Annotated in this window: 53 protein-coding genes (1 of these 53 cut by a window edge); 33 read left to right on the forward strand and 20 right to left on the reverse strand. The window is 69.3% G+C overall.

The features are described 5' to 3' along the window. Positions 1 to 25: 25 nt before the first annotated feature. The 4 genes from AB0K11_RS11380 to AB0K11_RS11395 are packed head-to-tail and all read left to right on the forward strand — an operon-like array spanning position 26 to position 2,551. Positions 26 to 1,189 (forward strand): steroid 3-ketoacyl-CoA thiolase, encoded by a 1,164-nt coding sequence (locus tag AB0K11_RS11380; RefSeq protein WP_364975990.1) that lies wholly within the window; start codon positions 26 to 28, stop codon positions 1,187 to 1,189. Then, a complete protein-coding gene (locus AB0K11_RS11385) occupies positions 1,189 to 1,560 on the forward strand; it encodes a hypothetical protein (RefSeq protein ID WP_364975993.1) in 372 nt (123 codons plus the stop codon). The genes AB0K11_RS11380 and AB0K11_RS11385 overlap by 1 nt, the downstream gene beginning before the upstream one ends. A 10-nt stretch (positions 1,561 to 1,570) precedes the next feature. Then, complete coding sequence (locus AB0K11_RS11390) at positions 1,571 to 2,050, forward strand: nitroreductase family deazaflavin-dependent oxidoreductase (protein ID WP_364975995.1); 480 nt, start codon at positions 1,571 to 1,573, stop codon at positions 2,048 to 2,050. A 48-nt stretch (positions 2,051 to 2,098) separates the two neighbouring features. Then, positions 2,099 to 2,551, forward strand: a complete 453-nt coding sequence (locus AB0K11_RS11395; RefSeq protein WP_364975997.1) for a nitroreductase family deazaflavin-dependent oxidoreductase — start codon at positions 2,099 to 2,101, stop codon at positions 2,549 to 2,551. A gap of 12 nt (positions 2,552 to 2,563) precedes the next feature. Here AB0K11_RS11395 and AB0K11_RS11400 read toward each other — a convergent pair whose 3' ends face one another. After that, entirely contained in the window at positions 2,564 to 3,469 is a 906-nt protein-coding gene (locus AB0K11_RS11400) for an SDR family oxidoreductase (protein ID WP_364975999.1), read from the reverse strand. A gap of 14 nt (positions 3,470 to 3,483) precedes the next feature. Then, entirely contained in the window at positions 3,484 to 4,260 is a 777-nt protein-coding gene (locus AB0K11_RS11405; RefSeq protein ID WP_364976002.1) for an SDR family oxidoreductase, read from the reverse strand. 58 nt (positions 4,261 to 4,318) lie between these two features. On the opposite strand from AB0K11_RS11405, the gene echA20 reads away from it, so the two are divergent. From echA20 to AB0K11_RS11430, 5 genes are all read left to right on the forward strand, one after another. Next, positions 4,319 to 5,074, forward strand: a complete 756-nt coding sequence (echA20, locus tag AB0K11_RS11410; RefSeq protein ID WP_364976005.1) for a (7aS)-7a-methyl-1,5-dioxo-2,3,5,6,7,7a-hexahydro-1H-indene-carboxyl-CoA hydrolase — start codon at positions 4,319 to 4,321, stop codon at positions 5,072 to 5,074. Next, entirely contained in the window at positions 5,071 to 5,949 is an 879-nt protein-coding gene (ipdA, locus tag AB0K11_RS11415; RefSeq protein ID WP_364976008.1) for a cholesterol ring-cleaving hydrolase subunit IpdA, read from the forward strand. Before echA20 ends, ipdA begins: the two co-directional genes overlap by 4 nt. Then, entirely contained in the window at positions 5,946 to 6,707 is a 762-nt protein-coding gene (gene ipdB, locus AB0K11_RS11420) for a cholesterol ring-cleaving hydrolase subunit IpdB (RefSeq protein ID WP_364976010.1), read from the forward strand. The genes ipdA and ipdB overlap by 4 nt, the downstream gene beginning before the upstream one ends. Continuing rightward, positions 6,704 to 7,774, forward strand: a complete 1,071-nt coding sequence (gene ipdC / locus AB0K11_RS11425; protein WP_364976012.1) for a (3aS,4S,5R,7aS)-5-hydroxy-7a-methyl-1-oxo-octahydro-1H-indene-4-carboxyl-CoA dehydrogenase — start codon at positions 6,704 to 6,706, stop codon at positions 7,772 to 7,774. Before ipdB ends, ipdC begins: the two co-directional genes overlap by 4 nt. A gap of 133 nt (positions 7,775 to 7,907) precedes the next feature. Next, positions 7,908 to 8,813 carry a hypothetical protein gene (locus tag AB0K11_RS11430; RefSeq protein ID WP_364976015.1) on the forward strand — a complete coding sequence of 302 codons (906 nt, stop codon included), beginning with the start codon at positions 7,908 to 7,910 and terminating at the stop codon, positions 8,811 to 8,813. A 29-nt stretch (positions 8,814 to 8,842) separates the two neighbouring features. Here AB0K11_RS11430 and AB0K11_RS11435 read toward each other — a convergent pair whose 3' ends face one another. Further along, entirely contained in the window at positions 8,843 to 9,046 is a 204-nt protein-coding gene (locus AB0K11_RS11435) for a zinc-ribbon domain-containing protein (RefSeq protein WP_364976018.1), read from the reverse strand. Between the two features lie 94 nt (positions 9,047 to 9,140). Here AB0K11_RS11435 and AB0K11_RS11440 point away from each other — a divergent pair, with 94 nt between their 5' ends. The 10 genes from AB0K11_RS11440 to AB0K11_RS11485 all read left to right on the forward strand — a co-directional run bounded on the left by AB0K11_RS11440 (position 9,141) and on the right by AB0K11_RS11485 (position 24,169). Then, positions 9,141 to 10,253: an NDMA-dependent alcohol dehydrogenase gene (locus AB0K11_RS11440; RefSeq protein WP_364976021.1), complete on the forward strand. Its 1,113-nt coding sequence runs from the start codon at positions 9,141 to 9,143 to the stop codon at positions 10,251 to 10,253. Between the two features lie 95 nt (positions 10,254 to 10,348). Continuing rightward, positions 10,349 to 11,653 carry an MFS transporter gene (locus AB0K11_RS11445; RefSeq protein WP_364976024.1) on the forward strand — a complete coding sequence of 435 codons (1,305 nt, stop codon included), beginning with the start codon at positions 10,349 to 10,351 and terminating at the stop codon, positions 11,651 to 11,653. A 107-nt stretch (positions 11,654 to 11,760) separates the two neighbouring features. Next, positions 11,761 to 13,224 carry a condensation domain-containing protein gene (locus AB0K11_RS11450; protein ID WP_364976027.1) on the forward strand — a complete coding sequence of 488 codons (1,464 nt, stop codon included), beginning with the start codon at positions 11,761 to 11,763 and terminating at the stop codon, positions 13,222 to 13,224. Positions 13,225 to 13,240: 16 nt separating this feature from the next. Continuing rightward, the gene (locus AB0K11_RS11455) at positions 13,241 to 14,620 is read left to right on the forward strand and encodes a hypothetical protein (protein WP_364976030.1); all 1,380 of its coding nucleotides are present in this window, start codon (positions 13,241 to 13,243) and stop codon (positions 14,618 to 14,620) included. Positions 14,621 to 14,716: 96 nt separating this feature from the next. Next, entirely contained in the window at positions 14,717 to 16,060 is a 1,344-nt protein-coding gene (locus AB0K11_RS11460) for a hypothetical protein (RefSeq protein ID WP_364976033.1), read from the forward strand. A gap of 28 nt (positions 16,061 to 16,088) precedes the next feature. After that, complete coding sequence (locus AB0K11_RS11465; protein WP_364976036.1) at positions 16,089 to 17,441, forward strand: hypothetical protein; 1,353 nt, start codon at positions 16,089 to 16,091, stop codon at positions 17,439 to 17,441. Positions 17,442 to 17,468: 27 nt separating this feature from the next. Next, positions 17,469 to 18,827: a hypothetical protein gene (locus AB0K11_RS11470; RefSeq protein ID WP_364976038.1), complete on the forward strand. Its 1,359-nt coding sequence runs from the start codon at positions 17,469 to 17,471 to the stop codon at positions 18,825 to 18,827. Between the two features lie 121 nt (positions 18,828 to 18,948). Further along, positions 18,949 to 21,888, forward strand: a complete 2,940-nt coding sequence (locus tag AB0K11_RS11475) for an RND family transporter (RefSeq protein WP_364976040.1) — start codon at positions 18,949 to 18,951, stop codon at positions 21,886 to 21,888. Positions 21,889 to 22,075: 187 nt separating this feature from the next. Beyond that, on the forward strand, positions 22,076 to 23,122 hold the full coding sequence (locus tag AB0K11_RS11480) for an alpha/beta hydrolase (RefSeq protein WP_364976042.1): 1,047 nt from the start codon (positions 22,076 to 22,078) through the stop codon (positions 23,120 to 23,122). A gap of 96 nt (positions 23,123 to 23,218) precedes the next feature. Beyond that, positions 23,219 to 24,169: an alpha/beta fold hydrolase gene (locus AB0K11_RS11485; RefSeq protein ID WP_364976045.1), complete on the forward strand. Its 951-nt coding sequence runs from the start codon at positions 23,219 to 23,221 to the stop codon at positions 24,167 to 24,169. A 19-nt stretch (positions 24,170 to 24,188) separates the two neighbouring features. Here AB0K11_RS11485 and fadA6 read toward each other — a convergent pair whose 3' ends face one another. From fadA6 to ipdE1, 7 genes are all read right to left on the reverse strand, one after another. Next, entirely contained in the window at positions 24,189 to 25,337 is a 1,149-nt protein-coding gene (fadA6, locus tag AB0K11_RS11490; RefSeq protein ID WP_364976047.1) for a steroid 3-ketoacyl-CoA thiolase FadA6, read from the reverse strand. Between the two features lie 2 nt (positions 25,338 to 25,339). Beyond that, a complete protein-coding gene (kstR2, locus tag AB0K11_RS11495; RefSeq protein WP_364976050.1) occupies positions 25,340 to 25,954 on the reverse strand; it encodes a TetR family transcriptional regulator KstR2 in 615 nt (204 codons plus the stop codon). Positions 25,955 to 25,998: 44 nt separating this feature from the next. Next, positions 25,999 to 27,552, reverse strand: a complete 1,554-nt coding sequence (locus AB0K11_RS11500; RefSeq protein WP_364976053.1) for a DUF4173 domain-containing protein — start codon at positions 27,550 to 27,552, stop codon at positions 25,999 to 26,001. Next, positions 27,549 to 28,580, reverse strand: a complete 1,032-nt coding sequence (locus AB0K11_RS11505) for a HAMP domain-containing sensor histidine kinase (protein ID WP_364976055.1) — start codon at positions 28,578 to 28,580, stop codon at positions 27,549 to 27,551. Before AB0K11_RS11505 ends, AB0K11_RS11500 begins: the two co-directional genes overlap by 4 nt. Further along, the gene (locus AB0K11_RS11510; protein ID WP_364976057.1) at positions 28,577 to 29,245 is read right to left on the reverse strand and encodes a response regulator transcription factor; all 669 of its coding nucleotides are present in this window, start codon (positions 29,243 to 29,245) and stop codon (positions 28,577 to 28,579) included. Before AB0K11_RS11510 ends, AB0K11_RS11505 begins: the two co-directional genes overlap by 4 nt. A gap of 69 nt (positions 29,246 to 29,314) precedes the next feature. Beyond that, positions 29,315 to 30,103 carry a (5R,7aS)-5-hydroxy-7a-methyl-1-oxo-2,3,5,6,7,7a-hexahydro-1H-indene-carboxyl-CoA reductase gene (gene ipdF / locus AB0K11_RS11515; protein WP_364976059.1) on the reverse strand — a complete coding sequence of 263 codons (789 nt, stop codon included), beginning with the start codon at positions 30,101 to 30,103 and terminating at the stop codon, positions 29,315 to 29,317. Then, entirely contained in the window at positions 30,100 to 31,251 is a 1,152-nt protein-coding gene (ipdE1, locus tag AB0K11_RS11520; protein ID WP_364976061.1) for an acyl-CoA dehydrogenase IpdE1, read from the reverse strand. Before ipdE1 ends, ipdF begins: the two co-directional genes overlap by 4 nt. A gap of 47 nt (positions 31,252 to 31,298) precedes the next feature. Here ipdE1 and fadD3 point away from each other — a divergent pair, with 47 nt between their 5' ends. Genes fadD3 through AB0K11_RS11540 form a run of 4 tightly spaced genes read left to right on the forward strand, consistent with a single transcriptional unit; the run spans position 31,299 to position 35,916 of the window. Next, complete coding sequence (gene fadD3 / locus AB0K11_RS11525) at positions 31,299 to 32,864, forward strand: 3-((3aS,4S,7aS)-7a-methyl-1,5-dioxo-octahydro-1H-inden-4-yl)propanoate--CoA ligase FadD3 (protein ID WP_364976064.1); 1,566 nt, start codon at positions 31,299 to 31,301, stop codon at positions 32,862 to 32,864. After that, positions 32,865 to 34,010: an acyl-CoA dehydrogenase family protein gene (locus AB0K11_RS11530; RefSeq protein WP_364976066.1), complete on the forward strand. Its 1,146-nt coding sequence runs from the start codon at positions 32,865 to 32,867 to the stop codon at positions 34,008 to 34,010. After that, entirely contained in the window at positions 34,007 to 34,978 is a 972-nt protein-coding gene (locus AB0K11_RS11535; RefSeq protein ID WP_364976070.1) for an acyl-CoA dehydrogenase family protein, read from the forward strand. The genes AB0K11_RS11530 and AB0K11_RS11535 overlap by 4 nt, the downstream gene beginning before the upstream one ends. Further along, positions 34,975 to 35,916, forward strand: coding sequence for an acyl-CoA dehydrogenase family protein (locus AB0K11_RS11540; protein ID WP_364976072.1), 942 nt, complete (start codon positions 34,975 to 34,977; stop codon positions 35,914 to 35,916). The genes AB0K11_RS11535 and AB0K11_RS11540 overlap by 4 nt, the downstream gene beginning before the upstream one ends. A gap of 51 nt (positions 35,917 to 35,967) precedes the next feature. Here the strand turns inward: AB0K11_RS11540 and AB0K11_RS11545 are convergent, their stop codons facing one another. Then, the gene (locus AB0K11_RS11545; RefSeq protein WP_364976074.1) at positions 35,968 to 36,903 is read right to left on the reverse strand and encodes an NADP-dependent oxidoreductase; all 936 of its coding nucleotides are present in this window, start codon (positions 36,901 to 36,903) and stop codon (positions 35,968 to 35,970) included. Between the two features lie 122 nt (positions 36,904 to 37,025). Here AB0K11_RS11545 and AB0K11_RS11550 point away from each other — a divergent pair, with 122 nt between their 5' ends. Next, positions 37,026 to 37,520 carry a MarR family transcriptional regulator gene (locus AB0K11_RS11550; protein ID WP_364976076.1) on the forward strand — a complete coding sequence of 165 codons (495 nt, stop codon included), beginning with the start codon at positions 37,026 to 37,028 and terminating at the stop codon, positions 37,518 to 37,520. Positions 37,521 to 37,529: 9 nt separating this feature from the next. Continuing rightward, positions 37,530 to 38,696 carry a pyridoxal phosphate-dependent aminotransferase gene (locus tag AB0K11_RS11555; protein WP_364976078.1) on the forward strand — a complete coding sequence of 389 codons (1,167 nt, stop codon included), beginning with the start codon at positions 37,530 to 37,532 and terminating at the stop codon, positions 38,694 to 38,696. On the opposite strand, the gene AB0K11_RS11560 is transcribed toward AB0K11_RS11555, so the two are convergent. Genes AB0K11_RS11560 through AB0K11_RS11570 form a run of 3 tightly spaced genes read right to left on the reverse strand, consistent with a single transcriptional unit; the run spans position 38,693 to position 42,770 of the window. Continuing rightward, entirely contained in the window at positions 38,693 to 40,645 is a 1,953-nt protein-coding gene (locus AB0K11_RS11560; protein ID WP_364976082.1) for an acetoacetate--CoA ligase, read from the reverse strand. The genes AB0K11_RS11555 and AB0K11_RS11560 overlap by 4 nt on opposite strands. Beyond that, positions 40,642 to 41,388, reverse strand: a complete 747-nt coding sequence (locus AB0K11_RS11565) for a 3-hydroxybutyrate dehydrogenase (protein WP_364976085.1) — start codon at positions 41,386 to 41,388, stop codon at positions 40,642 to 40,644. The genes AB0K11_RS11560 and AB0K11_RS11565 overlap by 4 nt, the downstream gene beginning before the upstream one ends. After that, positions 41,385 to 42,770 (reverse strand): MFS transporter, encoded by a 1,386-nt coding sequence (locus AB0K11_RS11570; protein WP_364976088.1) that lies wholly within the window; start codon positions 42,768 to 42,770, stop codon positions 41,385 to 41,387. The genes AB0K11_RS11565 and AB0K11_RS11570 overlap by 4 nt, the downstream gene beginning before the upstream one ends. Before the next feature lie 95 nt (positions 42,771 to 42,865). Between AB0K11_RS11570 and AB0K11_RS11575 the strand changes: the two genes are divergently transcribed. The 3 genes from AB0K11_RS11575 to AB0K11_RS11585 are packed head-to-tail and all read left to right on the forward strand — an operon-like array spanning position 42,866 to position 45,439. Next, positions 42,866 to 43,816 (forward strand): LysR family transcriptional regulator, encoded by a 951-nt coding sequence (locus AB0K11_RS11575; protein WP_364976091.1) that lies wholly within the window; start codon positions 42,866 to 42,868, stop codon positions 43,814 to 43,816. Between the two features lie 42 nt (positions 43,817 to 43,858). Then, positions 43,859 to 44,638 carry an alpha/beta fold hydrolase gene (locus tag AB0K11_RS11580; RefSeq protein WP_364976093.1) on the forward strand — a complete coding sequence of 260 codons (780 nt, stop codon included), beginning with the start codon at positions 43,859 to 43,861 and terminating at the stop codon, positions 44,636 to 44,638. A gap of 42 nt (positions 44,639 to 44,680) precedes the next feature. Continuing rightward, positions 44,681 to 45,439 (forward strand): alpha/beta fold hydrolase, encoded by a 759-nt coding sequence (locus tag AB0K11_RS11585; protein ID WP_364976761.1) that lies wholly within the window; start codon positions 44,681 to 44,683, stop codon positions 45,437 to 45,439. Positions 45,440 to 45,446: 7 nt separating this feature from the next. Here the strand turns inward: AB0K11_RS11585 and AB0K11_RS11590 are convergent, their stop codons facing one another. From AB0K11_RS11590 to hsaA, 5 genes are all read right to left on the reverse strand, one after another. Further along, positions 45,447 to 45,740 (reverse strand): hypothetical protein, encoded by a 294-nt coding sequence (locus AB0K11_RS11590; protein WP_364976096.1) that lies wholly within the window; start codon positions 45,738 to 45,740, stop codon positions 45,447 to 45,449. Positions 45,741 to 46,122: 382 nt separating this feature from the next. Next, positions 46,123 to 46,689, reverse strand: coding sequence for a 3-hydroxy-9,10-secoandrosta-1,3,5(10)-triene-9,17-dione monooxygenase reductase subunit (gene hsaB, locus AB0K11_RS11595; RefSeq protein WP_364976099.1), 567 nt, complete (start codon positions 46,687 to 46,689; stop codon positions 46,123 to 46,125). Between the two features lie 34 nt (positions 46,690 to 46,723). Further along, the gene (gene hsaC / locus AB0K11_RS11600) at positions 46,724 to 47,626 is read right to left on the reverse strand and encodes an iron-dependent extradiol dioxygenase HsaC (protein WP_364976102.1); all 903 of its coding nucleotides are present in this window, start codon (positions 47,624 to 47,626) and stop codon (positions 46,724 to 46,726) included. After that, complete coding sequence (gene hsaD / locus AB0K11_RS11605) at positions 47,623 to 48,513, reverse strand: 4,5:9,10-diseco-3-hydroxy-5,9,17-trioxoandrosta-1(10),2-diene-4-oate hydrolase (protein ID WP_364976105.1); 891 nt, start codon at positions 48,511 to 48,513, stop codon at positions 47,623 to 47,625. Before hsaD ends, hsaC begins: the two co-directional genes overlap by 4 nt. Continuing rightward, positions 48,514 to 49,698 carry a 3-hydroxy-9,10-secoandrosta-1,3,5(10)-triene-9,17-dione monooxygenase oxygenase subunit gene (hsaA, locus tag AB0K11_RS11610; RefSeq protein ID WP_269892967.1) on the reverse strand — a complete coding sequence of 395 codons (1,185 nt, stop codon included), beginning with the start codon at positions 49,696 to 49,698 and terminating at the stop codon, positions 48,514 to 48,516. A 146-nt stretch (positions 49,699 to 49,844) separates the two neighbouring features. Between hsaA and AB0K11_RS11615 the strand changes: the two genes are divergently transcribed. Then, positions 49,845 to 50,912: a ferredoxin--NADP reductase gene (locus AB0K11_RS11615; RefSeq protein WP_364976110.1), complete on the forward strand. Its 1,068-nt coding sequence runs from the start codon at positions 49,845 to 49,847 to the stop codon at positions 50,910 to 50,912. A gap of 36 nt (positions 50,913 to 50,948) precedes the next feature. Beyond that, complete coding sequence (locus AB0K11_RS11620; RefSeq protein ID WP_364976113.1) at positions 50,949 to 51,485, forward strand: hypothetical protein; 537 nt, start codon at positions 50,949 to 50,951, stop codon at positions 51,483 to 51,485. On the opposite strand, the gene AB0K11_RS11625 is transcribed toward AB0K11_RS11620, so the two are convergent. Beyond that, the gene (locus AB0K11_RS11625) at positions 51,482 to 53,590 is read right to left on the reverse strand and encodes an acyl-CoA dehydrogenase (protein ID WP_364976763.1); all 2,109 of its coding nucleotides are present in this window, start codon (positions 53,588 to 53,590) and stop codon (positions 51,482 to 51,484) included. The two genes, AB0K11_RS11620 and AB0K11_RS11625, sit on opposite strands and share 4 nt — an antisense overlap. Before the next feature lie 270 nt (positions 53,591 to 53,860). Between AB0K11_RS11625 and kstR the strand changes: the two genes are divergently transcribed. The 3 genes in view from kstR to AB0K11_RS11640 are tightly spaced (at most 43 nt apart) and all read left to right on the forward strand, a layout consistent with a single transcriptional unit that may run on beyond the window. Then, complete coding sequence (gene kstR, locus AB0K11_RS11630) at positions 53,861 to 54,466, forward strand: cholesterol catabolism transcriptional regulator KstR (RefSeq protein WP_264014724.1); 606 nt, start codon at positions 53,861 to 53,863, stop codon at positions 54,464 to 54,466. A gap of 20 nt (positions 54,467 to 54,486) precedes the next feature. Then, positions 54,487 to 55,275, forward strand: coding sequence for a trehalose-phosphatase (otsB, locus tag AB0K11_RS11635; RefSeq protein WP_364976766.1), 789 nt, complete (start codon positions 54,487 to 54,489; stop codon positions 55,273 to 55,275). A gap of 43 nt (positions 55,276 to 55,318) precedes the next feature. Next, on the forward strand, positions 55,319 to 55,733 hold the 5' portion of the coding sequence (locus AB0K11_RS11640; protein ID WP_364976116.1) for an aminoglycoside phosphotransferase family protein. The gene runs 518 nt beyond the window's last position; only the first 415 of its 933 coding nucleotides appear in the window; the start codon lies at positions 55,319 to 55,321; its stop codon lies beyond the right edge, outside the window.

Here is a 55,733-nt window from a genome sequence, read left to right on the forward strand (position 1 = left end):
ATGAAACGTGTTCTAGCCTGGCGGAATGGGTAACCCTGTCATCGTCGAAGCCACCCGCAGCCCCATCGGCAAGCGCAACGGATGGCTCTCCGGCCTGCACGCCACCGAGCTGTTGGGCGCCACGCAGCGGGCTCTGGTCGAGAAGGCCGGCATCGATCCCGCCGAGGTGGAACAGGCCATCGGCGGCTGTGTCACGCAGTACGGCGAACAGTCCAACAACATCACCCGGGTGGCCTGGCTGACCGCGGGGCTGCCCGAGCAGGTGGGCGCCACCACGATCGACTGCCAGTGCGGCAGCGGCCAGCAGGCCAACGGCTTGATCGCGGGCCTGATCGCCGCGGGCGCCATCGACGTGGGCATCGCCTGCGGAATCGAGGCGATGAGCCGTGTCGGTCTCGGCGCCAACGCCGGGCCGGACCGGTCGAGGATCCGCGCCGCGTCGTGGGACATCGACATGCCCAACCAGTTCGAGGCCGCAGAGCGCATCGCCAAGCGGCGCGGCATCACCCGCGAGGACATCGACGCGTTCGGGCTGGCCTCGCAGCGCAAGGCCGCCCAGGCGTGGGCCGAGGGCCGGTTCGACCGCGAGATCAGCGGCATCGAGGCGCCGGTGCTCGACGAGAACAAGCAGCCCACCGCCGAGCGCCACGTGGTGACCCGCGACCAGGGTCTGCGCGAGACCACCGCCGAGGGCCTCGCCGCGCTGAAACCCGTGATGGAAGGCGGCATTCACACCGCGGGGACGTCGTCGCAGATCTCCGACGGGGCCGCGGCGGTGCTGTGGATGGACGAGGATAAGGCCAGGGCGCTGGGGCTCACCCCGCGGGCACGGATCGTCAGCCAGGCGCTCGTCGGCGCCGAGCCCTACTACCACCTCGACGGCCCGGTGCAGTCGACGGCCAAGGTGCTCGAGAAGGCCGGCATGAAGATCGGCGACATCGACATCACCGAGATCAACGAGGCGTTCGCGTCGGTGGTGCTGTCGTGGGCGCGCGTGCACGAGCCCGACATGGACCGCGTCAACGTCAACGGCGGAGCGATCGCGCTGGGTCACCCGGTGGGCAGCACGGGCAGCCGGCTGATCACCACGGCGCTGCACGAGCTCGAGCGCACCGACAAGACGACGGCGCTGATCACGATGTGCGCCGGCGGGGCGCTGTCCACCGGCACGATCATCGAGCGGATCTAGTGCCCATCACCGACACCGACCGGATCGCGGCCGCGCAGTCCTACATCGACGCGCTGGTCAGCCACCAGGCCGACGCCGTCCCGTTCGCCCCCGGCTGCACCCGCGTCGAGATCGGCATCAAGACCGGCTTCTCCGGAGATCATCTACGGCGCAGCCTGAACGGCGGACCGCAGTACAAGGTGATCAAATCCTCCACCCCACCGGAGTTCACCGTCGACGGCGACCGGGTGCGTGCCCGCTTCGACCTGGTGACCAAGCCCCATGTCGGCGGAGTGCGGGTGGGTGCCCACATCGACGAGACGTTCCACATCCCCGCCGACGGTCTGATCCACCGCATCGACGCCCGCATCCGCCCGTTCATCATCAGATAGGTTGACCGGTATGGCCGAACCCTCACGCCCGTTGAGCGGCAAGCAGATCGAGAGCCTGAACTCCGCCAAGGTCGGCACCGCGATCAAGTGGATGTCGAAAGCTCAGACCTGGCTGTTCAAGAAGTCCAACGGCAAGCTCGGCAACAAGTTCCTGCGCGGGGCCGAGGTCGGCATCCTGACCACCACCGGCCGCAAGTCCGGTGAGCCGCGGGACAGCCCGCTGCTGTTCCTGCAGGAGGGCCGGCGCATCGTGCTCGTCGCCTCGCAGGGCGGCCGCGCCACCAACCCGATGTGGTACCTGAACCTGAAGGCCGACCCGAAGGTCAGGTTCCAGACCAAGGCCGGGGTGTCCGACCTGATCGCGCGTGACGCCACCGACGCCGAACGCGACAAGTACTGGCCGAAGCTGGATGCGATGTACGCCGACTTCGCGAATTACCGGTCCTACACCGACCGCAAGATCCCGATCGTCATCTGCGACCCGGCGTAACGCCGTCCGGCGCGTTTGCGAGCCGCCGTCGCGGGCTATCTACCCGCCATGGCCGACGATTCGCACCCGATCCGCAATTCGGGCTTGGTCAAGTGGGCGATGAAGTCATTCGCCCGTGGCCACATCTGGGTGTACCGCAACACCGGCGGACGGCTCGGCTCCCGGCTGCTGTGGTTTCCGGCAGCCCTGTTGACGACGACCGGACGCAAGTCGGGCTTACCGCGCACCACTCCGACGCTGTATCTGCGCGACGGCGACAAGGTGGTGCTGCCCGCGACATTCGGCGGCCGCGCCACGGATCCGGTCTGGTACCTGAACCTGAAGGCGAATCCGAAGGTGCAGGTGCAGGTGGGGCCGCAGCAGCGGGAGATGACCGCGCGCGATGCCACCGAAGAGGAGCGCGAACGCTACTGGCGCTACCTGACGAAGATTTATCCGCCGTACCGCAACTATCGCGACGCCACCGACCGGGTCATCCCGCTGGTGGTCTGCGAACCCTGAGGAACGACGCGGTCAGGCGCCGAACACCGGTAGCGGCGTACGCGATTTCGCGAGCAGATCGCTGATGACCGGTCCGAGTTCCACCGGATCCCACCGGGCGCCCTTGTCGATCTCGGCGCCACGCGCCCAGCCTTCGGCGACGCGGATGATGCCGCCCTCGACCTCGAAGACCCTGCCGGTGACGTCCTTGGATTCGGCGCTGCCCAGCCAGACGACCAGCGGCGAGATGTTCTCCGGCGCCATGGCATCGAAGTCCTTGTCCTGCGTCGACATCATGTCGGCGAACACCGTCTCGGTCATCCGGGTGCGCGCGGACGGGGCGATGGCGTTGACACTGACGCCGTAGCGTCCCATCTCCGCGGCGGCCACCAGGGTCAGGGCCGCGATGCCGGCCTTCGAGGCGCTGTAGTTCGCCTGTCCCACACTGCCCTGCAGGCCGGCGCCGGAGCTGGTGTTGATGATGCGGGCGTCTCGCGTGTCGCCGGCCTTGGACTGCGCGCGCCAGTAGGCCGCTGCGTGCCGCATGGTCGCGAAGTGGCCCTTGAGGTGCACGGCGGTGACGGCGTCGAACTCCTCCTCGCTGGTGTTGGCGAACATCCGGTCACGGACGATGCCCGCGTTGTTCACCAGCACGTCGAGGCCGCCGAAGGCGTCCACTGCGGTCTGGATGAGGCCCTCGGCCTGCGACCAGTCGGCGACGTTCGCTCCGCTGGTGACGGCTTCGCCGCCGGCAGCGGTGATCTCGTCGACGACGCCCTGCGCCGCACTGCCGCCACCCGCCGGTGACCCGTCGAGGCCGACTCCGATGTCGTTGACCACCACACGCGCGCCCTCGGCGGCGAACGCCAGCGCGTGCGCGCGGCCGATCCCGCCGCCGGCTCCCGTCACGATGACCACGCGGCCGTCGAGAAGTCCCATTCCTGTTGTCTCCCTTATCGCTTGATGTCGGCGGTGGTGGTGGCCAGGTAGTGCGGCGGCTCACCACCGCCGTGTACTTCCAGTGAGGCGCCGCTGATGTAGGACGCGGCGTCGGACGCCAGGAACGCGGTGGCCCAGCCGACGTCGGCGGGGGTGGCCAGCCGGCCGAGCGGCACGTTGCGTGAGATGGCGGCGATGGAATCGGCGTCGCCGTAGAACAATTCGGACTGCTCGGTTTCGACCATGCCCACCACCACGGAGTTCACCCGCACCTTCGGCGCCCACTCGACGGCGAGGGTAGTGGTCATGCTCTCCATGCCCGCCTTCGCCGCCCCGTAGGCCGCGGTGCCCGGGGTCGGGCGCCGGCCGCTGACACTGGCGATGTTGACGATCGACCCGCCGCGGTCCTGTGTCTGCATCACCGCGTTGGCGTGCGTCGAGAGCGACAGCGGGCCCAGCAGATTCAGCCCGACGATCTTGGCGCTGAACTTCGCCGAGGCCTCGGCGGCCGGCACGTACGGCGATCCGCCCGCGTTGTTGACCACGACATCGAGGCGGCCATGGCGTTCCGCGATCGTGTCGATCAGGGCCTTCACCGAGTCGTCGTCGCGGACGTCGCACGGGTGGAACTCGTAGGGCAGTCCCTCGACGGGCCGCCTCGCGCACGTCACGACCGTGGCGCCCTGACCGGCGAACACGGCGCTGATGCCTGCACCCACTCCGCGCACCCCGCCGGTCACCAGGACGACCCGGCCGGCCAGTTGCAGGTTGATTCCAGCGGCGTCGGTCACTGTGCTAGCGTACCAAGCAAGTGCTTGCTTAGGTAGCGACCCCTATTCGGGAGACTCGATGACGATCACATCCAAGACGGTCGAACCCGGCATCGTCGCCGTCACCGTCGATTACCCACCGGTCAATGCGATCCCGTCGCGCGGCTGGTTCGAACTCGCCGACGTCCTGACCGCGGCGGGCCGCGACACCGCGACTCACGTGGTGATCCTGCGTGCCGAGGGCAAGGGCTTCAACGCCGGCGTCGACATCAAGGAGATGCAGAAGACGCAGGGCTTCACCGCACTCATCGACGCCAATCGCGGTTGCTACGAGGCCTTCCGGGCGGTGTACGAGTGTGCGGTGCCGGTCGTCGCGGCCGTCAACGGGTTCTGCGTCGGCGGCGGCATCGGACTGGTCGGCAATGCCGACGTCATCGTCGCGTCCGACGACGCGACGTTCGGGCTGCCGGAGGTGGAGCGCGGCGCCCTCGGCGCGGCGACCCACCTGTCGCGGCTGGTGCCGCAGCACATGATGCGCCGGCTGTTCTTCACCGCCGCGAGAGTCGACGCAGCCACGCTGCACCACTTCGGCTCGGTGCACGAGGTGGTGCCGCGCGCAGACCTGGACGAGGCCGCACTGCGCGTCGCACGCGACATCGCGTCGAAGGACACCCGCGTGATCCGCGCGGCGAAAGAGGCGCTCAACTTCATCGACGTGCAACCGGTGAACGCCAGGTACCGCATGGAGCAGGGCTTCACCTTCGAGCTGAACCTCGCGGGCGTGTCCGACGAGCACCGGGACGCCTTCGCGGGAACCGACAAGGGATCCAAATGACAGACAAGCGAACGACGCTCGACGAGGCCGTCGCCTCGATCGAGAGCGGCATGACCATCGGCATCGGCGGCTGGGGTTCCCGGCGCAAGCCGATGGCGCTGGTGCGGGCGCTGCTGCGCACCGACGTCACCGACCTCACCGTCGTCACCTACGGCGGACCGGACCTCGGACTGTTGTGCTCGGCGGGCAAGGTCAAGCGGGTCTACTACGGCTTCGTGTCGCTGGACTCCCCGCCGTTCTACGACCCGTGGTTCGCCAAGGCCCGGACGTCCGGGGCCATCGAGGCCCGGGAGATGGACGAGGGCATGTTGCGCTGCGGCCTGCAGGCGGCGGCGCAACGGCTGCCGTTCCTGCCGATCCGCGCCGGCCTCGGCAGCGACGTGCGGACGTTCTGGGGCGACGAGCTGAAGACCGTGCGCTCGCCCTATGAGACGGACGGGGCGTTCGAGGAATTGGTCGCCATGCCCGCCCTGAATCTCGATGCGGCGCTGGTGCACATGAATCTCGGTGACGCCGCGGGCAATGCGGCCTACACCGGCATCGACCCCTACTTCGACGACCTGTTCCTGATGTCGGCCGAGCGCCGGCTGCTGTCGGTCGAGCGGGTGGTGGCCACCGACGAGCTGGTCAAGGCTGTTCCGCCGCAGGCACTCCTGATCAACCGGATGATGGTCGACTCGGTGGTCGAAGCACCCAACGGCGCCCACTTCACCACGGCCGAACCCGACTACCGGCGCGACGAGAAGTTCCAGCGGCACTACGCCGAGGCCGCCGGATCCGACGAGAGCTGGGCGGCGTTCGTCGCCACCTATCTGTCCGGCAGCGAAGCCGATTACCAGGCCGCGGTGCGCGACTTCAAGGAGCGGAACGCATGACCAGCCAGACAACATCCGCGACCCGAGCCGAGGTGTGCGCCGTCGCGTGCGCCGAACTGTTCCGCGACGCGGGCGAGATCATGGTCAGCCCGATGGCCAACATGGTGTCCGTCGGCGCGCGCCTGGCGCGGCTGACGTTCTCCCCTGACATCCTGCTGACCGACGGCGAGGCCCGGCTGCTCGCCGACACGCCCGCACTCGGCGCCACCGGGGCGATCGAGGGGTGGATGCCGTTCGGCCGGGTCTTCGAGACCCTGACATGGGGGCGGCGGCATGTCGTGATGGGCGCCAACCAGATCGACCGGTACGGCAACCAGAACCTCTCGGCGTTCGGCCCGATCCAGCAGCCGAAGCGGCAGATGTTCGGCGTGCGCGGCGCACCCGGCAACACCATCAACCACGCGACCAGTTACTGGGTCGGCGGACACAGCTCGCGGGTGTTCGGCGAGTCCGTCGACATCGTGTCCGGAATCGGCTGGGACAAGGTCGATCCCGAGAACCCCGCGTACCGGTTCACCAACGTGTTCCGGGTGGTGAGCAACCTCGGGGTGTTCGACTTCGACGGCCCGGACCGGCAGATGCGCGCGGTGTCGCTGCACCCCGGCGTCGACGCCGGCGAGGTCGCCGAGAACACCGGCTTCGAGGTGCACGGCCTCGATTCGGCCGAGCCGACGCGACTTCCCACCGATGACGAACTGCGTCTGATCCGAGAGGTGATCGACCCGAAGTCACTGCGTGACCGGGAGATCCGGTCGTGAGCAGGCTTCAGACGCCGCTGACGGAGCTGGTCGGTATCGAACATCCGGTGGTGCAGACCGGCATGGGCTGGGTCGCCGGTGCGCGGCTGGTGTCGGCGACGGCCAACGCAGGCGGGCTGGGAATCCTCGCTTCGGCGACGATGACGCTCGACGAACTGCAGACCGCGGTGACCAAGGTGAAGTCGACCACCGACAAACCGTTCGGCATCAATATCCGCGCCGACGCCGGTGACGCCAACGAACGGGTCGACCTGCTGATCCGCGAAGGTGTCAAGGTGGCGTCGTTCGCGCTGGCGCCCAAGCCGGACCTGATCGCCCGCCTCAAGGACGCCGGTGTGGTGGTGATTCCGTCGGTCGGCGCCGCCAAGCACGCCAAGAAGGTGGCCGGCTGGGGCGCCGACGCGGTGATCGTGCAAGGCGGCGAGGGCGGCGGACACACCGGCCCCGTCGCGACAACGCTGCTACTGCCGTCGGTGCTCGACGCCGTCAAGGACACCGGCATGCCGGTGATCGCCGCCGGCGGGTTCTTCGACGGCCGCGGGTTGGCCGCGGCACTGTCCTACGGCGCGGCCGGCGTCGCGATGGGCACCCGCTTCCTGCTGACCTCGGATTCGACGGTGCCCGAGGCGGTGAAGCGGCGCTACCTCGAGGCCGCGCTGGACGGCACGGTGGTGTCGACCCGGGTCGACGGGATGCCGCACCGGGTGCTGCGCACCGGGCTGGTCGAGAAGCTCGAGAGCGGATCTCCCGTGCGGGGTCTTGCCGCGGCGGTGGGCAACGCGCAGAAGTTCAAGAAGATGACGCAGATGAGCTGGCGGTCGATGATCAGCGACGGTGTGGCGATGCGGAAGGGCAAGGACCTCACCTGGTCGCAGGTGGTGATGGCCGCGAACACCCCGATGCTGCTCAAGGCCGGCCTGGTCGAGGGCGACACCGACGCCGGTGTGCTGGCGTCGGGACAGGTGGCCGGGATCCTCGACGATCTGCCGTCGTGCGCGGAGTTGATCGACACCATCGTCGCCGATGCCGTGAAACACCTGCAGGCCGCGGTCTCCTACGTGCAGTAAGCCGCTCGAGTGTGAACCTCACGACGTTTTCGGGCCGAAATCGTCGTGACGTTCACACTCGCAGCTCCCGACCTGTGGACAACTCCCTCACCCGGCGCCGTCGGTGTCGGTCGCGGTCCGCACGCTGCAACACATGTCCGCCCCGTGCCGCCCCATCGTCGGTGCCGAAGCCATCGCAGCGCGGGTGATCCCGGAGCGGACGCTGCGCCGCAGGTACCGGCAGCTCTATCCGGGCGTCTACCTGCCGGCGGGCTCCGAGCCGTCCGCGCGTGAGCGTTCAGAGGCGGCCTGGCTGTGGTCCAAGCGCCGAGGGGTCGTCGCCGGCCTGTCCGCAGCAGCGATGCTCGGGACCAGATGGATCGACGGGCGGCAGCCGGCCGAGCTGGTCCACGACAACCGCAAGACACCGCCGATGCTGATCGTCCGTTCCGATGCACTCCTCGACGACGAGCGCATCGAGATCGGCGGCATGGCGGTGACCGGTCCGGCGCGCACGGCATTCGACATCGGGCGGCACACCATCCACCGCGTTCAGGCTGTTCAGCGGCTCGACGCGCTGGCCGCGGCCACGAGGCTCGACCCTGCGGCCGTCGAGGGGTTGGCGGCGGCGCACCCCGGCGTGCGCGGCCTCCGGCGATTGCGCGCCGTCCTGCCACTGGTCGACGGCGGCGCCGAGTCGCCACAGGAGACCGTTGCGCGGCTCGCACTGGTCGATGCCGGGCTGCCTGCACCCCGAACCCAAGTCAATGTCTTCGACGAATGGGGGACGTTCGTCGCCCGGTTGGATCTGGCCTACGAAGGGGTCAAGGTCGGCATCGAGTACGACGGTCCGCAGCACTGGACGGACCCCGCCGTGCGACAACGGGACATCGACAAGCAGTTCGAGTTGACGGCACTGGGCTGGAACGTGATTCGTGTGAGCCGCGACCTGCTCCGCTACCGCCGCGCGACCTACGTGCTGCGGGTCGAGGAGGCGCTGCGGGCTCGCGGCCGGCCCGAGTGTGACCCTCACGACGGAATCGGGCCGAAATCGTCGTGACGTTCACACTCGCGGCAACCGAGAGCCGGCTAGACCGCGACGACGGCGCCGCAGATGCCGCAGGCCTCGAACTGCCTGCGCTTCCACCGCGCGACCGGCACGAAGAACAGCGTGAACTGCTTGAACTCCCGCATCCGCGCCCACTGCGTGGTGTTGTGGCAGCGCGGGCAGGTCCGGACGCTGCCTGCGCCGAGGTGCTGCTGTTTGGTGCCGAAGCCGAAGATGAAGAGCACGACACCAGCGTAGGTGGCGCCGCGGCGGGCTCCGATCGACCCGCGATGGCCAATCGCCGATGTAGCGCGCCGGGCGTTCCTAGACTCGGCGACCATGAAGATGGACGCCGCGGTCCTGTGGGAAGTCAATGGCGACTGGACGGTGGAGGAGGTCGACCTCGATCCACCGCAGGACGGCGAGATCCTGGTCTCGTTCGAGGCGACCGGGCTGTGCCACTCCGACCACCACGGCCGCACCGGCGACTTCCCGAGTCCGATGCCCGTGATCGGCGGCCACGAGGGCGCGGGAATCGTGCAGGAGGTCGGCCCGGGCGTTCGCGACCTGAAACCCGGCGATCACGTGGTGGCGTCGTTCCTGCCCGCGTGCGGCCGCTGCCGCTGGTGCGCCAGCGGCAGGCAGAACCTCTGCGACCTGGGCGCGTACATCCTCAACGGCACCCAGCTCGACGGCACCTACCGGCGGCACATCGGTGATGTGGACGTCAACGTCGCGCTGCTGCTCGGCACGTTCGCCCAGTACGGCGTGGTCTCCGAGGCGTCGGTGGTCAAGATCGACGACGACCTGCCGCTGTCGCGGGCCTGTCTGATCGGCTGCGGCGTGACCACCGGCTGGGGCTCCGCGGTCAACACCGCCGACGTCCGTCCCGGCGACACCGTGGTGGTCATCGGCCTGGGCGGGGTCGGCAGCGGCGCGGTCCAGGGCGCCCGGTTGGCCGGCGCGGAGCGGATCGTCGTCGTCGACATCGTGGCCGACAAGCGGGAGAAGGCCCACGAGTTCGGTGCCACGCACTTCGCGACGTCGATGGCGGAGGCCACCGCGCTGGTGGCGGACCTGACCAAGGGCGTGATGGCCGACTCGGCGATCCTCACCGTCGGGCTCGTCGAAGGGCCGATGATCGGCGAGGCCCTCGAGATCATCCGCAAGGGCGGCGCGGTGGTGCTCACCGGCATCGCCGCGATGGCCGACGTGACGCCGACACTGCCGATGGCGATGTTCACGCTGTTCCAGAAGCGGCTGCTGGGCAGCCTGTACGGCGAGGCGAATCCGCGCGCCGACATCCCACGGCTGCTGAGCCTGTACCGCACGGGGCAGCTGCTGCTCGACGAGACCGTCACCCACGAATACAAGCTCGGCGAGATCAACGAGGCCTACGACGACATGCTGGCCGGGCGGATCATCCGCGGCGTGGTGGTGCACGACCACTAGTCGCTGAGCAGAACGCGCACAACTCGCAGATCGCCCGCTACGCGTGTTGTGCGCGCAACCGCGACGCGCGTCGGCGCCGCCCATAACTTCAGCGCATGACCACACTGACCAGGCCGGCGTCCATGAAGCGGGTGGCCGTCGCGAGCTATGTGGGCTCGGCGATCGAGTACTACGACTTCTACGTCTACGGCACCGCCGCGGCGCTGGTGTTCCCCAGGGTGTTCTTCCCGCACCTCGGCCCGACGATGGCGACGGTGGCGTCGATGGCCACTTTCGCGGCGGCCTTCGTCTCGCGTCCGGCTGGCGCGGCGTTCTTCGGTCACTTCGGTGATCGATTGGGCCGCAAGGCGACGCTGACTGCCACGCTGCTCATCATGGGCCTGTCGACGGTCGCGGTCGGGTTGGTGCCCGGCGCCGCGACCATCGGTGTGGCGGCGCCGGTGATCCTGCTGGCGTTGCGACTCGCCCAGGGCTTCGCCGTGGGCGGGGAGTGGGCGGGCGCCGCGCTGCTGGCCACCGAACACGCGCCCGCCGGATCGCGCGGCCGGTACGGCATGTTCACCTCGCTGGGCGCAGGCAGCGGGTTGACGTTGAGCAGCCTGGTGTTCCTCGCCGTCAACTCGACGATCGGCGAGACCAGCCACGCGTTCCTCGACTGGGCCTGGCGAGTGCCGTTCCTGTTCAGCGTCGTGCTGGTCGCGATAGCGCTGTACGTGCGCCTCAACGTCGCCGAGACGCCGGTGTTCGCCGAACAGCTGTCCCACGGTGGACCCGCGAGGACTCCCGTCGCCGCCCTGTTCACCCATCAGCGCCGTGAGGTGCTGCTGGCCGCGGGCAGCATGGTCGGATTCTTCGCGTTCGGTTACATCGCGAACGCCTATCTGACCGGTTACGCCCATACCGGACTGGGCTTCTCCCCCGACCTGATCCTGAGCGTCAACGTGCTCGGCGGTATCACGGCGATGACGTTCTGCGCCCTGTCGGCGATCGCCTGCGACCGCTTCGGGCGCCGCCGCATCATCATGGCTGCGTTCGCCGCGGGCGTGCCGTGGGCATTCGCGCTCTTCCCGCTCGTCGACACCGGCAACACGGTCTGGTACACCGTGGCGATCGTCGGCACCTACGCGATCGCCGGCGCGTCCTACGGTCCGATGGGGGCCTTCATCACCGAGACGTTCGCGACCCGGTACCGCTACAGCGGCGCGGGCCTCGCGCTCAACATCGCCGGGCTGGTCGGCGGGGCGATACCGCCGCTGATCGCCGTACCTCTCACGGCCACCTTCGGCGCCGTCGGCATCGGCACGCTTCTCGGAGTCCTCGTCGTCACCAGCCTCGTCAGCACTTCCCTGCTGCCCGAGACCATGGGCGCTGCGATGAGCACAACGCACGAAAGCAGTTAATCGCCCACTTCAACGACTTGTGCGCACAAGCGGGCCACACCGCACGCAGCGTCCTAGGTTCAGATCAGCAGCACACGCAAAGGCACTCAGAGGCAGGGAGTTTCGAAATGGTCGCACTGGGCAACATCAATGGCTGGCAGCCGTCGGACGGCCCGGTCACCACGTGGATGGCCTCACCCGCCTCTCGCGCCGCGGCCCGGGCCGCCCGCCGCAGTGACATCCCGCCGACGTACCAGCGGGCGCATCACCTCCGGAAGGCCCACGACAGCAAGGCCTCCGGCCGGCAGCTCCCCCGCCTGATGGTGGTGGCCTGGGATATCCACGGCGTCTGCGACATCGCGGCGATGACGACCGCGATCAATGCGCACATCCGCAGGCACGACGCCTACCACGACTGGTTCGAGTATGCCGACGGCGCCTTCGTGCGCCGCACCATCGACGATCCCGAGGCGATCGAGCTCGTCCCGGTGGATTTCGGCTACATGACCGAAGAGCAGGTGCGCTCGCACGCACTGACGACGACACCCGAGACGCTGCAGTGGGATTGCTTCACCTTCGGCATCGTGCAGCATGCCGGGTATTTCACGTTCTACGCCAGCATCGACCATCTCCACATCGACGGCACCTCGGCCGGGCTGATCTTCTTCGACATCCACCTGCTCTACCACCACCTCGCATCGGGTGACGGCCAGGTGGACGGCACCCTCGCCCCGGTGAGCAGCTACCGCGACTTCGCCGTCCGCCAGCACGCCGCGCTGGACGCCCTGACCGAGTCCTCGGCGGAGGTCGAAGAATGGATCGACTTCGCGCAGGACGCCGACGGCGACTGGCCGAGCTTCCCCCTGCCGATCGGTGACACCCACGGCGACAACACGGGCAGCTTCGTGACGGTCGAGATGTTGAACGACACCGCCACCGAGGCGTTCGACACCGCGTGCCAGGCCGCGGGCGCCCGATTCGTCGGCGGCGTGATGGCCTGCGCCGCAATGGCCGAGCGCCAATTGGCGGGAACGGGGATCTTCCGCGGCTTCACGCCCTACGACACCCGCACACCGGGCGTCGACGCAATGACGGTGGGCTGGTTCGCCAGCCTGTTCCCCGTCACCGTGCCGTCCGCGAGCCGGGTGTTCTCCGACGCTGCCCGTGCGGCCCAGGCATCGTTCGACGCGGCCAAGCACCTCGCAGGCGTGCCGATCGACCGCATGCTCGAGCTGGCGGCAGCGGCGGGCATCGACATCAAGCCGCCTCGGCGGCCGCTGATGATGCTGTCCTACATGGACTTCCGCAAGATCCCCGTCGCCGCCCTGTGGGACGAGACCAACTTCGGCACCTACGGTGACAACCTGAACTACGGCGAGATCAACATCTGGATCAACCGGCACGCCACCAAGACCACCATCACCGTGTCATATCCGGACAACGCCGTCGCGCGGAAGTCGGTGCACCGCTACATCGCGACCCTGAGCCGGGCGTTCGCGGACGCCGCGCAGACCACCGTGGAGTGGATCGAGCAGGTCGCCCATCACGCCAACACGAGCGACTCGTGCGTCGTGTGCACGGGCGCGAACTGAGAGGAACGCAGCAGACATGGGCGCCGAAGAGCAGAACAACGTCCTGGACCTGGTGGATCACACCATCTTCAGCCTCGAGCGGGCGGCGGGCACCACCAGCCTGATCCAGTGCGTGTGGATGTACGACCGGCCGGTCGACATCGCCGCACTGCGGCGCTTCCACAGTCATCTGGGGCGGGGCCGGCTGGCACGTCGCGTCGAGGTGTCTCCGTTGCCGTTCGGCCGGTACCGCTGGGTCTCCCCCGGTGGGGACTCCCCGTTGGAGGTCGCCGCGACGCCGCGCCCCAGGGCCGCGTTCGACGGCTGGCTGGCCGAGCAGGCCGATACCGCTCTGGACGCCGAACACGGGCCCGGGTGGCATCTCGCGGTGCTGCCGTTCACCGACGGCGGCACCGGAATCAGTCTGGTCGTCTCACACTGCGTCACCGATGCGGTCGGCCTGTGCGAGGCGGTCGCGGATGCGGCATCCGGTACCGACGCGGCAGTGAATTGGCCGTCGGCGCAGTCGCGTACGCGCTGGCGCGCCATCCGCGAGGACGCCGGTCAGACCGTGCGCGACGTGCCGGCCGTCGCCCGTGCCGCCGCCGCGGCGGCCCGGTTCATCAGGAGCGGCTCGGGCACAGCGGAGCCGGTCGCTGCCGCAGCGGAGGTCGACGAACCCGTCACCGTTCCGGCGGGCACGGTGTTCGTCGACGCCGACGAGTGGGATGCTTGCGCGAAAGCGCTCGGAGGCACCAGCAACACGCTGCTCGCGGCCGTCGCCGCCCGCCTCGCCCAGCGGGTGGACCGCGTCGCCGCGGACGGTTCGGTCTCGCTGACGATGCCGATCAGCACGCGTTGCGCCGGCGACACCCGCGCCAACGCGATCACGAACGTCGACATCGCCGTCGACCCCTCGTCCGCAACGACGGATCTGCGCCCCATCCGCGCCGCCACCAAGCAGGCGCTGACACGCTCGGCAGAGCAGCCGGACGAGCGGTGGACACTGCTGCCCCTCATCCCCCTGACCCCCGAGCGCCTGCGCAGGCAATGGGTGGGCGCGGCCACCAACAGTGCGGCGAGCGTCGGCGCATCCAATGTCGGCCTCGTCACCCCCGCCGTCAGTCGTCCCGACGGCACCGAGGCCGACCACTTCGCCATGCGATCGCTGCAGTCGGGGATGACCACGGCGATGCTGCGACGGCAGGGCGGGGTGCTGTCGGTGCTGTCCGGACGCGCCGGTGACCGGGTCTTCGTCTCGGTGGTGGGCTATCAGCCACAGCAGCCGGAGTCGGATGCGATTTTGCAGCAGCATATCTCGGGTGCACTCAGCGACTTCGCGTTGACGCCGACCGCTGGATGGCACCGCGCGACGGCCGCTGCACACAATGCGCACAACCACGGGAATCGAGACTAATTCCGACTATCGCCCACAAGCGCGACTCCCGCTCCGGCCCGCCGTAGGTTCGATCTCACTGAACGAATTCAGTTCACCGGAAGGGACTTACGGAAAATGAGCAACGTTCTCGACCTCTACGACCAGACGACCTTCGCCGGTGAGCGCGCGACCGGAACCACGAACATGCTGCAGTGCGTCTGGGTGTACGACCGCGCCCTCGACATGGACGGACTGCGACGCTTCTACCGCAACCTCCAGCGGGGCCGGCTGTCGCGCCGCATCGAACCCTCCCCCCTGCCGTTCGGCCGCCACCGCTGGGTGTCGGCGAGCGGCCGCTCGACCCTCGAGATCGTCGAGACGCCGCGGCCGCGCGAAGATCTCGACGCATGGTCGGCCGAGCAGACCGCGACCGTCCTCGACGCCGAGGACGGGCCCGAATGGCACCTCGCCGCAATGCCCTTCACCGACGGCGGCGCCGCCGTGAGCCTGGTCATCTCCCACTGCCTGACCGACGGTGTGGGGCTGTGCGAGGCGCTGGCGGACGCGGCATGCGGCCGACACGACCCGATCACCTGGCCGGCGGCCGGTGCCCGTCCGCTGTGGAAGGCCCTGGCCGAGGACGCCCGCCGGACCGCACGCGACCTCCCGGACATCGGCCGCGCCGCCGTCTCCGCGGCACGCTTCGCCGCGCGCAGCAGTGCCTCCGACGCACCGGCCGCAGCGCCGTCCACCGGATCCGACGACCCCGTCACCTTCCCGAAGGCCACGATCTTCATCGGCGCCGACGACTGGGACAGGCGCGCGGCGTCGCTCGGGGGCACCAGCAACGGGCTGCTCGCCGGATTCGCGGCACACCTGGCCCGACGGATGGGACGCGTCACCCCGGATGGCGCAGTCGATCTCACGTTGCCCGTCAACCGGCGTGAGGCCGGCGACACCCGCGCCAACGCCATCACCAACGTCGACTTCACCGTCGACCCCAAACCGGTGACGACGGATCTGCGCGGCATCCGGGCGGCGATCAAAGAAGCGCTGACCCGCTCCCAGGAGGAGCCGAACGAGCGGTTCGCACTTCTGCCCCTGGCTCCGCTGCTACCGCAGTGGCTGATCCGGAGGCTGGTGAGCGTGTCGGCCGGCAGCCCCACCAGCGTCGTCTCGTCGAACCTCGGCGACGTCGACCCGGCCGCCCACCGGCCGGACGGCACACCCGCCGACCGCTTCGTCATGAGGTCACTGGGCAAGGGGGTGACCGAAGCGGTCATGCACCGCCTCGGCGGCCTGCTGGTCCTGCTGTCGGGACGCACGGACGACACGGTCTTCGTCTCGGTGCTCTCCTACCAGCCAGGCAGCGACAACTCGAACGACGCCCTGCACGAACACATCTCGCATGCCCTGATCGACTTCGGTCTCGCGGCCTCCTTCGGCTTGACGGCCGGACTGTCCGAACTCTCCGCATAACCCACGATCCAGAAAAGGAATGACGACGATGAGCAACGTACTCGACCTGGTCGACCAGGCCGTCTTCGACTTCGAGCGGGCCACCGGCGCCAACAGCCGCGGCCAGGTGGTCTGGATCTACAACCGCGCCGTCGACGTCGACGGTCTGCACCGGTTTCACCACCACCTCGCCAACGGCCGGCTGTCGCGCCGCATCGAACGTTCGCCGCTGCCCTTCGGCCGGCACCGCTGGGTGTCGAGTGCGCAGTCCGACCTCGAGTTCGTGGCGACCCCCCGACCGCGTGCGGAATTCGACGCCTGGCTCACCGAACAGGCGAACCGTCCGCTGGACATCGAGCACGGATCCCCATGGCATCTGGCCGTGCTGCCCTTCACCGACGGCGGAGCCGGGGTCAGCCTGGTCGTCTCCCACATCGTCGCCGACGGCATGGGCGGCTGCCTGGCCATCATGGAGGCGGCGTCGGGCTACGACAGCGCGATCGACGCGCCCGCGGCCGGCTCGCGCCGGCGGTGGCAGGCGCTGCGCGAGGACGCCCGTCAGACCACGCGCGACATCCCGGCCGTCCGCCGGGCCTTGGTCGCCGCGGCGCGATCGGCCCGCGCGGCCCGCCGCGCCCGCACCGGTGCGACAGCACCGACCCCGCCCGCGCCGCTCACCGGAGCCGACGAACTCGTCACGCTCCCGACGGCCACCATCTTCGTCGACGCCGACGACTGGAATGCCCGCGCCGCCGAGCTGGGCGGCACCGGCAACTCACTGCTCGCGGGCGTCGCCGCCCGGCTCGCCGAACGGGCCGGACGGGTCACCCCGGAGGGGACGGTCACGTTGGGGGTGCCCGTGAACCAGCGGACCGCCGACGACACCCGCGCGAACGCGGTCACCAACGTCGACGTCACGGTCGATGCGACGCGAGCGACCTCGGATCTGAGCGAGATCCGCTCCGCGACGAAGCAGGCGCTGATCCATCGCCAGGACACGCCCGACGAGCGGATGGCCCTGCTGCCCCTGGTTCCGCTGCTTCCCAGGCGGCTCGTCCGGCGCTGGGTCAACGTGTACACGCCCAGCACCACCAGCGTGGCCTCATCACAGCTCGGGACGGCACCCTCGATCGTCGCGAGCCCGGACGGCACCGCGGCCGACTACATGTCCCTGCTGTCGGTCTGCCCCGGCGTCACCAAGGCGACGGTGCAGCTGTCCAACGGGATGATGGCGCTGATCTCGGCCGAGGTGAACGGACGGGTCTTCGTCTCCGTCCTCGCCTACCAGCCGGACAGCGTCACCACCAACATCGAACTGCGTCAGATGCTTTCGCAGATCATGGACGACTTCGCACTGCCCGCCACCATCGGCTGGCCCACCACCGCGCCCGCAACGCACTGACCGAACCGACAGACAGGAAACAGGATCATGGACAACACACTCGGCCTCTTCGACCAGGCCTTCTTCAGCGGCGAACGCGTCACCGGCGCCACCGGTCTGCTGCAGACCGTATGGGTCTACGACCGCGCGATCGACCTGGACGGCGTGCGCCGGTTCCATCACCACCTGCAGCGCGGCCGGATCTCCCGCCTCATCGAACGCTCACCGCTGCCATTCGGCCGGTACCGCTGGGTCGCGGCCGACACGCACTCCGAGCTCGAGATCGTCGCTACCCCGCGGCCGCGCGAAGAGTTCGACGCGTGGCTGCGCGAGCAGGCCGGCACTCCGCTGGACGCCGAACACGGCCCGGCATGGCACCTCGCGGTGCTGCCGTTCACCGACGGCGGAGCCGGTGTGAGCCTGCTGATCTCGCACAGCCTCACCGACGGTGTCGGGCTGTTCCGGGCACTGGCCGACGCGGCGTGCGGTCGCGACGACACCATCGCCTGGCCCGCCGCCGGTTCCCGTCCGCGATGGCGGGCCGTCCGCGAGGACGCCCGCCAGACCGCGCGTGACGTCCCCGCCATCGGCCGCGCCATCGTCACGGCAGCACGCATGGCCAGGCGCGCACGCACCGGCGACCAGGGATCAGCCGCGGCCCAGACCACCGCCCCGCCCGCGCAGTTCACCGGCGACGACGAGGCCATCACACTGTCGACGGCGACGGTCTTCATCGACGCCGCCGACTGGGACGCCCGCGCCGAATCCCTCGGCGGCACAAGCAACAGCCTGCTGGCGGCCGTCGCCGCGGGCCTCGCCCGGCGCGCGGGGCGAATCACCGCGGACGGTGCGGTCACGGTCGGGATGCCCGTCAACGAGCGCACCCCGGACGACACCCGCGCCAACGCCGTGACCAACGTCGACTTCACGGTCGACCCCGCGCTCGCGACGACCGAACTGCGCGCCATCCGCGCCGCGACCAAACAGGCGATCACGCAGCGCGATGCGAATCCCGACGAGCGTTGGGTGCTGCTGCCCCTGGTGCCGCTGATCCCCCGGTGGCTGCTCAAGCGGATGGCGGGGGTGGCCGCCGGGGCCGCAACGGGTGTCGTCGCGTCCAACCTCGGTGAGGTCGACCGCGACGTCTACCGGCCCGACGGCACCGCCGCCGACAGCTTCGTCATCAAGTCCAACTGCCCCGGCATGACCCGCTCGCTCATGCACCGCACGGGCGGAATGATGGCGATGCTCGCGGGACGGGTCGGCGGACGGATCTTCCTCTCGGTCGCCGGATATCAGCCGGGTCGAACCAACTCCAACGCCGAGGTGCGCCGGCAGCTGGCGGACACGCTGAGCGACTTCTCGCTCACCGGCGTCGACACCTCGCCGGCACCGGCGGCCCGCTGAGCGCAATGCGCAGAACACCGTAATCGTCGCTTGTCGCGACTATCGCTCACAAGCGCGACCCGGGGGTACTCGGCGCCATACCTTCGCTCTACCAGCACATACCGCAGCGAAAGGTCGCACCGTGTTCACAAAGTCCGGCACCCACAGGGCCGAGTCCAAGCCGTCCGGTGACGCGTTCTCCGCGCTGGGTCGGTTCGTCGTACGCGCCCCATGGGTGATGATCGGCGCCTGGGTCGCGCTGTTGATCGTGCTGAGCGTGTTCTGCACGCCGCTGGCGAAGGTGGTGCAGAGCCAGCAGGTGCAGCCGCTGCCGCCCGCGGCGATGGCGGCGACCAACCAGATGGCCAAGGAATTCGGCGAGTCCGCCCAGAACATCATGGTCGTCGTCCTCACCGACAACGACAAGAAGGACCTCGGGCCCGCCGACCAGGCGACCTACCGCAAGGTGGCCACCACGCTGCGCGCCGACACCGACCAGGTGGCGAGTGTCCAGGACTACCTCACCACCCCGCCCCTGCGTCAGCTGATGGTCAGCAAGGACAATCAGGCCGCGTACATGGCGGTGATACTCAAGGCGCCTGCCGGCTCACCCGAGTCGTCGGCCGCCTACCGGCAGATCACCGAAACCGTCAAGCACACCACCGAAGGCACCGGGCTGTCCGCCGACGTCACCGGCCAGGCCGCGATGATGGGCGACCTGTCGAACATCGGTGAGCACGACATGCACCTGATCGAACTGGCCACCATGATCCTGGTGCTGTCCATCCTGCTGGTGATCTACCGGCGTCCCGTCACGGTGCTGCTGCCGTTGATCGTGATCGGCGTCTCGGTGACGACGGCCGAAGGCGCGGTCTCGGCGTTGACCCACGCGGGCCTGAGCGTCTCACTGCTGACGATGGTGCTGATGACCACGATGGTCGCAGGCGCGGGCACCGACTACGCCGTCTTCCTGATCAGCCGTTACCACGAGTACATCGGTGACGGAATGGATTCCGACGCCGCGGTGCGGAAGGCCCTCAGTTCGATCGGCAAGGTCATCGCCGCGTCGGCGGCCACCGTCGCGGTCACGTTCCTCGGCATGATCTTCGCCAAGCTGCCCTGGTTCACCAGTGTCGGCCCCGCCCTTGCCGTCTCGATCGCCGTCGCCCTGCTGGCCGCGATCACCCTGCTGCCCGCGGTGCTCGTGCTCGCAGGCCGGCGCGGCTGGGTGAAGCCGCGACGCTCGCTGACCGGCCGGCTGTGGCAGCGCTCGGCCGTCAACATCGTCCGCAAGCCCAAGATGCACCTGGCGGCCAGCCTGGTGGTGCTGATCTCGCTGGCAGGCTGTGCGGCGTTCCTGCATCCGACGTTCAACGACCGGCTGCAGCTCCCGCAGTCCGCGGAGAGCAACGTGGGATTCGCGGCGATGCAGGACCACTTCTCGACGAGCGCGCTGCTGCCGCAGTACATCTACATCCACTCGCCGCACGATCTGCGCTCCGCGCAGAGCCTCGCCGACATGGAGCAGATGGCACAGCGGGTGTCCCAGCTACCGAACGTCGCCGCGGTGCGTGGGATCACCCGGCCCGACGGCAAGCCGCTCGACCAGACCAAGCTGAGCTATCAGGCCGGCCAGGTCGGCGACGCGCTGCACGGCGCATCGACGCAGATCTCGGACAAGGACCGCGATCTCGATGCGCTGACCGGTGGCGCAGACCAGTTGGCCGCCACCCTGGCCTCGGTGCGCGACCAGGTGCACAGTGCCAGTGGTTCGGTCAGCGGGCTCACCTCGACGCTGGGCCAGGTGCAGGGCCAGCTCAACGCCGCGGCCAACCTCGTCGATTCGATCCGCGGGATGGCGAATTCGAGTACCGCGGCGCTCACCCAGGCGTCCGGGACGGTGGACCAGGTGCAGTCCGAGCTGAACGGGCCGCAGTGCACCGCCAATCCGCTGTGCAGCGCCGGGCGCTCCGCCCTGGGCCAGGTGATCCCCGCGAGCACTTCGACGGCCGCGCCGGGCATGCTCTCGACGGTGCAGAACCTGAGCGGCCAGCTGGACACCGCGATCAACACGCTGCGCAACGCCGCAGGCAGTGGCGCAGCGACCATCCAGTCGGAGGTCTCCCAGGTGCAGAGTGGCGCCGATCAGTTGGCCGACGGCAGTGCGAAACTGGCCGCGGGCGTGCACACCCTGGTCGACCAGACCAAGAAGATGGGTGCGGGCCTGAACCAGGCGTCCGACCTGCTGCTGTCGATGAAGCAGAACGCGACGTCGCCGGCCATGGCGGGCATGTACATCCCGAGCCAGGTGCTCGACTCGAACGACTTCAAGAAGGCGGCGCAGCTGTTCATCTCGCCAGACGGGCATTCGGCGCGGTACACGGTCGAGACGACGTTCGACCCGTTCAGCACCAACGCGATGGACCAGGTGTCGTCGATCCTGGACACCGCCCGCGGAGCACAGCCCAACACCTCCCTGTCGGACGCCACGATCTCGATGGTCGGCACCACCGCGATGTACAGCACGATCCGCAGCGACTACAACAGCGACGTGGAGCTGATCATCGCCGTCACGCTGGCCGTGGTGTTCCTCATCCTGGTGCTCCTGCTGCGGGCGCTGGTGGCACCGCTCTACCTGATCGTCTCCGTGGTGCTGTCGTTCCTCTCGGCGATGGGCGTCGGTGTGCTGTTCTTCCAGGTCCTGCTTGGACAGTCGATCCACTGGAGTGTCGCGGCGACGGCATTCATCGTGCTGGTGGCCGTCGGCGCCGACTACAACCTGTTGTTGATCACCCGGATCCGCGAAGAGTCGGGATCGGGGATCCGCACCGGCATCATCCGCGCCATCCGGTCCACCGGTGGCGTCATCACATCGGCCGGGATCATCTTCGCCGCATCGATGTTCGGACTGCTGTTCGGCAGCCTCAGCACCATGGTGCAGACCGGGTTCATCATCGGTGTCGGCCTGCTGATCGACACCTTCGTGGTGCGGACGATCACGGTGCCTGCGCTCGCCACGCTGCTCGGGCCGGCGAACTGGTGGCCGGCGAGGCCGGGCACGGTGGCCCGGCACCGTAGGTGACCGGCCCCGCCGGATAGCCGCACAGGAGGGCCGCCATCGGGCGGCCCTCCTCTCGTGCGTCGGAACACCCGTTGAGCGCAATGCGCAGAAGCGTGAATTCGCGTTCAACGTGGGTTGTAAGCACAAGCGCGCCAACATGATCGGCCGCCCGTAGGTTCAGGACATCAACGATGTCGAGGAGCCCACCATGTCGATCGCACCCGAGCACGAGCTGACGCCCAACGTCTTTCGGCCGGACACGTCAGGCGGTGCCGACGATGTCGAACACACGGTGGTCGAACGCACCGTCGTGACGAGCGACGGAGTGCGGTTGGCGATGCGGGACCACCGCGCCGACCACGCCGACGCGCCGACGGTCGTCCTGCTGCACGGTCTGCTCCTGTCGCAACAGAGCTGGGCTCCTCAGGTGTGCCGGTTGCGCCGTAGGTTCGGCGGCGGCATTCGCATCATCACCTACGACCACCGCGGTCACGGCCGATCGGCCGCCGCACCGATGCCGACCTACCGGATCGAGCGGCTGGCAACCGATCTCGCCGAGATCCTGGCCGCATCCGACATCACCGGCCCACTCACGGTCGCGGGCCACTCGATGGGCGGGATGACCGCGCTGGCGTACCTCGCCCGGCCCGCCGACGACCGGCCCGTCGATCCGGACGCGCTCGTGCTGGTCGGCACCGCCGCAGGCGGACTCGCCGGACACGGCGTCCCACGGCTGCTGGCGACACCCGCCACCGGAGCACTGTTCGGACTCGTCCGCCGCATCCCGGCCGTGGACACTGCCGTGCAGGCGATCATGCGGCCACTGGGCGACGCACTGGGGATGTTCGCCGGCGACGACACCACGGTCAGCGGTGTCACTGCAGCGGCCGTCCGCCGAACCCTGCTCACCACGGCGGCGGGCTTCCTGCCGAGCCTGCGGAGCTACGACGTGTCCGGATCTCTCGGAACGATCACCGCGAGGACGTTCGTCGTCAGCGGTGGCGCCGACATCCTCACCCCGGCAGTGCATTCCCGGGAGATCGCCGCCGCCATCCCGGGTGCTGTCCATCTGCACCACCCCACCGCGGGCCACCTGCTGCCGCAAGAGGCGGCCGAGTGTGTCAGCGATGTCATCGCCCGCGCGATCGAGATGCGCCGTACGTCACGGACTTCCCTGTCCGGCAGAACGAAACGGCACCTGACACTCGTCGCACACAATGCACAGAACGCGGACATCGTTGCTTGTGGCGGGTAGTGAGCACAAGCGAGAAGTGTTGACCGACAACCCATATCGTAGAAATTGATCGACAGACGTTCCCCACACGGGAACCCGCACAATCGGAGCAAGCGTATGAACGCCATGAAGAGCCTGTTGGTCGGCGCAGCCGCGTGCGCAGCCTTTGCGGCGGCCCCGGCCGTCGCCTCACTGCCCGGGCGTGACGCCCAGCCGGCCGCCGTGATCAGCGCGGTGGACGAGCGGCTGAAGACCATGACGTTGCACGGCGACCGCCTGGCGTACCGCGACGAGGGTGCAGGCGAGGTGGTGCTTCTGGTGCACGGCATGGGGGGCAGTTCGCAGACCTGGAGCGGCGTGATCCCGCTGCTGGCCAGGAAGTACCGGGTGATCGCGCCGGATCTACTCGGCCACGGAGCATCCGACAAGCCGCGCGGCGACTACTCGGTGGGCGCGTTCGCCGTACTGCTCCGCGACTTCCTGGACACCCTCGGCGTTTCCCGCGTCACCGTCGTCGGGCATTCCCTCGGTGGCGGCATCGCGATGCAGTTCGCCCATCAGCACGGCGAGTACTGCGACCGGATGGTGCTGATCAGCAGCGGCGGCTTCGGCGGCGACGTCGGCCGCGTGCTGCGCCTGCTGTCGCTGCCGGGCTCCGAACTCGTCCTGCCGGTCCTCGCATCGCGGGCCGCGGTATTCGCCGGCAACGCGGTGCGGGCGATGACGGGTTCCGCCGACCGCTTCACCGCCCGCCCGTCCCTGTCGAACCGGGATCACCGGCAGGCCTTCCTGCGCACGCTGCGATCGGTCGTCGACTTCCGCGGTCAGGCGGTGTCGGCCCTGAACAAGTTGTGCGACACCATGCCTGCGCTGATCATCAGCGGCGACGAGGACCGGGTGATTCCCGTCGAACATGCCCGCGCGGCCCACCGGCTGCTACCGAACAGCCGGCTGCACATCATGGCCGGTGTGCACCACCATCCGCCGACCGAACGCCCCGAGACGGTGGCAGGCCTGATCGACGAGTTCGTCGCCGCAGCCGCCGCGGACATGCCGGTCGCGGCCTAGCCATTCCTCGCGGGAGGAACTAGAGGCGCTCGATGATGGTGACGTTGGCGGTGCCGCCGCCCTCGCACATCGTCTGCAGGCCGTAGCGGCCACCGGTGCGCTCCAGCTCGTTGAGCATGGTGGCGAACAGCTTGGCGCCGGTGGCGCCGAGCGGGTGACCCAGCGCGATGGCGCCGCCGTTGGGGTTGACCTTCTCCGGATCGGCCTTGATCTCCTTGAGCCAGGCGAGCACGACGGGCGCGAACGCCTCGTTGATCTCGACGGTGTCGATGTCGTCGATCGACAGCCCGGTCTTCTCCAGCGCGTAGCGGGTGGCGGGGATGGGACCGGTGAGCATGAACACCGGGTCGGCGCCGCGAGCGCTGATGTGGTGAATCCGGGCGCGCGGCTTGAGTCCGTGGGCCTGCACTGCGCTTTCCGATGCCAGCAGGACCGCGCTCGCGCCGTCGGAGATCTGGCTGGCCACAGCCGCGGTCAGGCGGCCGCCCTCGGCGAGCGGCTTGAGCGACGCGAGCTTCTCCAGCGTCGACTCCCGCGGGCCCTCGTCGATGCGGAAGTCACCCACGGCGAGGATCTCGTTCTCGAAATGGCCGCCGCGGATCGCGCCGAACGCCCGCTGGTGGCTGGTGTAGGCGAACTGCTCCATCTCCTCACGGGAGATGTTCCACTTCTCGGCGATCATCTCGGCGCCGCGGAACTGCGAGATCTCCTGGTCGCCGTAGCGGTGCCGCCAGTTCTCCGATTCGCCGGTGGGCGAAGTGAATCCGAACTCCTTGCCGACCACCATCGCGGACGCGATCGGGATCTGGCTCATGTTCTGCATGCCGCCCGCCAGGATGATGTCCGCCGTTCCGGACAGGATCGCCTGCGCGCCGAACGAGATGGCCTGCTGGCTGGACCCGCACTGCCGGTCCACCGTGACGCCGGGAACCTCCTCGGGGTAGCCGGCGGCCAGCCAGGCATTGCGGCCGATGTTGCCTGCCTGTCCGCCGATCGCGTCGACGCAGCCGACGATGACGTCGTCCACCGCGCCGGGGTCGACGTCGACCCGGTCGAAGATGCCGCGGAACGCATGCACCCCGAGGTCGATCGGATGCACACCGGCGAGCGAACCGCCGCGCTTGCCGACGGGGGTGCGCACAGCGTCGATGACGTACGCCTCAGCCATGTTCAGCTCTCTTTCGTGGTGTTCGAAGCGCCCGCGACGGTGATGCCGCCGAGCACGATGTCGAGGTACTGCCGCCCGACCTCCTGGGCCGTGAGCGGTCCGCCGGGCTGATACCAGCGCACCGAGACCCAGGTGGTGTCGCGGATGAAGCGGTAGACCAGGTCGACGTCGAGGTCGGGGCGGAAGCAGCCCTCTTCAATGCCCTGGTTGAGCACGCTCATCCACATCCTGCGCTGCTCTTTGTTGCGCTCCTCGACGTAGGAGAAGCGCGGGTGCGCGGAGAGTCGTTTGGCCTCGTCCTGGTAGATGACCACCTGCGCGTGGCGGTGTTCGATCGCCTCGAACGACGCCAGGAACAGGCCCTTGAGGCGTTCGAGCGGAGTGGGTTCGGTGTCGACGATCTGCCGGTAGCGGTCGAACAGCCAGTCCAGGAAGCCGCGCAGCACCTCGTCGACCATCTCCTCCTTGGAGGCGAAGTGGTGATAGAGGCTGCCGGAGAGGATTCCCGCCGAGTCGGCGATGTCGCGCACGGTGGTGGCCCGCAGCCCGCGGTCGGCGAACATCGTCGCGGCGAGCTCGAGCAGCTCCTCGCGACGCGTCGGCGCCACCTTGTCCATCAGTGCAGACTACCAACCAAGCACTTGCTAGGTCGAGTCCGCCGTCAGTACCGGTAGTCAGCCCACCCGTACTGGAGGCACAGCTCCGGGCGATCGGTGTCCATCGGCCGGTCCGCACGCGACCGGGACAGGTTGAACAGGTACCACGGCTCCGGGTCGCGATGCGGCGAGGGAATGCAGAGCTGCACCTGCTCGGGCAGCCGGTGCACCGCGGGGTCGATGTCCGACGACAGCGTCGACAGGTACTCGGCGTCGAGTTCACCGGTCCGCTCGAAGCGGTCGATGTTCCGGTCGGCGATCAGCCGTTCAGGGTCGAGCGCCGCCAGCCCGAGCAGCGCCAGCACACCGGCCACCAGCACCGCCTGCGGCAGCCACCGCGCCGTCATCCGGACACCCGCTGCCGCGACGAGCAGGAACACCGCGCCCAGCCACAGCTCGATGGTGATCACCATCAGCCGCTGGACGCTGAACCCGTAGGCCTCCTGGTAAAGCCACATCCGGTGGATCGCCGAGATGACGACGACCACCGATGTGGCGCACAGGATTCCGACCAGCACCCGCAGCACCCGGCGATCGGCGTCGGTCACCCGGGCCGCCACTCTGATCACCGCGGCCAGCACCAGCAGCGTCAGCGCCGACACCCAGAGCAGCTGCCAGAATCCCTGCCGGGCGTACTCCGCGTAGGTCAGCCCCTCGGTCTCCAGCACGTGGGCATGACCACCGAACAGCACCGTCGCCTGCACGGCGACGAACACCAGGAACAGCGCGTCGAGCACGGCGAGCGGCACCGCCCACTCCCAGCGCCGCACCGGCTTTCCCGGCGCGGGCGCCAACGCGTCCAGCCGCGGCGGGAATCGCAGCAGGTAGCCGCCGCCCAGCACGAACGCCGCGACGATCAGGAAGACACCGCTGCGCGCGATGAACTCGTCGACCTGCAGCGCCGGGGTGACGCTGCCCAGCACGTGCGCGAACGCGACGTCGGCCGCCGCGAACAGACCGCCGAAGACCAGGGCGACGGCCACAGTCACCCCCGCCACCACGGCCACCCGGCCGATGTCGGGGATCCGCCGGTGCGCCACCGAGCCACTCGCACCGCGCCGGACCCAGCCCAGCACCCGGGCCGGCGAGGCCCACGGTACGAACGGTCCGGTGAAGACCGCGGTCCAGGTGTGTCCGCCGACGATGGTCAGCCACCCGGTGATCCAGGCGGCCATGACGCACAGCACGCCCAGCCAGTCCGCGGCGAGCACTCCCGGCACCGTCAGCAGCGCCATCGTCAGGGCGATGCCGCACCACTCCCGCCGGGTGGGTCTGCGCTGCGCCGTCGCGTACACCACCCCGAAGACGATCAGCCCGGTCACGAGGTAGCCGATGCTCAGCACCGAGGGACGCCACAGCGCGGTGCCCAGCAGCGCCGCCAACGGCGCGGCGGCCAGCAGCCGGGGCGGCGCCGCGGCCAGCGGGTCGATCGGCCAGACCTTGCGCGACCACACCGACCAACCGGGCTCGCCGTGGCGCGGCAGCAGCGGGCCGAGAAGCGGCGGCGGGGGCGGCATCAACTGCATGCCGGGCACCATCTGAGTCATGCCTGAGGTCATGTGGGCACCTGTTCTGTCGGTTCGGGGATCGTGACGCTGATCCGGCAGCCCGCCCGGACGTCGGCGACGGAGATGGCGCCGCCGTGCAATTCGACGGCCCACCGGGCGATGGCCAGGCCCAGCCCGGTGCCGCCGTCGGAGGTGGCACCACGGGTGAAGCGCTGGAAGACGCGCTCGCGTTCGGCGGCCGGGATACCGGGGCCCTCGTCGCACACGTCGAGCCGGATGCCCGACGGCACGGCCGCACACGCCAGCACCGACACCCGGCCGCCCGGCGGGCTGTGCCGGATCGCGTTCTGCACCAGGTTGACCACCACCTGCCGCAACCTCGCCGGATCGGCGACCGCGGTCAGCGTCGGCGGGGACACCCGCACCTCGACGATCGACTGACCCGCAGCCACGTGCGCGACCGCGTCGCGCAGGAAGGCGCCGACGTCGAACCGCTCGTGGCGCAACGGGATCGCGCCGCCCTCGACGCGCGACAGGTCGAGCAGGTTGGTGACGAGCTCGCCGAGGCGTTCGGTCTGCGCCAACGCCATCCGCATGGTGTCGGAGTCGGGTTGAGCTACACCGTCGATCACGTTCTCCAGCACCGCGTGCAGCGCCGTGATCGGCGTCCGCAGCTCGTGTGAGACGTTGGCGATCAGACCGCGCCGGTACTCGTCAGCTGCACCGAGGTCAGCCGCCATCTGGTTGAATGCCGTTGCCAGCTGCCCGATCTCGTCACGCGATGTGGCCCGCACCCGGATGCTGTAGTCGCCGCGGGCCATCGCCCGCGCCGCGGCCGTCATCTGCCGCAGCGGCGACGTCATCCCGTGGGCGAGGAACTGCGTGACCACCAGGGCGGTGACCAGCGCGGCGAGCAGGGCATACCGGAACTGCCAACTCGCGCCGATCCAGAAGGTGAACGACGCCAGCGTGATGGCGCCCGCCACCAGCAGCCCCGTCTTGACCTTGAAGGACGCGAACGGGTCCAACGGCCTCGGCAGTCGCTCCCAGAAGGCGACGGCCCGGCCGCGGACGGTCACCGCGGCGTCTCCAGTGCGTACCCCACGCCGTGCACGGTCCTGATCAGTTCGGCACCCAGCTTGCGACGCAACGCCTTCACGTGGCTGTCCACCGTGCGGGTCTCCACCCCGGAGGCCCAGCCCCACACCTGCTCGAGCAGCACGTCGCGCGACACCACGGCCCTCGGCCGGCCGACGAGGAATGCCAGCAGGTCGAATTCGGTCCGGGTCAGGTGGATCTCGTCGTCCCCGCGGTGCACCCGCCGTGCCTGCATGTCGATGCGGCAGTCGCCGACCAGCAGCGGCTGCGGATCGTCACCGGCGCGGTCCATCCGGCGCAGCAGCACCCGTACCCGCGCGACGAGCTCGCGCATGCTGAACGGTTTGGTCAGGTAGTCGTCGGCGCCGACACCCAGCCCGATGAGCATGTCGGTCTCGTCGCTGCGGGCGGTGAGCATCAGCACCGGGACGGGACGTTCGGCCTGGATCCGCCGGCACACCTCGAGCCCGTCGAATCCGGGCAGCATCACGTCGAGCACCACCAGATCGGGTGCGGTGGCCGCGGCGGTCGCCACCGCCGACGGCCCGTCGACCGCGGTGACCACGGTGAAGGCTTCAGCGCGCAGCCGGGTGGCCACCTGGGCCAGGATGGTCGGCTCGTCGTCGACCACCAGGATGCGCTTCACACGTCCGACTGTAGGGGCCGGTTGTGGGGCTTCCCGGCAGCGATTGTGAAGATTCGGTGGAGATGCTCGCTACGCCCGCTGGCTGGACACCGAGATGACCTCGCCGGTCAGGTAACTGGAGTAGTCGCTGGCGAGGAACGCGATGGTGGCCGCAACCTCCCATGGTTCGGCGGCCCGGCCGAAGGCCTCGCCGCCGGCCAGCTGGTCCAGCAGCTCCGAGGAACTGGTCTTCTCCAGGAACTTGTGCCGCGCGATGCTCGGCGACACCGCGTTGATGCGCACGCCGAACTCCACGGCTTCGATTGCGCTGCAACGGGTCAGCGCCATCACCCCGGCCTTGGCCGCGGCGTAGTGGGACTGCGAGTGCTGTGCGCGCCAACCGAGCACGCTGGCGTTGTTGACGATGACACCGCCGTGCGGGGCGTCACGGAAGTACCGCAGTGCCGCGCGGGTGGCCCGCATGACCGACGTCAGGGTCACGTTCAGCACGCGGTCCCATTCGTCGTCGTCCATGTCGACCACCGGTGTCTGACCGCCCAGCCCGGCGTTGTTGACCAGGACGTCGATCCGGCCCATCTTCTCGACCGCGGTGCTGATCAGCGCATCGACGGCCGCGGTCGACGTCACGTCGCAGACCACAGCTTCGACGCGGCCGAGCCCGAGTGCGGCGAGTTCGTCGCGCGTCTCCCCGAGCCGGCGTTCGTGGTAGTCGGAGACCACGACGTCGGCGCCCTCGGCCAGCGCCCGGCGGGCGACCGCCGATCCGATGCCGGTACCCGCCGCGGCGGTGACCACCACCACCCTGCCTGCCAGCAGTCCGTGCCCGTCGATCTCCTTCGGCGCTTCGGTCAGCGTCATGTTCCCTTTGGCTCCCGCGGTAGGCCGAGCACCCGCTCGGCGATGATGTTGCGCTGGATCTCGTTCGACCCGCCGTAGATCGTGTCCGAGCGGGAGAACAGGTACAGCCGCTGCCACTCGTCGAACTCGCCGCCGGGCAGCGCCAGTCCCTCGCCGCCCACGATCTCCATCGCCAGCTCGCCGAGGTCACGATGCCAGTTGGCCCACAACAACTTCGAGACGGAATCCTGCCCGGGCTGCTCCACGTCCATGGTCGCCAGCGCGAACGACCGCATCGTGCGCAGGCCGACCCACGCGCGGGTCAGCCGCTCCCGGATCAGCGGGTCGTCGGCCGCGCCGGTGCGCTTGGCCACCTCGGCCAGCGCGGACAGCTCACGGGCGTACTCGATCTGCTGGCCCAGCGTCGAGACGCCGCGTTCGAACGTCAGCGTGCCCATGGCCACCCGCCAGCCGTCCCCCGGCTCGCCGACCACCATCGAGGCGTCGGTACGGGCGTCGTCGAAGAACACCTCGTTGAACTCAGAATCGCCGGTGAGCTGGATGATCGGCCGAATCTCGACACCCGGCTGGTCGAGCGGCACGAGCAGATAGGACAGGCCGGCGTGACGCTTGGAGCCCTTCTCGGTGCGGGCGATGACGAAGCACCACTGCGCCCAGTGCGCGAGCGACGTCCACACCTTCTGGCCGTTGATGACCCACTGGTCGCCGTCCAGCTCGGCGGTGGTCGACACGTTGGCCAGATCGCTGCCCGCGCCCGGCTCGGAGTAGCCCTGCGACCACAGTTCGGTGACGTCGAGGATCCTGGGCAGGAAGCGCTGCTGCTGCTCGGGGGTGCCGTAGGCGATCAGCGTCGGGCCGAGCAGTTCCTCACCGAGGTGGTTGACCTTGGCCGGCGCGTTGGCGATCGCGTACTCCTCGTAGAACGCCACCCGGTGCGCCACCGTCAGGCCGCGGCCGCCGTGCTCCTCCGGCCAGCCCAGGCACGTCAGGCCGGCCTCGGCGAGACGGCGGTTCCACGCCAACCGTTCCTCGAAGGCCTCGTGCTCGCGGCCGGGGCCGCCGAGGCCTTTGAGCGCGGCGAAGTCACCGACCAGATTGTCGCTGAGCCACTGCCGGACCTCGGCCCGGAACTCCTGGACCTCTATCACCCCTGTAGGCTAACCTACCAAGCACTTGCTTTGTTAGAGGAGCATCGATGACGACGCCCGGCGGGCAAGACCGGTCCGACGGCAGGACCATTCCCCAGGTTCTCGACCGGATCGCCGACCAGTTCGCCGACCACGACGCGCTGGTCACCGACGACCGGCGGATCACCTACGCCCAATTGAGGGACGAGGTCCGCCGCGCGGCCGCGGCCATGATCGACCTCGGCGTCGCATCCGGCGACCGCGTCGCGATCTGGTCCCCCAACACCTGGCACTGGGTGGTGGCCTGCCTCGCCACCCACTACGCCGGCGGCGTCGTCGTCCCGCTCAACACCCGCTACACCGCCAGTGAGGCCGCCGACGTCCTCGGCCGCACCGGCGCACCGCTGCTGTTCGCCTCGGGAGAGTTCCTCGGCGTCGACAAGGCGGCATCGCTGGACGGTGCGGATCTGCCCGCACTGCGGCACATCGTGCGGGTGCCCGTCGACAAGGCCGACGGCACCTGGGACGACTTCGTCGCCCGCGGTACCGACCTCGCGGCGGTCGACGCCCGCGCCGCCGCCGTCCGGCCCGACGACGTGTCCGACATCCTGTTCACCTCGGGAACCACCGGCCGCAGCAAGGGCGCGCTGTGCGCCCACCGGCAGTCCCTCGACGCACCCGCCGCGTGGGCCGCCTGCGGAGAGCTGACCAGCGCCGACCGCTACCTGTGCATCAACCCGTTCTTCCACAACTTCGGCTACAAGGCGGGCATCCTCGCCTGCCTGCAGACCGGCGCGACGCTGATCCCGCAGCTGACGTTCGATCCCGAACGGGCGATGGCCGCCGTGGCGGAACACCGCATCACCGTGCTGCCCGGACCGCCGACGATCTACCAGTCGCTGCTCGACCACCCCCGCCGCGCCGAGCACGACCTGAGCTCGCTTCGCTTCGCGGTCACCGGCGCGGCCGTCGTGCCGGTGGTGCTGATCGAGCGCATGCAGGCCGAACTCGACATCGACATCGTGCTCACCGGCTACGGGCTCACCGAGGCCAGCGGCTTCGGCACCATGTGCCGGGCCGACGACGACGCGGTCACCGTCGCCAACACCTGCGGACGGCCGATCGCCGACTTCGAACTGCGCATCGACGGCGAGGGACCTGAAGGTGAGGTGCTGCTGCGTGGCCCGAACGTGATGCTCGGCTACCTGGACGACCCCGAGGCGACCGCGGCGGCGATCGACACCGACGGCTGGCTGCACACGGGCGATATCGGCACCGTCGATGCGGCGGGCAACCTGCGGATCACCGACCGGCTCAAGGACATGTACATCTGCGGCGGGTTCAACGTCTACCCCGCCGAGATCGAACAGGTGCTGGCGCGCCTCGACGGGGTGGCCGAGTCCGCAGTGATCGGCGTACCCGACGAGCGGCTCGGCGAGGTCGGCAAGGCGTTCGTCGTCGCCAAGCCCGGCGTCACGCTCGACGCGCAGACCGTGATCGCCCACGCCCGTGAACATCTCGCCAACTTCAAGACACCACGATCGGTGGAGTTCCTCGAAGCGCTGCCTCGCAATCCAGGAGGCAAGGTGGTCAAGCCTGCGCTCCGGGGGATGTCCGAGAAGGAAGAAGCCTGAATGGACCTGACATTCGACGACTCCGCCGAGGACTTCCGCGCGGAGGTGCGCGAGTTCCTCGCGGCGCATCGCGATGCGTTCCCGACGACGTCCTACGACAACGCCGAGGGTTTCGCGCAGCACCGGCAGTGGGACAAGGTGCTGTTCGACGCAGGCTTGTCGGTGATCACCTGGCCCGAGCGGTACGGCGGCCGGGACGCCTCGCTGCTGCAGTGGGTGGTCTACGAGGAGGAGTACTTCCGCGCCGGTGCGCCGGGCCGGGCCAGCGCCAACGGCACCTCGATGCTGGCCCCGACACTATTCGCGCACGGCACCGCCGAACAGCTCGATCGCATCCTGCCGAAGATGGCCAGCGGTGAGGAGATCTGGGCGCAGGCCTGGTCGGAGCCCGAGTCGGGCAGCGACCTGGCCTCACTGCGCTCGACGGCGACGCGCACCGACGGGGGCTGGCTGCTCAACGGGCAGAAGATCTGGAGTTCGCGGGCGCCGTTCGGCGACAGGGCGTTCGGGCTGTTCCGCTCCGACCCCGAGGCGCAACGCCACAAGGGCCTCACCTACGTGATGTTCGACCTGAAGGCCGACGGCGTCACCGTGCGGCCGATCGTCCAGCTCGGCGGCGACACCGGGTTCGGCGAGATCTTCCTCGACGACGTCTTCGTGCCCGACGCCGACGTGATCGGTGAGGTGAACGACGGTTGGCGGGCCGCGATGAGCACGTCGAGCAACGAACGGGGCATGTCGCTGCGCAGCCCGGCGCGGTTCCTGGCGCCGGCCGAACGACTGGTCTCGGAATGGACTGAGCGTGGGCGCCCCTCGGAGGTCGCCGACCGGGTGGCCGACGCCTGGATCAAGGCGCAGGCCTACCGGCTGCACACCTTCGGCACCGTGACCCGCGTCGCCGGTGGCGGTGAGCTGGGCGCGGAATCGTCGGTCACCAAGGTGTTCTGGTCCGACCTCGACGTCGAGCTGCACCAGACCGCGCTCGACCTGCGCGGCCCCGACGCCGAACTCGCCGAGTCGTGGACCGACGGACTGCTGTTCGCGCTCGGCGGGCCGATCTATGCGGGCACCAACGAGATCCAGCGCAACATCATCGCCGAGCGGCTGCTGGGTCTGCCCCGCGAGCCGAAAGGGCAGGCCAAATGAACTTCGAGATCGACGAGCAGCAGCGGGATTTCGCAGCCAGCATCGACGCGGCGCTCGGGGCGGCCGACGTACCGGGTGCGGTGCGCGCCTGGGCCGCCGGAGACGCCGGGCCCGGCCGCAAGGTGTGGGCGCAGCTGGCTGACCTGGGCGTCACCGCGCTGCTGGTCGCCGAGGAGTTCGACGGCATCGACGCCCACCCGGTCGATCTCGTGGTGGCCGCCGAGCGGCTGGGCCGCTGGTGTGTGCCGGGGCCGGTCACCGAGTCCATCGCGGTGGCCCCGGTGCTACTGGCCGGCGACGAGCGCAGCGCCGCACTGGCGTCCGGTGAGCTGATCGCGACCGTCGCGCTGCCGCCGCTAGTGCCGCGGGCCGTCGATGCCGACACCGCGGGACTGGTGCTGTTCGCCGACGACGACGGCGTGCGTGACGGGTCCGCAGGCGCACCGCACGAGTCGGTGGACCCGGCACGAAAGCTGTTCGACGTCAATGCCTCCGGAGAGTCCCGCCCCGCCGACGTCGCCCGCGCCTACGAGTTCGGTGCGCTGGCCACCGCGGCTCAGTTGGTCGGCGCCGGCCAGGCGATGCTCGACCAGTCGGTGGAGTACGCCAAGCAGCGTCACCAGTTCGGCCGTGCGATCGGTTCGTACCAGGCGATCAAGCACAAGCTGGCCGACGTGCTCATCGCCGTCGAACTGGCCCGCCCCCTCGTCTACGGCGCGGCCCTGTCGCTCGCCGACGGTTCACCGGACACCGCCCGCGACGTCAGCGCCGCCAAGGCCGCCGCATCCGACGCCGCGCTGCTGGCCGCGCGATCGGCGCTGCAGACCCACGGGGCGATCGGCTTCACCCACGAACACGACCTGTCGCTGTGGCTGCTGCGGGTGCAGGCACTGCGCTCGGCGTGGGGCGACCCGGCGTGGCACCGCAGGCGTGTGCTGGAGGCACTGACAGAGGGGGCCGGCGCATGAGTGAAGAGCGGGAACTGCTGCGCGACACCGTCGCCGCACTGGTGGACAAGCACGCCTCCCCCGCCGCGGTGCGCGAGGCGATGGCGTCCGACCGCGGTTACGACGAGGCGCTGTGGAAGCTGTTGTGCGAGCAGGTCGGTGCGGCCGCGCTGGTGGTGCCCGAGGAGCTCGGCGGCGCAGGCGGTGAACTGGAAGACGCGGCGGTGGTGATCGAGGAACTGGGCCGGGCCCTGGTGCCGACGCCGCTGCTGGGCACGACCCTGGCCGAACTGGCGCTGCTCGCCGCCGACGAACCCGACACCGACGCCCTCGAGGGGCTGGCCGAGGGCACCCGCATCGGCGCGGTGGTGTTCGACCCGGAGTACGTGGTGAACGGCGACGTCGCCGACGTGGTGATCGCCGTCGACGGTGAGCGGCTCGTGCGCTGGACGGATGTGTCCGCCGAGGCGCACGTGACGATGGACCCGACGCGCCGGCTGGCACGCGTGCAGGGCCGGGCCGATGCGGACCTCGGCGCCGACCCGGGACTGGCCGACATCGCCGCGCTGCTGCTGGCCGCCGAGCAGATCGGCGCAGCGGCTCGATGTCTGGATCTGACCGTCGCCTACACCAAGGACCGGGTGCAGTTCGGCAGGCCGATCGGCAGTTTCCAGGCGCTCAAGCACCGGATGGCCGACCTCTACGTGCTGGTGCAGTCGGCGCGGGCCATGGTGACCGAGGCGATCGCCGAGCCGTCGGCCACGTCGGCCGCACTGGCCCGGTTCACCGCGAGCGAGGCGTTCAGCGCGGTGGCCGGCGAGGCGATCCAGATGCACGGCGGCATCGCGATCACCTGGGAACACGACATCCAGCTCTACTTCAAGCGCGCCCACGGCAGCGCACAGCTGCTCGGCCCGCCGCGCGAACACCTGCGTCGCCTCGAGTCCCAGGTCCTGTAGCGATTTCGGCGCGGAAACGTTCGCTGAGCGATCGTTTCCGTGCCGAAATCACTATGCGCCGGGGATCAGGAGGGTCTTGCCGGGCAGCCGCCCGGCGTCGGACTCGTCGTGCACCGCGGCGGCCTCGGCCAGCGGGCGGCGATCGGCGACGTCGATGTGCAGCTCGCCGGCGTCGACACGGGCCACGAGGCCGGCGAGTTGGGCTGCGTCGCTGCGGACGAAGACCCGCTGCGTGCGCACCCGGGGATTGTCCTCCCCTGACGCCATCGTGCCGACGTGGAATCCACCGTCCGCGACCACGCTCACCAGCGCCGCCGTCTCCTCCGGTGAGGTGCTGACCAGGTTGAGCACGACGTCGAACGGCTGTCCGTCGACGGCGAGAGGTGTTGCGGCGTAATCGATGTGATCGATCAGCCGGTCGACGCCATAATGGCGCAGCCGGTTGGCGCTGCGCGCGGATGCGGTCGCGGTGACGATCGCCCCGGCGCGCTTGGCGAGCTGGACGGCGTAACCGCCGACCGCTCCGCCCGCACCGTTGATCAGGATCGTCTGCCCGGCCTCGAGTCCGGCGATCTCGAACAGTGCCTGCCAGGCCGTCAGGCCGACCGTGGGCAGTGCCGCGGCGTCGGCCAGGGGTACCGAGCGCGGCGCGGCGGTCAGTGCCTCGGCCGGCGCGACGACGTACTCCGCGGCGGCTCCGTCGGCATCGAGTGCCAGCATGCCCACCACGGCGTCGCCGACGTGCCAGCCGTCCACTCCGTCGCCGAGTTCGGCGATGGTGCCCGCGACGTCGATGCCCGGCGTGTGCGGGAACGTGATCGCGTACACCTGGGACAGGTAGCCGCCCCGGATGCCCGCGTCGACCGGGTTGAACGACGTCGCGGCGACCTCGACGAGAACCTCCCCGGCGCCCGGCGCCGGTCGTTGCAGGTCCTCATACCGCAAGACCCCGCTGTCGCCGTACCGGTGGTAGATCGCTGCCTTCATGATGCCCTCCTCTGTCGGGTGCTTCGATATCGAAGCAGTTGCACTCCGAGTAACTTGCTTCGAACACGAAACATTCCCGCATCGGAGAACTTGCTTCGAGCTCGAAACACTAGGCTGGTGCCATGGCCGAACCCCTCGGGCCCGCACAGATGCGGACCTACTTCGCCCTCACCGAGGCGGTGAGCCTGCTGCAGTACGCCGTGCGCCAGCAGCTGCAGGCCGAAGGCGACCTGAGCTACGTGCAGTTCGAGGTGCTGGCCACGCTGGTCGACGCCGAACGACCACTCACCATGACCGAACTGGCCGACGGTGTGGTCTACAGCCGCAGCGGCCTCACCCATCAGGCCGGCCTGCTGGAAAAGGCGGGGCTGATCACCCGCACCGCGAGCCCGCACGACCAGCGGGCGACGGTCGTCGCCATCACCCGGACGGGCCGGACCCGGGTGGCCAAGGTCCTGCCCGGTCACATCGAGGTGGTACGCGACCTGCTCTACGGCGCGCTCGACGATGCCGACGTGCAGACCCTCGGTGATCTGATGAGCCGGGTCCGCGACCACATGCGCGACCGGCCGCCCCGCTCGGCCGCCTCGCGCAAGCACCGCAACCCGCTTCAGTAGCCTGGCGCCATGGGTGACCGGGTGGCACTGAGGGCAGGCATCCCGCCCTTCTACGTGATGGACGTCTGGCTGGCCGCCGCGCAACGGCAGCGTTCGCACGGCGACCTGGTGAACCTGTCGGCGGGTCAGCCCAGTGCCGGCGCTCCGACGGCGGTGCGCGAGGCGGCCGTGGCCGCACTGCAGGGCAACCAGCTCGGCTACACCGTCGCACTGGGCATCCCGGAACTGCGGGCCGCGATCGCACAGCGCTACGACGACCGGTACGGCCTTGCGGTTCAGCCCGACGACGTGGTGATCACCACCGGCTCGTCTGGCGGCTTCCTGCTGACCTTCCTGGCGTGCTTCGACGTCGGGGACCGGGTCGCGATCGCCAGCCCCGGCTACCCCTGTTACCGCAACATCCTCTCGGCGCTGGGCTGCGAGGTGGTCGAGATCCCGTGCGGGCCGGACACCCGGTTCCAGCCCACCGCCCGCCAGCTCGCCGATCTCGATCCGCCGGTGCAGGGCGTCATCGTGGCCAGCCCGGCCAACCCCACCGGAACCGTGATCCCCCCCGACGAACTCGCGGCCATCGCCTCGTGGTGCGCCACCTCAGGCGTGCGGTTGATCAGCGACGAGGTGTACCACGGGCTGGTGTACGAAGGCGCCCCCGCCACCAGCTGCGCCTGGCAGACATCGCGAGATGCCGTGGTGGTGAACAGCTTCTCGAAGTACTTCGCGATGACGGGATGGCGGCTGGGCTGGCTGCTGGTGCCCGAGGAACTCCGGCGCGCCGTCGACCGGCTGACGGGCAACTTCACCATCTGCCCGCCGGCGCTGGCCCAGCACGCGGCCGTCGCCGCCTTCACCCCCGGATCGATCGCGGAGTCCGACGGCCTGCTACGGCACTACGCCGACAACCGGCGGCTACTGCTCGACGGCCTGCGGCAGGTCGGCGTCGACCGGGTCGCCCCCACCGACGGCGCGTTCTACGTCTACGCCGACGTGTCCGACTACACCACCGACTCGATGTCGTTCTGCTCGAAGCTGTTGGCGGACACCGGTGTCGCGATCGCACCGGGAATCGACTTCGACACCGTGCACGGCGGCTCGTTCGTCCGGCTCTCCTTTGCCGGGCCCACCGCAGACATCACCGAGGCGCTGCGCCGGATCGGGCCGTGGCTGGCCGGACGCTAGGGCTTCTGCTGCGCGTACCACTGCAGCAGCGCCGGGTCGTCGACCGCACTCGGGTTGACCACCTTGGCCGGATCGGCGCCCTGCAACAGCTTCTTGACCGGCACCTCCAGCTTCTTGCCGGTGCGGGTGTGCGGAATGCCGGGCGCGAGCACGATCTGGTCCGGCACGTGGCGCGGTGACACGTCGGCGCGGATGGTGTCCTTGATCGTGGCGCGCAGGTCGTCGGTGAGTTCACCGCCGTCGGCGAGGGTGACGAACAGCGGCATCCAGTAGCCGCCGTCGGATTGTTCGACGCCGATCACCAGCGCCTCGGCGATCTCGGGCAGCCCCTCGACGGCCTGGTAGATGTCGGCGCTGCCCATCCGGATCCCGTGCCGGTTGAGGGTCGAGTCCGAGCGGCCGTGCACCACGATGCTGCCCCGCTCGGTGCGGGTGATCCAGTCGCCGTGCCGCCACACCCCCGGGTACATCTCGAAATAGGCGTCGCGGTAACGGCTTCCGTCGTCGTCGTTCCAGAACGACACCGGCATCGACGGCATCGGCTTGGTGATGACGAGCTCGCCGACCTCGCCGCGGACGGGCTCACCGGACTCGTCCCAGGCGTCGAGCGCGACCCCGAGGAACGGCGCCGACAGCTCGCCCGGCCACACCGGCACCGTGCGCACCCCGCCGGCGAAGGCCGACACCACGTCGGTGCCGCCACTGATCGACGACACCTGTACATGCTCACCGACGTTGTCGTGCAACCACATCGACGATGACGCCGGCAGCGACGATCCGGTGATGCCGACCGTCTTGAGTGCCGAGAGGTCGTGGTCGCGGCGAGGCACCGCCCCGGCCTTGGCGCATGCCAGCACGTAACCGGGACTGGTGCCGAGAACGGTCACGCCGAACCGGGCCGCAACCGCCCACAGCGCGTCGGGCGTCGGACACGTGGGGCTGCCGTCGTAGCAGATGATGGTCGCCCCCACGAGCAGGCCGGCCACCTGGTAGTTCCACATCATCCAGCTCGGGCTGGTGTACCAGAAGAACACATCGTCAGCACCGATGTCGGACTGCAGCGCAACGGCTTTGAGATGCTCCACCAGCACGCCGCCGTGCCCGTGCACGATGCCCTTCGGCAGGCCGGTGGTGCCCGAGGAGTACAGCACCCACAGCGGGTGGCCGAACTCGACCTGCTCGGTGCTCAGTTCCGCATCGCCGGGGGCGCTGACGGCGGCCCAGTCCAGCCAGTCGTCCGGGGCGTCGAGACCGAGGCGCGGTACCAGCACGGCGGCCTTGCATGTCGGCAGCCCGGCGCGCAGCGCGGTGATCTCGTCGCGCTTGTCGTGGACCTTGCCGTTGAACCGGTAGCCGTCGGCGGCGACGAGCACCGTCGGCTCGAGCTGGCCGAGGCGGTCGAGCGCGGCCCGTGCGGTGTAGTCCTGGCCGCAGGCGCTCCAGACGGCGCCGATCGCCGCCGTCGCCAGGAATGCCACCACGGCCTCGGGGACGTTGGGCAGGTATCCGGCGACGCGGTCACCGGGACCGACGCCGAGGTCGCGCAGCGTCTGCGCGAACGCCGCTGCGCGACCCAGCAGTTCGTCCCACGACATGTCGGTGCCGTGGCCGTCCTCGTCGACGTGGATGATGGCGGTGCGCTCACCGCGGGCCTGCCGCCTGACCTGGTCGACGTAGTTGCAGCGGGTGCCGGGAAACCATTGCGCACCGGGCATCTCGTCGTCGGCGAGGACCTCGGCCGGTGCGTCGCCGAGGTCGAAGTACTCCCACAGCGCCGACCAGAAGCCGCCCAGGTCGTCGACCGACCACTGCCACAGGGTCTGGTAGTCGGGCATGTCGTGCCCCGTGCGCGCAGCCACGAAACCGGCGAAGTCGGTGATGGTGGACTCGGCGACATCCCGGTCAGTGGGCACCCACTGCGGTTCGATCACATCGGGCACGTCGGTCATCGTGCGCTCCACCCGCCGTCCATCGTGTACGAGGCGCCGGTGACCATGCCGGCCTGCGGCCCGGTGAGCCAACCCACCAGCGAGGCCACCTCGCCGGGTTCGACGAGGCGTTTGATCGCGGCCTCCTTGAGGAGTATCTGTGTCACCACCTCATCCTCCGCGATGCCGTGCGCCTTGGACTGATCGGCTATCTGTTTCGTGACCAGGGGGGTACGCACGTAGCCCGGGTCGACGCAGTTGCTGGTCACCCCGCGCGGACCGCCCTCGAGCGCCGTCACCTTCGACAGACCCTCGAGTGCGTGCTTGGCGGTGACGTAGGCGGACTTGAACTCCGACGCCCGCAGGCCGTGCACCGACGAGATGTTGACGATCCGCCCGAAACCCCCGTCGTACATGTGCGGCAGCGCCGCCCGAACCAGCAGGAACGGCGCCTCCACCATGAGCGTGAGGATGAAGCGGAACTTCTCGGGCGGGAAGTCGGTGATCGGGCTGACGTGCTGCACGCCGGCGTTGTTCACCAGGATGTCGACGTCGAGCTTCAGGTCCTCGAGTGCGGTGACGTCGGAAAGGTCTACGGCCCAAGCCTTTCCGCCGATCTCGTCGGCGACCGCCTTCGCGGCGACGTCGTCGAGGTCGGCGACGGTGACCGCGGCGCCCCTGGCGGCCAGTTCGCGCGCGCAGGCCGCGCCGATGCCGCTCGCGCCGCCGGTGACGAGGGCGGTGCGCCCATCGAGATCCGTCATCGGCGGGCAGCCTCGGCTTCGCGGGCGAGGTCCGCGCGGTCCGCCTCGTCGAGCGACTCGAGGTCGATGCCCCGGGTCTCCCTGGTGAAGAGCACCGCGACGAGGGTGATGGCGCACGCCGCGGCCAGGTAGATCGCGACGGGCACCGCGGAACCGTAGATGTCGAGCAGCTTGACCGCGATGAGCGGCGCGAGCGAGCCCGCGACGATCGACGTGACCTGATAGCCCAGGGACACACCGGAATAGCGCATCCGTGTCGGGAACATCTCGGCCATGATCGCCGGCTGCGGGGCGTACATCAACGCGTGGAACACCAGACCGATGGTGACCGCCGCCGTGACGATGACGTAGTTCCCGCTGTTCATCATCGGGAAGGCGAAGAACCCCCAGGTGGCGCCGGTGACCGCGCCGACCATGTACACCGGCCGGCGGCCGTAGCGGTCGGACAGCCAGCCGACCAGCGGCACCACCGCGAAGTGCACCGCGTGGGCCACCAGCAGGTACCAGAGGATCGACGTGGTGTCCGCGCCCACCTGCGTCTTGAGGTAGGTGATGGAGAAGGTGACCACCAGGTAGTACATGATGTTCTCGCCGAAGCGCAGGCCCATCGCGGTGAAAACACCACGCGGGTAACGCTTCAGGACCTCGAGCACACCGAAGGAGGTGGCCTTGACCCGCTCGACCTCCTGCTGGGCGGCAAGGAAGATCGGGGCGTCGGTGACCTTGGTCCGGATGTAGTAACCGACCAGCACCACGACCGCGGACAGCCAGAACGCCACGCGCCAGCCCCAGGACAGGAAGGCGGAGTCCGGCAGCGTCGTGGTGAGCACCAGCAGCACCACGGTGGCCAGCAGGTTGCCGACAGGCACGCCGGCCTGTGGCCAACTGGCCCAAAACCCGCGCTGGCGGTCGGGGCTGTGCTCGGCGACGAGAAGGACAGCGCCGCCCCACTCACCGCCGACGGCGAAGCCCTGGATGAACCGGAGCGCCACCAGCAGCCCCGGCGCCCAGTAGCCGATCTGCCCGAAGGTGGGCAGGCAGCCCATCAGGAATGTCGCCGCGCCCACCAGGACCAGGCTGAACTGCAACAGCTTCTTGCGCCCGTACTTGTCGCCGAAGTGCCCGAACACCACGCCGCCGACCGGTCGCGCGACGAAGCCGACGGCGTACGTCGCGAACGCCAGGAAGATCGCGTTCAGTTCACTGGTGGTCTCGGAGAAGAAGATCTTGTTGAAGACCAGCGTGGCGGCGGTGCCGTAGAGGAAGAACTCGTACCACTCGACGACGGTGCCGGCCATCGACGCCACGACGACCCGTTTCAACCCCTGGGTGATCGAGCTCGGAGGACTGGTGTCCGGCTGTACCGGTTCCTGCACGCTCATCGCACGCTCCGTTCATGACGCAGGACATATGGGGGGTCGCACTGTGACCGGCCACACTCTGCAGGTGAGTATTCATGCACCTAGACATCGCCGCAATGGTCAAATCTGCAGCTTCGATCTGCAAAACTGCAGACGTGAGCGTGCCCGGCCGCCGTCCCAGCGCAGACGACCTGTTGGTGCTGCTGGCCGTCGGACGGTCCGGCCGGTACACCACCGCGGCGGAGGAACTGGGACTCAACCACACCACCATCTCGCGGCGGATCGCCGCGCTCGAACAGTCGATGGGCGGGCGTGTGCTGACCCGGGTGGCCGGCGGCTGGGAACTCACCGACCTGGGCAGAGCCGCGCTGTCCGCGGCCGAAGCGGTCGAGACGGCGGTGCGCTCGCTGGAGGCCGATCCCGGCGGTGAGCGGGCGCTCGAGGGGGTGGTGCGCCTGTCGGCGACCGACGGGTTCAGCGCCTACATCGCCGCACCCGCCGCGGCCCAGGTGCAGCGGCGTCACCCGCGGGTGGCGGTGGAGATCGTCGCGGCGACCCGGCGGGTCACCCAACAGCGGTCCGGGCTGGACATCGAGGTCGTCGTCGGCGAGCCGCAGGTGCACCGGGCCGAGGCGATCCGGCTCGGCGACTACTGCCTCGGGCTGTACGGCGCCCGCTCATACCTGGCCGAGCACGGGACACCCGGCGGCATCGACGCGTTGACCGACTACCCGCTGGTGTACTTCATCGACTCGATGTTGCAGGTCGACGACCTGGACGTGGCCACGAGTTTCGCTCCGGCGATGCGGGAGTCGGTGACGTCGACCAACGTGTTCGTCCACGTGGAGGCCACCCGGGCGGCAGCCGGGCTCGGGCTGCTGCCGTGTTTCATGGCCGATCGCCACGACGACCTGGTGCGGGTGCTGCCCGACGCCGTCGCCGTCCGGCTGAGCTACTGGCTGGTGACCCGGGCGGAGACGATGCGCCGGCCCGAGGTCTCGGCCGTGGTGACCGCGATCCGCGCCCGCGTCACCGAGCAGCGCGACGTGCTGCTGGGAGGTTCATAGGATCGTCACCGCCGTGACCGGCGGCGTGGGTAGTCCACCCCCATGCATTCTCGTCGGTACGGCTCGGGTCCCCCACTGTTGCTGGTCCACGGCATCTCGCAGCTGCACAACTGGGATCCCGTCATCCCGGCGCTGGCCGCCGGGCACGAGGTCGTCGCCGTGGATCTGCCCGGCTTCGGCGACAGCGCGCCGTTACCCGGTGAGGTCACCGTCGCCGCGCTGACCGACGCCGTGCAGGAATTCGTCGTCGAACAGAACCTCGGCGACGTCACCGTTGTCGGGAGTTCGATGGGCGCCCGCATCGCACTGGAGATGGCGCGGCGCGGTCACGGTGGTCCGGTGGTGGCGCTCAACCCGGGCGGGTTCTGGACCGATGCCCAGGTGCGGATGTTCGGCGCGACGGTCGGCCCGTCGCTGAAGCTGGTGCGCGCCATCGACCCACTCATCCCAGCGTTGGCCGCCACCCCGTTGACCCGCACGGCGCTGCTGCTGCAGTTCTCCGCCAAGCCCTGGCGCCTGCCCGCCGACCTGGTGCGCACCGAATTGCGGGCGTTCAAGCGCTCCCCGAGCCTGGATGCGGCGATGCATGCTCTGGTACACGGGCCGAAACAGCAGGGGACACCCACCGGAACGCTGCGGGCTCCGGTGGTGATCGGCTGGGGTCGCAATGATCGGGTGACGCCACCGAGCCAGGCCGCCCGCGCCCAGGAGTGCTTCCCGGATGCCACGATGCACTGGTTCGACGACTGCGGGCACTTTCCGCACTGGGACCGACCGCAAGAAACGGTGCAACTGATCCTCGACACGGCGCAGCGGCATTGACGACACCTTGCGCCTGCAGTTGCGCGCGTGGTGCAGTCAGCCATGCCCTTCCTCGACCACGAGCGCGGCCGCGCGTACTACCGGCACTGGGCGACCGACGAGCCTCGGGCCGCGGTCGTGTTCCTGCACGGCTTCGGCGAGCACACCGGCGTCTACCACCGCTACGGCTTCGCGCTGAATGCCGCGGGCATCGACCTGTGGGCGGTCGATCAGTTCGGCCACGGCCTGAGCCCGGGCGACCGTGGTGACTTCGGCTCGATCGAGGACAGCTCCGCCCTCGCCGATTCGCTGACCGCGCTGGCCGCCGAGTCCGGTGTGCCGGTGATCGCGCAGGGCCACTCGTTCGGCGCGATCGTCACCCTGTTCCGCCTGCTCGGCGGCGACGCCCGGGCGGCCGCCGCGGTGATCTCCGGCGCGCCGCTCGTGCCCGTCGCCGAACTACTCGATGCCGACACGTCCGTGCACCTGGACCCGGACTGGCTGTCGGCCGACCCGTTCTATCTGGACACGCTGGAGAACGATCCGCTCGCGTTCGTCGACGCCGACACCACAGCGCTGGCCCGCGAACTCGACCGCGGCTGGGACAGATTCGGCGCGGACCTGCCGGGGCTCGAGGTGCCGACGCTGGCGGTGCACGGTACCGCCGATCCGATCGCCTCGATCGGCGCGGTCCGGGCGTATGCCGAGCAGATCGATCCGCTGCAGCTGCAGGAGTTCGCCGGCCGCCACGACATCCTCAACGAGAACGTGCACCGCGAGGTGGCGGCGGCGATCATCGAGTTCATCGACGCGCAGCTGTAGCCGGGCGTCAGAGCCGGTGCATCTCCCGGGACATCGCAGCGTGCTCCATGTAAGCCGCACGCCGAGAGGGGTGGTGGCGCCGACGCGGCGTGCGCGGCGTCGGCGTCGAGGTCAGCCAGGCGTGCAGCACCGACCACCGCCGCCTGCGACGGGGCGCATCCAACCCGGCCGCCGATGTTGCGAACAGCACCTGCTGTTCACTGATGAGCACCGTTGCGGCCGTTGCCTGTACGACGACGGCCATCTCGATGGTGTCGACGGCTTCGTCCGGCTCCTCGGATTGCGTTGCAAGAATAGTCATTTCGATGCCCCCTGAATACCTGTGTTCCCCTGCCCTACTGCCATAAGGCTGACAGCAGCACCGCACCGACACAAGCGTCGGGAACGCCACTGCGCGTTGCTATTTGCAGAGGCCAGTATGCAAACGATCCGGAACGGGCCGGGGTCGCTTCGCCCGCACACCGGCACATGCATGACGCCGCGGTTACGTCTCGGCGTCCGTGGGGCAACGGCGCAGGAGGATCGGCTACCCGATCGGGCATTCGTTTGCTGACACAACAGAGTCCGTCCGCCGCACGTCTTTGCCGAGGCGCACTGTCATCACTGTGCGAGCGTGCGCAATTGCTGGATTCCGCGCGGCGTGTCGCCGGCAGACACGCACACTCGCGGGAATCAGGTGCGGGCTAGAGCCAGGTGTCGGGGGTGGTGGCGGTGAGGAACGCCTCGAGGTCGTCGCGCCACTGCGCCGGCGAGTTCTTGTCGGGCTCGATGCCGGTGTACTCGCCGCGGTAGAACAGCAGCGGACGTGGCTTCTTCTTCGGCACCTCGGACAGCGAGTGCACCGCGCCGAACACCACGAAGTGATCGCCACCGTCGTGCACCGAGGCCACCGTGCAGTCGATGTGCGCGAGCGTGCCGTCGATCACCGGCGAGCCGAGTTTGGAGAGCCGCCAGTCGATCCCGGCGAACTTGTCCGGGGTCTTCGACCCGAACCGCGCCGAGACGTCCTTCTGCTTCTCGTGCAGCACGTTCACGCAGAACTTCCCGCTGGCCTCGATCGCCTGCCAGGACCGCGACACCTTCGTGGGGCAGAAGAGCACCAGCGGCGGGTCGAGCGACAGCGCCGCGAATGACTGGCACGCGAAGCCGATCGGCTCGTCCTCATGCACCGTCGTGATGATCGTGATGCCGGTGCAGAACTGACCGAGCACATGACGGAACGTGCGTGGATCGATGGGCTCGGCCGCCATCACAGACCTCGGATCTTCGCGCGAGCGCTCATCGCTACTTGAAGCCGACGCTGAAGTCGTGCCCCCACAGACTGACTGCGGTGCTCTCGCGAGCGATCCAGCTGTCGTCGTCCTCCACTTCGAGCCCCTCGCAACCGAACTCGACGTCGAAGCCGCCGGGGGTCTTCATGTAGAACGACAGCATCTTGTCGTTGACGTGCCTGCCGAGGGTCGCCGACATCTTGACCTTGCGCCGCAGCGCGCGATCCAGGCACAGGCCCACGTCGTCGGCGTTCTCGACCTCGACCATCAGGTGCACGATGCCGCTGGGTGTCTCGCCGGGCATGAACGCCAGGCTGTGGTGCCGCGGGTTCACGCCGAGGAACCGCAGCCACGCCGGCGCGCCGTCGGCGGGACGGCCCACCAGTTGGGGTGGCAGTCGCATCGAGTCGCGCAGGTGGAAGCCGAGTACATCCCGGTAGAAGTGCAGCGTCTCGGCGTCGTCGCGGGTGGTCAGCACCACGTGGCCGAGCCCCTGCTCCTCGGTGACGAACTTGTGGCCGTAGGGGCTCACGACACGACGATGCTCCAGCGCGACCCCGTGGAACACCTCGAGGGTGTTGCCCGACGGGTCGTCGAAGACGATCATCTCGTCGACGCGACGGTCGGCGAGTTCGGCGGCCGTGGCTTCCTTGTACGGCGTGCCCTCGATGTCGAGCCGGTTGCGGATCTCCTGCAGCGCAGCCGCGTTCGCGGTCTCCCAGCCCGACTCCAGCAGCCGGTCCTGCTCGCCGGGAACGATGATCAGGCGGGCAGGGAACTCGTCCATCCGCAAGTAGAGGGCGCCCTCGGTGGCACCCTTGCCCTCGACCATGCCGAGGACCTTGAGTGCGTACTCGCGCCAGGCGCCGACGTCGGCGCTCTCGATGCGCAGGTACCCCAGAGAACGAATGCTCATCGTGTACCTCCCAGGAAGTCGATGGTGAGCTTGTTGAATTCGTCGAACTTCTCGAGCTGCGCCCAGTGGCCGCACTGCCCGAAGACGTGCAGCTGCACGCGGGGAATCTGCTTGAGCGCCACCAGGGCTCCGTCGAGCGGGTTGACGCGGTCCTCCCGGCCCCAGATCAGCAGGACCGGCTGGCGCAGCTTGTACACCTCGCGCCACATCATGCCGAGCTCGAAGTCCGCCCCGGCGAACGACTTCCCCATCGCCCGCGCGGCGGCCAGCGACTCCGGCTGGCTGGCGATGGCGAACCGCTCGTCGACCAGTTCGGGCGTCACCATCTTCTGATCGAAGACCATGATGCGCAGGAAGCGCTCCATGTTCTCGCGGGTGGGGTCTTGGGTGAAGCGGCCCAGCAGCTTGACGCCCTCGGTGGGATCGGGAGCGAACAGGTTGACGCTCAGACCGCCGGGGCCCATCAACACCAGCCGGCCTGCCCGCTTCGGGTTGTCCAGCGCGAAGCGCACGGCGGTGCCGCCGCCGAGCGAGTTGCCCACCAGCGCAGCGCGTTCGATGCCGAGGTGGTCGAACAGGCCGAGCAGCGCGTTCGCGCTGTAGCGGTTGTACTGCTCGTGTTCGGTGTGCTTGCTCGAGTAGCCGTACCCCGGCTGGTCGACGGCGAGGACGTGGAAGTGCCTGGCCAGCACCGCGATGTTGCGGCCGAAGTTCGACCAGCTCGACGCACCGGGACCACCGCCGTGCAGCAGCACGATCGTCTCGCCGTTGCCGACGCCCGCCTCGTGGTAGTGCAGCTTCATGTCGTCGGCCACCTGCGCGTACCGCGATGTCGACTCGAAGGTGACCTCGGCTTGGGTCTCGACCTGTTTGATGTACGACGTCATTTAGACCATCGTGTCCTGCGGCGGCAGCCCGAACGCGTCGTTGCCGAAGATCAGGTAGGCCCGCTCGGGCTCGTTGGCGGCGTGCACGCGGCCGGCGTGTGCGTCGCGCCAGAATCGCTGCACGGGCTGGTCGAGGTTGAGCGCGGTGGCACCCGAGGCCTCGAACAGCAGGTCGATCGAGGCGATGGCGCGGGCGGTGGCGCGCACCTGGTCGCGGCGGGCCCTGGCGCGCAGCTCGAACGGGATGTCCTGGCCGGCCTGCAGCAGCTGGTACTCGTCACGGACGTTGCCGATCAGCTGACGCCAGCCGGCGTCGATGTCGCTTGCGGCCTCGGCGATCCGGATCTTGGCGAACGGGTCGTCCTTGGACTTCTCGCCTGCGAACGCCGCGCGCACCCGCTTGCCCTGGTGCTCGACGTGCGCGTCGTAGGCGCCGTAGGCCATCCCCATGATCGGCGCACTGATCGTGGTGGGATGCATGGTGCCCCATGGCATCTTGTAGACCGGCGCGGTGTTGTTCTCGTAGCCGCCCGCGGTGCCGTCGTTCATCGCACGGTATGACAGGAACCGGTGGCGCGGGACGAAGACGTCCTTGACGACCACCGTGTTGCTGCCGGTGCCCTTGAGCCCCACCACGTTCCAGACATCGTCGATGCGGTAGTCACTGCGCGGGATCAGGAAGCTGCCGAAGTCGACCGGCCTGCCGTCCTTGATCACCGGGCCACCGAGGAACGCCCAGGTGGCGTGATCACAGCCGGACGACCACTGCCATGCACCGCTGACCAGGTAGCCGCCGTCGACGACGGTGCCCGCGCCCATCGGGGCGTACGACGAGGACACCCGGACCGTCGGGTCGCTGCCCCACACCTCGTCCTGGGCCTGCTGGTCGAACAGCGCCAGATGCCAATTGTGCACGCCGATGATCGAGCTCACCCAGCCGGTGGACCCGCACGCGCTGGCGATCCGCCGGACGGCCTCGTAGAAGGCGGTGGGATCACACTGCAGGCCGCCCCACTGCTCGGGCTGCAGCAGCTTGAAGAAGCCAACCTCGTCGAGTTCGTTGATCGTCTCGTCGGGGAGGCGCCGCAGTTCCTCGGCGGACTGGGCGCGCTTGGCGATCAGCGGCAGCAGATCGTCGATGCCGGCTAGGACCGACTGCACGTCACGCTGTTCAATGGACGTCACTGGAGTGCCTCCCGGAAGTAGGGCTGGACAAAGATTAGAACACGTTACGATTTGTGTCGAGCAGCGTATTCCTGTGGCGGCTGGACCTGCGCACATGCATTTCTGTAACCTGTTCTAATTCTACGCGACGGAAGGGTTGAGGCGACGTGACGGACGAGCCGCTCGGCAGCCACGTGCTCGAGCTCGAAGTGGCCGACGTGATCGAGGAGACCGCCGACGCGCGTTCGTTGGTGTTCAAAGTGCCCGACGGGCCCGGTGACCCGGAGATCCCCGCCGAGCGGCTGCGGTACGCACCCGGGCAGTTCCTGACCCTGCGGGTACCCAGCGACCGCACCGGTTCGGTCGCTCGCTGCTACTCGCTGTGCAGTTCGCCGTTCACCGATGACCCGCTGACCGTGACGGTGAAGCGCACCGCCGACGGCTACGCGTCGAACTGGCTGTGCGACCACGCGCATCCCGGCATGAGGCTGCACGTGCTCGCGCCGTCGGGCACGTTCGTGCCCAAGACGCTGGACGGCGACTTCCTGCTGCTCGCCGCGGGCAGCGGGATCACCCCCATGCTGGCGATCCTGAAGTCGGCGCTGGTGGAGGGCAACGGCAAGGTGGTCATGCTCTACGCCAACCGCGACGAGAAGTCGGTGATATTCGGCGGCGCGCTGCGCGACCTCGCGGCGCAGTACCCCGACCGGTTGACCGTCGTGCACTGGCTCGAGACGGTGCAGGGCCTGCCCGACCCGGCCGCGCTGTCCGGCCTCATCGCCCCGTACGCCGGCCACGACGCGTACATCTGCGGCCCAGGACCGTTCATGACCGCCGCGGAGAAGGCGCTGCGCAGCGCGGGCACCGCCGACAACCGCATCCACCTCGAGGTGTTCAAGTCGCTCGAGTCCGACCCGTTCGCCGCGGTGGTGATCGAGGAGGACGACAGCGACGAAGGCCCCGCCACGGCGGTGGTGACACTCGACGGCGCCACCCACGAGGTGACGTGGCCGCGCAACGCCAAGCTGCTCGACGTCCTGCTCGACAAGGGACTCGATGCGCCGTTCTCCTGCCGCGAGGGTCACTGCGGCGCCTGCGCGGTGCTCAAGAAGAGCGGGGACGTCGAGATGCCGATCAACGACGTGCTCGAGCAGACCGACCTCGACGAGGGCCTGATCCTGGGATGCCAGGCGCTGCCGCGGTCGGAATCGGTTGAAGTCACTTACGACGAGTAACGAAGGGCTATCATCCGTCGCACCGAAGGGAACAACGTGACCAAGCGATTGACGGGCTGGCTGGCGGGGATGTCGGCGTTGATGTTCATCGCACCGAGTCCGGCCGCATCCGCTGCGATCGACACGGCCCACTCCTCCATTCCGGTGAATCCCACCACCACGCTCGAGATGCACGTCACCGCGAACTGCATTGCGGCCGAATCGAACTGCCTGTGGAACACTGCCGCCAACCTGCGCACCCCCGAGGGTGTGATCGGGTTTCCCGGCGACGTGTACGGCCGGCAGACCACCACGGTGCGGACCATGGACCGCGGGGTCTGGGTCGAGACTCAGTTCGTCGGGCCGAATACCCGGCTGTTCAAGTCGCAGACTTACGTCGAGATGTCGACGGTTTACTTCGGCGGCGGGCCGCCCGAGAAGTTCACTCTGCAGGGCAACACCTGGCCTACGGACTGGCGGACGGGACAGCACAGGAACGACGTCCCGCTGATCGTGTGCGCCCACATCCAAGTCGTGTACGCAGGCGTCAACTTGACGTCGCCGGACGCCTGCGCGCAGGCCTCGTTCAACTAGCGCGGCAAGCCCAGCAGGCGCTCACCGGCCAGTGTCAGCAGGATCTGTTCGGTGCCGCCCGCGATGGTCAGGCAGCGGGTGTTGAGGAACTCGAACACCTGCGGGCTGTGCACGGCGCCTGCGCCCTCCGACAGATCCATCTTGAACTCCGCCAGCGCCTGCCGGTGTCGCACCCCGATCAGCTTGCGGACACTGGACTGCGCACCGGGATCCTGACCGCCCACCGCGAGTTGGGCGATCCTCTGATCGAGCAGAGCGCCGATCTGAGCGGACAGGATCACGGTGCCGAGGCGGTCCTGCTCGGCGACGTCGAGCTCGAGTTCGCCTGCCGTGCGCAGCAACTCCTCCATCGGGTTGCCCAGCGCGGTGCCCGCGGCCATCGCCACCCGCTCGTTGGCGAGCGTGGTGCGCGCCAGCCGCCAGCCTTCGTTGACCGAGCCGACCACCATCTCGTCGGGCACGAACACGTCGTCGAAGAACACCTCGTTGAAGAGTTCGTCGCCGGTGATCTCGCGCAGCGGCCGGATCACGATGCCGGGCGAGGCCATGTCGACGAGGAAGTACGTGATGCCCTTGTGCTTCGGAGCATCGGGATCGGTGCGCGCCAGGCAGACACCCCACTGCGCCCGGTGCGCCGAGGATGTCCACACCTTCTGCCCCGTCAGCTTCCAACCACCCTCGGCGCGAACGGCTTTGGTGCGCAGCGCGGCCAGGTCGGAGCCGGCGCCCGGTTCGGAGAACAACTGGCACCAGATCAGCTCGCCACTGAGCGTCGGCGGCACGAACCGCTCGATCTGCTCTCGCGTGCCGTGCTCGAGGATCGTCGGGGCCGCCCACCACCCGATCACCAGGTCGGGCCGGTCCACCCCGGCCGCGGCCAGTTCCTGGTCGATCAGCAGCTGTTCGGCCGGACCGGCCCCGCGCCCGTGCGGCGGCGGCCAGTGCGGCGCCTGGAGGCCGGCCGCGGCGAGCGCGGCCTGGCGCCGGTCCTCCGGCAGCGCGGCGACGTCCGCGACGGCGGAGGCGATCTCGGCTCGCAGATGCTCGACCGAGTCGAGATCGATCCGCAGCCGGCGCCGGACGCCCTGCTGAGTGAGGGTCGCGACGCGCCGCAACCAGCGTGGCCGGCCGCCGAGGAACTGCGAGATGCCGTACGCCCGACGCAGATACAGGTGCGCGTCGTGTTCCCACGTGATGCCGATGCCACCCAGCACCTGGATGCCGTCCTTGGCGTTGGCCTTCGCCGCCTCGATCCCGGTGGCGGCCGCCACCGCCGCGGCGATCGACAGCTGGTCGTCGTCGGCCTCGGCCGCGGCCCGGGCAGCGTCCGCCGCGGCCACCGACGCCTGCTCCGAACGCAACAGCATCTCGGCGCACATGTGCTTGATGGCCTGGAAGCTGCCGATCGGCTTGCCGAACTGCTCGCGCACCTTGGCGTAGTCGGTGGCGGTGCGCAGCAGCCACCGGGCCAGGCCTGCGGCCTCGGCCGCCAGCACCGTCGCGGCCAGGTCGGCGAACCGCCGCGCGGATACCGGCAGTTCGGTGGCGGAGGCGCCGTCGAGCACCACCCGCGCCAGCGGGCGGGAGAAGTCCGTCGGCGTCAGCGGTTCCACCGTCACACCGTCCGCGGCGGCGTCGATCAGCAGCACCTGGTCGCCCGCGGTGAGCAGCAGCAGACCGGCCGGATCGGCGCCGAGCACGTGGCCTGCAGCGCCGGAGACCCGGGTCCCCTCCACCTGTACGTCGGTGTCCAGCGCGACGCCCGCGGTGCGTTCGCCCGACATCAGCGCCTCGAGCCACTCACCGGGGGCGACGAGTGTCGCCAGCGCTGTCGTGGCGATCGGCCCCGGCACCAGGGCGGCCGCTGCCTCGTCGACCATCGCGCACAGGTCGGCGATCGTGCCGCCGGCGCCGCCGAGGTCTTCGTCGACCGCGACACCGAAGATGCCTAGTTCCGCCAGGCCCGCATACGGCGCCTTCCAGGCGTCGCGGTCACCCTGCTCCACGTCACGGGCCGCGCCCACCGCATTCGAGCCGGCGGCCCAGCTCCGTACCAGCTCACGGGCAGCGAACTGCTCGTCGGTACCGGACTCCGACCCCGACATGACCGACTGGGTCATCTACCGGCCTCCTAGCCTAGGGCGAGAAGGACTCACTTCTCACTAGAACGTGTTCTAATGGTGCCAGCGTTCGACCGTCAAGTCGACCGGCATCACAGCAGGACAGGTCGCTGCCGAAGCGACACTGAGGTGAGAAAATGGGGTTGGGCATGCGTATCGTTTCAGGTGGATACGCAAGATGAAGGGGTTTTCCGCTGCATGTCGTCGCCAGCACAATCTTCGGGCTCGGACTCGCGGCCGCGTGAGGTGATGACTGTGTCGGTCCTCGCGGAATCCGAACTCGGCTCCGAAGCGCAGCGGGAGCGCCGCAAACGCATCCTCGACGCCACCCTGGCCATCGCCTCCAAGGGCGGCTACGAAGCGGTGCAGATGCGCGCCGTCGCCGAACGCGCGGACGTCGCGGTCGGCACGCTCTACCGCTACTTCCCCTCGAAGGTGCATCTGCTGGTCTCGGCCCTGGGCCGGGAGTTCGAACGCATCGATGCCAAGACCGACCGCGCCGCGCTGTCCGGCGGCACCCCGTACCAGCGGCTGAACTTCATGGTCGGCAAGCTCAACCGCGCCATGCAACGCAACCCGTTGCTGACCGAGGCAATGACCCGCGCGTTCGTGTTCGCCGACGCCTCGGCCGCCGGTGAGGTCGACCACGTCGGCAAGCTGATGGACTCGATGTTCGCCCGCGCGATGAGCGACGGCGAACCCACCGAGGACCAGTACCACATCGCCCGCGTCATCTCCGACGTGTGGCTGTCCAACCTGCTGGCCTGGTTGACCCGCCGGGCGTCGGCCACCGACGTCAGCAAGCGGCTGGACCTCGCGGTGCGGCTGCTGATCGGCGACGGGGACCACCCGAAGATCTGAGCGGAGCGGTCGCGGGAATGATGGTCTCCGTGCTCCCTGCCGACCTGACCCGCGCGCTCGACGGCCTCGCCGCCACCCCACGCCTGCTCGTCGTCTCCGACTTCGACGGGACACTGGCGCCGATCGTCAGCGACCCGTCCGCCGCTCGCGCGCTTCCCGCCTCCGCCGAGGCGCTGACCGCGCTGGCCGACCTCCCCGAAACCGCCGCGGCGCTGGTGTCCGGGCGGGCGCTCGCGGTGCTGCGCGACCTGTCGGCGATGCCCGCGGCGATACATCTGGTGGGCAGCCACGGCGCTGAGTTCGACACCGGAGGGCAGGAGCGCAGCGACTCGGGGAATGTCACCGGCTTCGCCCATGACGTGGACGAAGCCCTGCTGGAGCGGATCGTCGCCGAACTGCGCGAGATCGCCGCGGACCGGCCGGGGGTCACCGTGGAGACGAAGCCGGCGAGCGTGGCGCTGCACGTCCGCAACGCGAGCCCGGCCGACGGTGAGGCCGCACTGGCCGCCGCGCAGGAGGCGGCCACCCGGTGGGATGCGCAGGCCACTGCGGGCAAGGCCGTGCTGGAGTTCGCGGTGATCTCCACCGACAAGGGCGAGGCGGTCGACATCCTGCGCGAGCAGACGGGTGCGACAGGGGTGATCTTCCTCGGCGACGACGTCACCGACGAGAAGGCCTTCCGCCGGATGTGCGACGGCGATGTCGGGGTGAAGGTCGGGCCGGGCGACTCGCTGGCGGGTTTCCGGGTGGACTCACCCGAGGATGTGGCGGAGGCGCTCGGGTATCTGCTGGCCGCGCGGCGCGGCTGAAAACGGTTCGACCCCGGCCGCTTCGGCGGCCATACTGGCGCCGATGCTGACTCCCGACGACATCGCCGCGCGCACCGACCGTGCCGTCGCGGCGGCCTCCGCGGCCGGCCGCGCACTCGGAATCCGGTTCGACGAACCGAGAGTGCTCTACGACGTCTTCTCGGTGATCGTCCATCTGGCGCCTGCGCCGGTGGTGGTTCGCGTCCCCACGGTGCTGCCGCGGTCGCTGGCCGCCGATCCCGACCGGCAGGCGACGCAGCAGCGCTCGGAGCTGGCGGTGGCGGGGTGGCTGGCCGACCACGGACATCCGGTCGTGCCGCCGTCCCCACTCGTAGCACGCGAACCCGTTCAGCGCGATGGCTTTTCGATGACGTTCTGGCGGTATCTCGACGAGTTACCCGATGCCGAGCCGGACTGGCCGCGGCGCTTCGCGGCGACCGCGCGGCTGCATGCCGCGC

The organism is Mycobacterium sp. NPDC050551 (assembly GCF_040674075.1).
GTDB lineage: Bacteria > Actinomycetota > Actinomycetes > Mycobacteriales > Mycobacteriaceae > Mycobacterium.

Excerpts from the sequence above, each read along its gene's own strand:
- fadD3 (WP_364976064.1), top strand. The coding sequence starts at position 31,299 with ATGACGACGCCCGGCGGGCAAGACCGGTCCGACGGCAGGACCATTCCC.
- AB0K11_RS11455 (WP_364976030.1), top strand. The coding sequence starts at position 13,241 with ATGGGCGCCGAAGAGCAGAACAACGTCCTGGACCTGGTGGATCACACC.
- AB0K11_RS11575 (WP_364976091.1), top strand. The coding sequence starts at position 42,866 with ATGGTCAAATCTGCAGCTTCGATCTGCAAAACTGCAGACGTGAGCGTG.
- AB0K11_RS11395 (WP_364975997.1), top strand. The coding sequence starts at position 2,099 with ATGGCCGACGATTCGCACCCGATCCGCAATTCGGGCTTGGTCAAGTGG.
- AB0K11_RS11560 (WP_364976082.1), bottom strand. The coding sequence starts at position 40,645 with ATGACCGACGTGCCCGATGTGATCGAACCGCAGTGGGTGCCCACTGAC.
- AB0K11_RS11440 (WP_364976021.1), top strand. The coding sequence starts at position 9,141 with ATGAAGATGGACGCCGCGGTCCTGTGGGAAGTCAATGGCGACTGGACG.
- AB0K11_RS11545 (WP_364976074.1), bottom strand. The coding sequence starts at position 36,903 with ATGAAGGCAGCGATCTACCACCGGTACGGCGACAGCGGGGTCTTGCGG.
- ipdF (WP_364976059.1), bottom strand. The coding sequence starts at position 30,103 with ATGACGCTGACCGAAGCGCCGAAGGAGATCGACGGGCACGGACTGCTG.
- AB0K11_RS11500 (WP_364976053.1), bottom strand. The coding sequence starts at position 27,552 with ATGACCTCAGGCATGACTCAGATGGTGCCCGGCATGCAGTTGATGCCG.
- AB0K11_RS11460 (WP_364976033.1), top strand. The coding sequence starts at position 14,717 with ATGAGCAACGTTCTCGACCTCTACGACCAGACGACCTTCGCCGGTGAG.
- AB0K11_RS11390 (WP_364975995.1), top strand. The coding sequence starts at position 1,571 with ATGGCCGAACCCTCACGCCCGTTGAGCGGCAAGCAGATCGAGAGCCTG.
- fadA6 (WP_364976047.1), bottom strand. The coding sequence starts at position 25,337 with ATGGCTGAGGCGTACGTCATCGACGCTGTGCGCACCCCCGTCGGCAAG.
- AB0K11_RS11535 (WP_364976070.1), top strand. The coding sequence starts at position 34,007 with ATGAACTTCGAGATCGACGAGCAGCAGCGGGATTTCGCAGCCAGCATC.
- AB0K11_RS11445 (WP_364976024.1), top strand. The coding sequence starts at position 10,349 with ATGACCACACTGACCAGGCCGGCGTCCATGAAGCGGGTGGCCGTCGCG.
- ipdB (WP_364976010.1), top strand. The coding sequence starts at position 5,946 with ATGACCAGCCAGACAACATCCGCGACCCGAGCCGAGGTGTGCGCCGTC.
- hsaC (WP_364976102.1), bottom strand. The coding sequence starts at position 47,626 with ATGAGCATTCGTTCTCTGGGGTACCTGCGCATCGAGAGCGCCGACGTC.
- AB0K11_RS11470 (WP_364976038.1), top strand. The coding sequence starts at position 17,469 with ATGGACAACACACTCGGCCTCTTCGACCAGGCCTTCTTCAGCGGCGAA.
- AB0K11_RS11565 (WP_364976085.1), bottom strand. The coding sequence starts at position 41,388 with ATGACGGATCTCGATGGGCGCACCGCCCTCGTCACCGGCGGCGCGAGC.
- AB0K11_RS11540 (WP_364976072.1), top strand. The coding sequence starts at position 34,975 with ATGAGTGAAGAGCGGGAACTGCTGCGCGACACCGTCGCCGCACTGGTG.
- AB0K11_RS11625 (WP_364976763.1), bottom strand. The coding sequence starts at position 53,590 with ATGTCGGGGTCGGAGTCCGGTACCGACGAGCAGTTCGCTGCCCGTGAG.
- kstR2 (WP_364976050.1), bottom strand. The coding sequence starts at position 25,954 with ATGGACAAGGTGGCGCCGACGCGTCGCGAGGAGCTGCTCGAGCTCGCC.
- AB0K11_RS11590 (WP_364976096.1), bottom strand. The coding sequence starts at position 45,740 with ATGACTATTCTTGCAACGCAATCCGAGGAGCCGGACGAAGCCGTCGAC.
- AB0K11_RS11485 (WP_364976045.1), top strand. The coding sequence starts at position 23,219 with ATGAACGCCATGAAGAGCCTGTTGGTCGGCGCAGCCGCGTGCGCAGCC.
- AB0K11_RS11380 (WP_364975990.1), top strand. The coding sequence starts at position 26 with ATGGGTAACCCTGTCATCGTCGAAGCCACCCGCAGCCCCATCGGCAAG.
- AB0K11_RS11450 (WP_364976027.1), top strand. The coding sequence starts at position 11,761 with ATGGTCGCACTGGGCAACATCAATGGCTGGCAGCCGTCGGACGGCCCG.
- AB0K11_RS11530 (WP_364976066.1), top strand. The coding sequence starts at position 32,865 with ATGGACCTGACATTCGACGACTCCGCCGAGGACTTCCGCGCGGAGGTG.
- AB0K11_RS11465 (WP_364976036.1), top strand. The coding sequence starts at position 16,089 with ATGAGCAACGTACTCGACCTGGTCGACCAGGCCGTCTTCGACTTCGAG.
- otsB (WP_364976766.1), top strand. The coding sequence starts at position 54,487 with ATGGTCTCCGTGCTCCCTGCCGACCTGACCCGCGCGCTCGACGGCCTC.
- AB0K11_RS11570 (WP_364976088.1), bottom strand. The coding sequence starts at position 42,770 with ATGAGCGTGCAGGAACCGGTACAGCCGGACACCAGTCCTCCGAGCTCG.
- echA20 (WP_364976005.1), top strand. The coding sequence starts at position 4,319 with ATGACGATCACATCCAAGACGGTCGAACCCGGCATCGTCGCCGTCACC.
- AB0K11_RS11580 (WP_364976093.1), top strand. The coding sequence starts at position 43,859 with ATGCATTCTCGTCGGTACGGCTCGGGTCCCCCACTGTTGCTGGTCCAC.
- AB0K11_RS11400 (WP_364975999.1), bottom strand. The coding sequence starts at position 3,469 with ATGGGACTTCTCGACGGCCGCGTGGTCATCGTGACGGGAGCCGGCGGC.
- AB0K11_RS11550 (WP_364976076.1), top strand. The coding sequence starts at position 37,026 with ATGGCCGAACCCCTCGGGCCCGCACAGATGCGGACCTACTTCGCCCTC.
- AB0K11_RS11555 (WP_364976078.1), top strand. The coding sequence starts at position 37,530 with ATGGGTGACCGGGTGGCACTGAGGGCAGGCATCCCGCCCTTCTACGTG.
- ipdA (WP_364976008.1), top strand. The coding sequence starts at position 5,071 with ATGACAGACAAGCGAACGACGCTCGACGAGGCCGTCGCCTCGATCGAG.
- AB0K11_RS11480 (WP_364976042.1), top strand. The coding sequence starts at position 22,076 with ATGTCGATCGCACCCGAGCACGAGCTGACGCCCAACGTCTTTCGGCCG.
- AB0K11_RS11585 (WP_364976761.1), top strand. The coding sequence starts at position 44,681 with ATGCCCTTCCTCGACCACGAGCGCGGCCGCGCGTACTACCGGCACTGG.
- hsaB (WP_364976099.1), bottom strand. The coding sequence starts at position 46,689 with ATGGCGGCCGAGCCCATCGATCCACGCACGTTCCGTCATGTGCTCGGT.
- hsaD (WP_364976105.1), bottom strand. The coding sequence starts at position 48,513 with ATGACGTCGTACATCAAACAGGTCGAGACCCAAGCCGAGGTCACCTTC.
- AB0K11_RS11430 (WP_364976015.1), top strand. The coding sequence starts at position 7,908 with ATGTCCGCCCCGTGCCGCCCCATCGTCGGTGCCGAAGCCATCGCAGCG.